Genomic DNA, 57671 nt, shown 5'->3' with positions numbered 1-57671 from the left:
GCTTCGTGATGCTTCAGCAAACCGGCAGCTTCACGCTGGCTGCGGAGCGGCTGGGCATCGGCCAATCCACCGTCAGCCAGCATATTCAGCGGCTTGAGGCGGCACTTGGCCGTCGGTTGATTGCGCGCAGCACCCATCAGGTGAAGCTGACGGGCGAAGGCGAGGCGCTGCTCGGTTATGCCCGCAATATGCTGGAGATCGACAGCAGGGTTTCATCGCTGTTCAGCGAAAACCGCCTGCGCGGGCGCTTAAGGCTCGGCGTTTCCGAGGATTTCGTCGCCAGCCGGCTCACCGCCATTCTGGAAGAATTCATCCGCCTCTATCCCTTGGTCGATCTGGAGCTGACGGTGTCGCTGAGCGGCGTGCTTTACCAGATGCAGGATAATGGCGAGTTGGACGTCGTGCTCGCGAAACGTCGACTCGGTGATAAGCTCGGCCACTTCCTGTACCGCGAACCTCTGGTATGGCTCGCGCGTGACCCGGAGCGAATGCTGAGCCAACCGGACGCCCTGCCGTTGATCGCCTTTCCGCCGCCAAGCATTACTCGAAAGGCGGCACAGGAAGCGCTGGATCGGGCAGGTCTCGCGTGGCGGATCGTCTGCACCTGCGGCAGCCTTAGCGGACTGACCGCTGCCGCAAGGGCGGGCATGGGGATCCTCGTGCAACCGCGCAGCATGGCGCCAGCCGGCCTCAGGGAGATTGAGGCTGATGTGCTGCCGGCGCTCGAAGACGTAGAATTCGTGCTTCAGCCAAGTAAGGGCGCGGACACAAAACTGGTACGCGCCCTTTCCGATCTGGTATCCAGCAAGAGCATCGCACCGGGCAGTTTTGCGTAAAAAAGACGCTTGCTTGCGTCAATCTTCCCGTTTCGAGAGGCAGCGGCCAACACTATCACGCCACCCCGCGATGGCGCTCTTACGCTCAGTCTCATCCATATCTGGCAGAAAACGGCGATCCCGTTTCCAATGGGCGGCAAAGGCCTCCCGGTCCGGCCAGATGCCGGCGCGCGATGCTGCGAGCCATGCCGCACCGAGAATGGTGGTTTCCAGAAATACCGGCCGGTCGACCGGTGCAGCGAGAATGTCCGCCAGCCGCTGCATGGTCCAATCCGAGGCAACCATGCCGCCATCGACCCGGAGCACCGTCTTGCCATTGTCGCCCGCCCAGTCGTTGCGCATGGCGTCCAGAAGATCGAAGGTCTGATAGGCGACACTTTCGAGAGCCGCACGGGCAAACTCCGCAGGGCCGGTGCCACGCGTCAGGCCGAAAATCGCGCCCCGCGCTTCGGCATCCCAATAGGGCGCGCCAAGGCCGGTGAAGGCCGGCACGAGATAAACCCGCTGCTTGGGATCAGCCTTTTCGGCAAGCGCGCTGACTTCAGACGCGACCGATATGAAACCGAGCTCGTCACGCAGCCATTGCACGGCGGCGCCGGCAATGAAGATCGAGCCTTCGAGCGCATAGGTCGTCACGCCATCGAGGCGATAGGCAATGGTCGTCAGCAACCGGTTTGTCGAGGCGACCCGGTCGGTGCCGGTATTGAGAAGCGCAAAGCAGCCGGTGCCATAGGTCGATTTCATCATGCCGGGTTCGAAGCAGGCGTTACCGATAACGGCAGCCTGCTGATCACCGGCGACGCCGAGGATCGGAATTTCCGCACCCAGAAGCGCCTTGTCCGTTACGCCGAAATCGGCAGCGCAATCAAGCACCTCCGGCAGCATGGCGCGGGGAATGTCGAGGATGGACAGCAATTCGTCATCCCAGGCATTGTCCTCGATATTGTAGATCAGCGTTCGCGAGGCATTGGTAGCGTCGGTCACATGGCGGCGACCGCCGGTGAGGCGATAGATCAGGAAACTGTCAACCGTGCCGAAGCAGATTTCGCCCTTCACGGCTTTTTCGCGAAGGCCGCTGACGCTGTCGAGAAGCCATTTCAGCTTCGTGCCGGAAAAGTAGGGGTCGAGCAGCAGACCGGTCTTTTTCGAAAAGAGCGGCTCCAGCCCCCTTCGTTTCAGATCCTCGCAAATTGGTGCAGCACGGCGATCCTGCCAGACAACGGCCCGATGCACGGCCTCACCCGTATTACGGTCCCACAGCACAGTCGTTTCGCGCTGGTTGGTGATGCCGATCGCCTCGATATCGGAAGCGGAGATACCGGCATCGGCAAGCGCCAGCCGGATTGTTTCAAGCACGCTTTTCCAGATATCCTCGGCATCGTGTTCGACCCAGCCGGAGGCCGGGAAATGCTGCGGAAATTCTCGCTGGCCGACACCGATGACCCGCATGTCGCGATCAAAGACCATCGACCTTGTCGATGTCGTCCCCTGATCGATCGCCAGAATATAACCGCCCATTATGTCACTCCCTTTCAAACGCAATGACGGGGCGGCAAAGCCGCCCCGGTTTAAGATTTCACGCAGACATTACTTCTGCCAGCTTTTGACCAGCTCGTCGTAATTGACGGTGACCGGCTTTTCCTTTTCGTTGGCAATCTTCAGCTGCGGTGCCAGATTACCCTTCGAAACGGCGTCCTTGTTCCAGTAGTCGATATCGTGTTCTTCCGCCAGTTTTGGGCCGATATCGCCCTGCACACCGGCGCGCTCGATACGGGCCATGACTTTTTCCTGCTCGGCGCAGAGCGAGTCCATTGCGGCTTGAGCGGTTTTGGCACCCGAAGATGCATCGCCAATTGCCTGCCACCAGAGCTGTGCCAGCTTCGGATAGTCAGGCACGTTGGTGCCGGTTGGCGACCATTGCACGCGAGCGGGCGAGCGATAGAACTCGATCAGACCACCAAGCTTGGCGGCCCGGTCCGTGAAGCTCTTGTGATGGATGGTGGTATCGCGAATGAAGGTCAGACCAACATGGCTCTTCTTCACATCCACGGTCTTGGAAGTTACGAACTGCGCATAAAGCCATGCGGCCTTGGCGCGATCGTCAGGGGTGGATTTCATCAGCGTCCACGAACCCACGTCCTGATAACCGAGCTTCATGCCGTCCTTCCAGTAGACGCCATGCGGGGAAGGTGCGACGCGCCATTTCGGCGAACCGTCCTCGTTCACGACAGGCAGGCCGGGCTTGGCCATATCGGCAGTGAAGGCCGTGTACCAAAAGATCTGCTGGGCAATGTTACCCTGCGCCGGCACCGGACCGGATTCGGAGAAGGTCATGCCCTGCGCTTCTGGCGGCGCAAATTTCTTCAGCCATTCGAGATATTTCTCGATGGAATAGACCGACGCCGGACCGTTGGTATCGCCGCCGCGTGCCACGCAAGAGCCGACCGGCTGCGACTTGTCGTTGACCTTGATGCCCCATTCATCGACAGGCAGGCCGTTTGGCAGGCCCTTGTCGCCGTTGCCGGCCATGGAAAGCCAGGCATCGGTGAAGCGCCAGCCAAGCGACGGGTCCTTCTTGCCATAGTCCATATGGCCGAAGACCTTCTTGCCGCCGACATCACGGCCGGTGAAGAATTCGGCAATATCCTCATAGGCCGACCAGTTTACGGGCACACCAAGGTCGTAGCCGTATTTGGCCTTGAAATCGGCCTTGTTCTTGTCGTCGTTGAACCAGTCGTAGCGGAACCAGTACAGGTTCGCGAATTGCTGGTCGGGAAGCTGGTAGAGCTTCTTGTCCGGTGCCGTCGTAAAGGCGCTGCCGATGAAGTCCTTGAGATCTAGGCCGGGATTGGTGACGTCCTTGCCCTCATTGGCCATGAAATCCGTGAGGTTGCGCACCTGCTGGTAACGCCAATGCGTGCCGATGAGGTCGCTGTCATTCACCCACCCGTCATAGAGGTTCTGGCCGGTCTGCATCTGGGTCTGAATCTTTTCGACGACGTCACCTTCCTGGATGATGTCGTGCGTGACCTTGATGCCGGTAATAGCGGTAAACGCCGGTGCCAGGACCTTCGATTCATATTCATGTGTTGTCAGGGATTCGGAAACGACCTTGATGTCCATGCCAGCAAAAGGTTTTGCGGCATCGATAAACCATTGCAGTTCCTTTTCCTGATCTGCACGCGAAAGCGACGACATATCGCCGATTTCCTTGTCCAGAAATTGCTTTGCCTCCTCCATTCCGGCGAAAGCGGAACCTGTCATTGCCAGCAGCATGGCTGCCGTCGTCGTCATCAGATGCCGTCGCATATCAGTCCTCCCAAGGGTTGCGATTGCACGAAGTCTGCCGGGTGCGGTTTTCCTCCGCCGCACCGTTCTTCCTGCTCTAGACGAAACGGAAAACGCCAATTGCGTAAACCGCCGACAGAGCGAGAGCCCACCACAGGTTCGGGCCGATCAGCCCGAGCCATGCAAGATGAATGAAAGCGCTGCCGAGCAGCGAAATGAACAACCTGTCGCCACGCGTTGTCTCGAAACGCAGCAGGCCGAAGCGGGGGTTGCCGCCGGGCGAGAGCTGTTCCCAGAACCACATCCCAACCAGCAACACGGCGATGGCACCGAAAAACGCGGCCGTCTGCCAGGTCCATGCCATCCAGGTGAAATCGGGCATCTTCGTCATGTCAAACCCTCCCCAGCGCAAAGCCCTTGGCGATGTAATTGCGAACAAACCAGATCACCAGCGCACCGGGTATGAGTGTCAGCACGCCGGCGGCGGCAAGCAGGCCCCAGTCCATGCCGGCGGCAGAAACGGTTCTCGTCATGGTCGCGGCAATCGGCTTGGCGTCGGTCGTCGTCAGCGTGCGGGCGATCAGAAGCTCGACCCACGAGAACATGAAGCTGAAGAAACAGGCGACACCGATGCCGGAGGCAATGAGCGGCATGAAAATCTTCACGAAGAATTTCGGGAAGGAATAGCCGTCAATATAGGCGGTCTCGTCGATTTCCTTCGGCACACCCGACATGAAACCTTCGAGAATCCACACCGCCAGCGGCACGTTGAACAGGCAATGCGCCAGCGCCACGGCAATATGCGTGTCGATCAGCCCGAAAGCGGAATAGAGCTGGAAGAAGGGCAGCGCGAAGACGGCAGGTGGCGCCATGCGGTTGGTCAAAAGCCAGAAGAACAGGTGCTTGTCGCCCAGGAAGCGGTAACGCGAGAAGGCATAGGCCGCCGGGAGGGCCGCCGAGACCGAGATCACCATATTCATGACGACGTAGATGATCGAGTTGATGTAACCCGAATACCAGGATGAATCCGTGAAGATCGTCCGATAATTCTGCAACGTCGGCTGGTGCGGATAAAGCGTCATCGACGAGACGATTTCTGTGTTCGTCTTGAAGCTCATATTGATAAGCCAGTAGATCGGCACGAGCAGCAGGATGATGTAGATCGTCGGCACCAGCCAGGAAAAGCGCGATGGCCCATGGCGGCGGCGCGATCGTGAATTCGCAGCAAGGCCTGATATTCTTGCCGAACTGGCTCTTACCGGTGGATTGCCGATACCGTTGAGTTCCACGCTTGTGGTGACATCAGAGGCGCTCATGTCTCAAGTCTCCGCGTCGTGGCTGGTCATCACGGTGTAGAACACCCAGGACAACAGCAGGATGATGAGGAAGTAGATCAGCGACATGGCGGCCGCGGGACCCAGATCGAACTGGCCGAGCGCTACCTTGACGAGATCGATGGACAGGAAGGTGGTGGAATTTCCGGGGCCGCCGCCGGTGACGACGAAAGGCTCGGTGTAGATCATGAAGCTGTCCATGAAGCGCAGCAGGAATGCGATCAGCAGCACCCGCTTCATCTTCGGCAACTGAATGAACCGGAAAACCGCAAAACGCGATGCGCCATCGATCCTTGCTGCCTGATAATAGGCATCCGGAATGGAGACGAGGCTGGCGTAGCACAGGAGGACGACGAGGCTTGTCCAGTGCCACACATCCATGATGACGACGGTGATCCATGCGTCGACGGGATCGTTGACGTAGTTGTAATCAAGCCCAAGCTGATTGGCGTAATAACCCAGCAACCCGATATCGCTGCGACCGAACACCTGCCAGATCGTGCCTACCACATTCCATGGCACCAAAAGCGGCAGCGCCATGGTGACGAGGCAGACCGGCACGCCGATGCCGGATTTGGGCATCTTGAGCGCGATGAATATGCCGAGCGGAATTTCAATCGCCAAAATGATGCCGGAAAATACCAGATTGCGTCCGAGCGCGTTCCAGAAACGGTCGGAGCCAAGAATTTCCTGAAACCATTGGGTTCCCGCCCAGAAGAATTGGTTGTTGCCGAAGGTATCCTGCACCGAATAGTTCACGACCGTCATCAGCGGGATGACGGCGGAAAAGGCGACCAGCACCAGAACCGGCAGCACCATGAACCACGCTTTGTTGTTCCAGGTCTTTTCCATGGTCAGGCCCCCATCTTCACACGCCAGGAATCGGCAAAGACACCGATAGCGGCCGGATCGAAGCGAACACCCGCTTCTGCCGGAATGTCCTCCTCCTCCGGAACGACAATCGCAAGCTTTTGGCCGGCGAACCGGGCGCGAACGATCTTTTGCCGGCCGATATCCTCGACCTTGTCAACGGTGATGGGCATGCCACCCCGCTCCAGCCGAACGAATTCCGGGCGGATGCCGATTTCGATCCGCTTCGATCCATCCACCACCGGCACGCCGGCAAGCGGAACGCCAAGGCCGCCGACAACCGCCGTTGCGCCATCGATGCTGGCAGGCATCACATTCATGCCGGGCGAACCGATGAAGTAACCGACGAACGTATGTCCCGGGCGTTCGAAAAGCTCGGCGGGTGTGCCGATCTGGACGATCTGTCCGTCATACATGACCACCACCTTGTCGGCGAAAGTCAGCGCTTCGGTCTGGTCGTGCGTGACGTAGACCATGGTGAAACCGGACTGGCGGTGGAGGCGCTTCAACTGTGAGCGCAGCACCCATTTCATATGCGGATCGATCACCGTCAGCGGCTCGTCGAAGAGGATGGCATTGACGTCGGATCGCACCAACCCGCGCGCCAGCGAAATTTTCTGCTTCTGGTCCGCCGTAAGTCCGCGCGCGTGGCGTTTGGCCATGCCGGAAAGATCGGTCATCTCGAGAATTTCCCGCACACGGCGGTCGACTTCGGCTTCCGGCACTTGCCGGTTGCGCAGCGGAAAAGCCAGATTGTCATAGACTGTCATCGTGTCGTAAACGACCGGGAACTGGAATACCTGGGCGATGTTGCGATCTTCGGTGGAAAGATCGGTGACATCCGTTCCGTCAAAGGCGATGCGACCTTCCGAGGGGCGCAGCAAGCCGGAAATGATGTTGAGCAACGTGGTCTTGCCGCAGCCGGAAGGGCCAAGCAGCGCATAGGCACCGCCATCCTCCCATTCGTGATGAACTTCCTTCAGGGCATAATCACCTGCCGCCTGCGCCTTGGCGTTGTAAGCGTGGCGGATATGATCGAGCGTGATGCGTGCCATGATCGATCTCCCCTTAAGCCGCTTCGCCGATGGCGTGGCCGTGTGTATCGAAAGCCATCAGGTGCCGCGTATCGAGAAACAGTTCGATCTCCGTGTCCGGCTCGATGTCGTGAATGCCCTGCGCCAGCATCACCCAACGCTGGCCAGAAAATTCCACATGTACGAAGCTTTCCGATCCGGCGATCTCCGAGATCAGTGTCCGCGCCCGGATGGATTGCGCCGCCTGTCCCTTTTGCTGGGGGAAAAGATGATGTGGCTGGAAGGCAATGGTCACTGGACCGTCAGGCATGGCAGCAAGATGCGCCGGCACCGGCACAACCGCATGGTCGGCGCGCGTGAAGGCGCCGCCCGTCTTGATGACCTCGATGGTGTTGAGTGGCGGATCGGCAAATATTTTCGCGGTTACTATATCCACCGGACGCCTGTAAACTTCGATCGTGCGGCTGAATTGCGTTACCTTGCCCTCGTTAAGCGTCGCGGTATTGCCACCAAGCAGCAGAGCTTCGGAGGGTTCCGTCGTGGCGTAAACAAAGATCGCACCGGATTCGGCAAAGATGCGCGGCAATTCCTCACGCAACTCCTCACGCAGCTTGTAATCGAGATTTGCGAGCGGCTCGTCGAGGAGCACCAGATTGGCGTTTTTGACGATGGCGCGGGCAAGTGCCGTGCGTTGTTGCTGGCCACCGGAGAGGTTGAGAGGCGTACGATCGAGATAGGGCGTCAGCCTCAGAAGCTCGGCGGCCTTCCTCACCTCCCTGTCGATCGTTGCCTTGTCCTTGCCGGCAACGCGCATCGGCGAGGCGATGTTTTCATAAACGCTGAGCGCCGGATAATTGATGAACTGCTGATAGACCATGGCGACGTTGCGCTTCTGAACCGGCCAGCCCGTCACGTCCTCCCCATTAAAGAGAATCGTACCGCCACTTGGCTTGTCCAGCCCGGCCATCAGCCGCATGAGTGTCGTCTTGCCCGAAAGTGTCGGTCCAAGCAGGACGTTCAGGCTTCCGCGCTGCAACGTCAGATCGGTCGGGTGAATATGATATTCACCGCCGGCCATCTTCGAGACGTTTCGCAATTCAAGCATGGTGATCCAAAGCCTCCTCCGCTTTTTGATTCGGATCGTCAGATTGCCTTCAAGCGTCCACCTGCAATGTCATCGATATAATCCTCCAGCCCGCGCACCTCTTCTTGGGTAAAGAAAAGCCCCTGCTTGGTGCGGCGCCACAGAATATCCTCCGCCGTCAGCGCCCATTCCCGGGCCATCAGCCAGCGCACCTCGGCCTCATAAAGCGTGCCGCCGAAATGCCGTCCCAGCCCTGCCATGTCCCCGGCATTGCCAATAATCGACGCGGCGTCCGTTCCGTAGCAGCGGATGAGCCGCTTCGCATGCCTCTCATCGAGGAAAGGATAACGCGACCGCAGGGCCGTGACCTCTCCCGCATAAGCCTCGGCACCGAAATTTCCGCCCGGCAAATGTGAACCTGCCGTCCACGGCGAGCCCTTTTCACCCAGCGCATCACCGATTTTTTCAAGAGCATGTTCGGCAAGCCGCCGATAGGTGGTGAGCTTGCCACCGAAGATATTGAGAAGCGGCGCTTCGCCTTCAGCTCCTTCGGTTTTCAGCACATAATCGCGGGTTGCCTCCTGCGCTTTCGATGCGCCGTCGTCAAACAGCGGCCGCACGCCGGAATAGGTCCAGACGATATCGGCCGACGTCACCGGTTCAGCGAAATATTCGCTCGCCGCGTTGCAAAGATAGCTGATCTCCTCGTCGCTGATCTTAACAGCCCGGGGGTCGGCGGTATAGTCGCGATCCGTCGTGCCGATCAGGGTAAAATCCTGCTCATACGGGATGGCGAAGATGATGCGCCCGTCCGGGTTCTGGAAAAAATAGGCGCGCGGATCGGAAAACTTCTTGCGCACGATGATGTGGCTGCCCTGCACGAGGCGGACATTGTGGACATTGTTTTTACCGAATGTCGCAGCCAGAACCTTGTCCACCCAGGGACCTGCCGCATTTACCAGCATGCGCGCCCGGTAGGTCGCGGTTTCTCCGGCACCATTTTTAGTTTCGACCCGCCAGAAGGCGCCTTCGCGCCGTGCCGAAACGACCTGCGTGCGGTTGAGGATCAAGGCACCGCGATCGGCGGCATCGCGGGCATTCAGCACCACAAGACGGGCATCGTCCACCCAGCCGTCAGAATATTCGAAAGCCCGGGCAAAAATCGGCTTCAGCGGTTTCCCTGCGGGATCACGGCGCAGATCGAGCGAGCGGGTGGCGGGCAAAAGCTTGCGGCCGCCGAGATGGTCATAAAGAAAAAGCCCGAGACGCACGAGCCAGGCCGGGCGCACGCCGCCCTTCTGGAATGGCAGAACAAAGCGCATAGGCCAGATGATGTGCGGCGCCATGGCCCACAACACCTCGCGCTCCATCAGCGCTTCTCGCACCAGACGAAATTCGTAATGTTCGAGATAACGCAAACCGCCATGAATGAGCTTTGTGGCGGCCGAAGAGGTGCCGGAGGCAAAATCGTTCATTTCCGCAAGCGCAACGGAATAACCCCTGCCGACAGCGTCACGCGCGATGCCGCAGCCGTTGATGCCGCCGCCGATCACGAAAACATCGTGGATTGCCTCGTCAGACATGGACCCTCCCGCGCTTTCATCGACGCTCTCCTCATCGATATATTGAAAGCACGGACATCTAATTTGAAGACAAAACGAATGTCAAACGAAATTCCAGGGCGGTTCGGATCAAGGCTCCCCAACCTCGGTTTCAATCAACCTGACGTCATGATCGGCACAGATGGATCGGATCGAATCGACCGGACAATGATCGGTAATGAAGGTGTGCACCTGTGAAAGATGGCCGATGCGCACCGGCGCCGTCCGCTCGAATTTCAGTGAATCCGATACAAGAATGACGTGGCGAGCGTTGGACATGATCGCCTGGGCAACCTTGACCTCGCGAAAGTCGAAATCCAGCAAAGCGCCGTCTTCATCAATCGCAGAAACGCCGATGACGGCGAAATCGACCTTGAACTGGCGGATAAAATCCACTGCGGCCTCACCAACGATGCCGCCATCGGAACCGCGCACGACGCCGCCAGCGATCACCACCTCGATGCCCGGAAAAACCCGTAACCTGTTGGCAACATTAATATTGTTGGTGATGACCATCAGCTCGTGATGATCCGCCAGCGCTTCGCCCACCGCCTCGGTCGTCGTACCTATATTGATGAAAAGCGAGGAGTTGTTGGGGATGAGGGCAGCGGCAGCGGCGCCGATCGCCTGCTTTTCGGAGGAGGCGATCGCACGGCGTGCCTCGTATTTGACGTTTTCGTTGCCGCTCGGAAAAAGTGCGCCGCCATGGATGCGCGTCAGCACCCGCGTATCGCAGAGATCGTTGAGGTCCTTGCGGATCGTCTGTGGCGTTACCGAAAACCGCGTGGCCAGCTCGTCCACCAGCACACGCCCGCTTGCTTTCGCCAGCGCAACGATTTCATCCTGACGCGGTGTGAGCATCATTTCACCCTCCCTCCTCTTTCAATTTTTTCGTTTTATTGAAGAGCGAACGAAAAACCAATGTCAAGGGACGGTTTTGTGGCGCCGATCAGGTCCACTTGCGGAGGTACGCGAAAAACGTATCCGCACGAACCAGCAAGATTATTAGCCGGCTTTCTGAATTGACATCGGGACCGGCTTCGGCAGGCCGATCTCGGAAAACGCAGAGATTGCAGCACCAAACGCATCACCGATGCCGATCAATATAGGCTCGTTCACACCCATTCGCTCAACCGCCGCAGCCAGTTGCACGAGCGAACCGCACCAGCGCTGCTCATTTTCGCGGCTGACGGAAATCATGATGGCGACGGGCGTCGAGGCCGGCATGCCATGCGCCAGAAGGGCTTCCTCGATGCTGGCAGCGGTTCGCCCGCCCATGTAAAAAACCGTGGTCACGGAAGGGTTCGACAGGGACTGCCAGTCTATATTCTCCGGCAGCTTGCCCTGTCTGGAGTGCCCGGTGACGAAGCGGACCGACTGGGCGTGATCGCGGTGGGTGAGGGAAACGCCGAGCCGCGAAGCCATGGCGCTTGCCGCGGTGATGCCGGGTACGATTTCGACCGGGATGTTTTCAGCCTCCAGCGCTGCGATCTCCTCGCCGGCGCGTCCGAAAATCATCGGATCGCCGGATTTCAGCCGCACTACCCTTTTGCCGGCCTTGGCAAGGCGGATCATCATGTCGTTAATATCTTCCTGCTTGCAGCTTTTCCGGCCGCCGCGTTTGCCAACCAGCATGCGCTTCGCCTCCCGCCGCGCCAGTTCCAGCACCTCGGATGAAACGAGATCGTCAAACAGAATGACATCCGCCGCCTGCAAGGCGCGTACCGCTTTGAGCGTCAGCAGCTCGGCATCGCCCGGTCCGGCACCGACCAGCGTCACAAGGCCGCGTGCCGATCCTTTCCGACCTGCCTGCGTGCCGATGTCTGTCAGCAGCCTTTCTTCGCTGCCCTCATCCAGCCTTTCGGTAAACGCCCGGTCGACAAATTTCTCCCAGAATGAACGCCGCGCCGGGCCGGGCGCGAGGCGTATATTGACCCGCTCTCGGATGGTCTGGGCAAGCGCGCCCCAATCCTTGAGAGCGAGCGGCAGCAAAGTCTCGATGCGCCGGCGAATGGCCTGCGCCAGAATGGGTGCGGCGCCATCGGTGGAGATCGACACCACCACCGGCGAACGATTGACGATGGAGCCAAACTGGAACTGGCAGAATTCCGGCTTGTCGATGACATTGACAGGCACGCCGGCTGAGCGCGCGGCATTGTAAAATCGTCCCGCCTCTTCGTCGGTTTCACAATCCGCCAGCGCCAGTTCCGCGCCTTTGAAACTATCCGGACCCCAGGAACGGTCATGCCATGTCAGCATCTGGCTTGTCGAGACGAGCGCCTTAAAGCATTCCGAAAGCTCGCTTTCCTCGCAATAGAGGTGAAGTTCCGCCCCGCAGGCAAGCAGTAGCTCCGCTTTCCATGCGGCCCCATCCGATCCGCCCGCCAGCACCACGCGCTTGCCCTCAAGCCCCCAGAAGACCGGCAACTTGGCGAGCTTCTCCATGCGGTTCGGTTCATTCCGCTGCGGTTTTAAGACATCCATCGATGATCCCCCTGATCTCGGCGCGGCAGGAGCCGCAATTGGTTCCGGCATTCAACGCAGCACCTATGGCTTCGACGCTGTGGCAGCCATTGCGGATGGCGGCCGTGATCTGGTTGACCCCGACATTGAAGCAGGAGCAGACCGTCGCCCCCGGATCGGCGCGGCCGGCGCCGGGACGCCCGGCGACCAGGGCAAAACGCATGCGCAAATCCTCATGGCGTTCGTTCAGCTGTGAAATCGCCCAGTTGCGGGCAACGGCCACCGGCTCTCTGGCGACGAACAGCGCTGCCAGCAAGGTACCACCGTCGAAGAAAGCAAGCCGCAGATCGCCCGTCTGCCGGTCACTGTAACCCAGAGGCTCAACCCTGATATCGATGCCGAAAACCTGTCGCGCCCAGAGCGTCCAGTCCTGCGGCTGTTCCTCGAAGGCAAGCTCCATGCGGTAGCCGCCATCCGCCTTCGCAACTGCCCAATAGGCGCAACCCGGCGCATCAGGCCGGGTGCGGGAGATCGCAAATCCATAGGCTTTCGCCACAAAACGTCGTGCACTCACGCCGACATTCTTCGAAGCGGGCTGGCCGGAATGCGGGTCCGTGACCGCTGGCACGAGCATATCGATGCGGGCCTGCGAGGCGAACTGGTCGTTCCAGTGCATCGGCGCAAACACAGCTCCCCGTGCCTGCCTCTCGCTGACCAGAGCCCGCAGCAGGACCTTGCCGTGCGGGCTTTCAATCTCCACCAGATCGGCGCTGTCGATGCCCAGCAACTGTGCATCGCGCGGGTGAAGTTCGGCAAAGGGTTCGGCGATATGGGCGGTAAGCCGCGCGCTTTTGCCGGTGCGGGTCATGGTGTGCCATTGGTCGCGGATACGGCCAGTATTCAGCGTCAGCGGGTAGTCCGCCGATGTCCTGCCGGTCTCCGGCAGTGCCGTGGCGATGAAGCGGGCCTTGCCATCCGCATGGAAAAAGCGGCCATCCGCGAAAAAGCGGGTCGTGGCGGCTTCACCGGGTTCGGCTTTTGGCCATTGAAACGGTGTCATCGTATCGTAGGAATCACGGTCGATCCCGCCGATATCGAAATCGCGGCTTCCGGCGTTCTCGAAGCCGGAGAGAGCGGCATGCTCGGCGAAAACCTCAGAAGGTTGCCGGTAGCCGAAGGCGGCGTCAAAACCCATGCGCCGTCCAACTTCGGCGAATTGCCACCAGTCGGCCTTTGCTTCGCCGGGCGCGTCAAGAAAACCGCGCTGGCGGGAAATACGTCGTTCGGAATTGGTGACCGTGCCGTCTTTTTCACCCCAGCCGAGCGATGGCAACAGCACATGGGCGTGGCGGGCGGTATCGGTATTGGCGATGACATCGGACACCACGACAAAGGGACAGGCCTTGATCGCCGCCTCGACGGCACCGGCATCCGGCATGGAAACGACGGGGTTGGTGGCCATGATCCACAGCGCCGTGATGCGGCCATCGGCAACCGCCCCGAACATATCCACGGCCTTGAGGCCAGGCTTCTGCGCAATCGCCGGCGAGGCCCAGAAGCGCTGCACGCGGTCGCGGTCTTCAGCGTTCTCGATCGCCATATGGGCCGCCAGCATATTGGCAAGCCCGCCCACCTCGCGTCCGCCCATGGCGTTGGGCTGGCCGGTCAGCGAAAACGGCCCCATGCCCGGCCGGCCGATGCGGCCTGTGGCGAGATGGCAATTGATGATGGCGTTGACCTTGTCGGTGCCGCTTTGCGACTGGTTGACGCCCTGACTGTAGCAGGTGACGGTTTTTTGCGTGCGTTCGAACAATTCGTAAAAGGAAATCAGTTCCGCGATTGTCAGACCGGTCTTGTCGGCAATCTCCGGCAGGCTGTGCCCGGTCGCTGCCTGCATCGCGGCATCGAGGCCTACTGTGTGGTTTCCAACATAAGCGTTATCGAACGCGGAACTGCCGGAAAGATGGGCCAGAAGACCGGTAAACAGCGCCACATCTCCATCCGGGCGGATGGCGAGGTGCATATCGGCAATATCGGCGCTCATCGTCCGGCGCGGATCGATGACCACCACCTTCATGTCCGGCCGCGCCGCCTTTGCGGCAGCAAGCCGTTGATAGAGGACGGGATGACACCAGGCGAGATTGGATCCGGTGAGGATTACCAGATCGGCAAGCTCCATATCCTCATAGGTGCCAGGCACCGTATCGGCCCCGAAGGCGCGGCGATGGCCGGCGACCGAAGACGACATGCAAAGCCGTGAATTCGTATCGATATTGGCCGATCCGATGAAACCTTTCATCAGCTTGTTGGCGAGGTAATAATCCTCCGTCAGCAACTGGCCGGAAACGTAAAAGGCAACCGAATCCGGGCCGTGCTCGGAAATGGCCTCGGAAAATCTTGAAGCAACGAGTTGAAGCGCTTCGTCCCATGCCACCCGCTTTCCGTGGATTTCGGGATGGAGCAGCCGTCCGTCGAGGTCGATGGTTTCGGCCAGAGCTGAACCTTTGGAGCAAAGTCGACCGAAATTGGCGGGGTGGTCCGGATCGCCTTTGACGGAAACGGTGCCGTCATCGGCAACGGTGGCGATGACACCGCAGCCGACACCGCAATAGGGACAGGTGGTTTTCGTTTCAACGGGCATGGGTTTGCCCCGTGAGCAAGTGGCGTTTACCCCCCTCTGCGCTACCGGACATCTGCCCCTCAAAGGGGTAGATCAATTGTGGCACCGGCTCTATTTTACAGCTTTCGTCTCCGACAAGAGAGATGAAGCGAGAAGCGTGCCACTTGTCGATCTTGCCCCTCGAGGGGGAGATGTCCGGCAGGACAGAGGGGAGTATCGTCGCCAACATCTGATATCACTCCGCCGCAATCATCAAAGTTTCGAGCGCAATCGAAAGCCGCCCGTCGAGATTGCGGAGAGGAATGGTCCTCACCTCACCCTCATCCGCCCCCAACGCCTTGCCGGTCTCCAGCGAAATGACCCAATTGTGCAAAGGACATGTCACCGAAGCCCCGTGCACGATGCCCTGAGACAGCGGGCCGCCTTTGTGCGGGCAATGATCCTCGATGGCGAAGACCTGATTGTCAGCCGTGCGAAATACGGCGATCTTGCCCATAGGCGTTTTCACGCAGCGCGCGCCGCGCAGCGGAATGTCGGAAATGTCGCCAATATCGATCCAGTTGCTGTCCATCGTTCTCACTCCGCTGCCTCGTTGAAACCGATTGCCGCCATCGGCCTGAATTCGTGCTTGTCGTGGCCGGACACACGTTCCGACCAGGGATCGACCTGCGCGAATTTCTGGCTGAAGACGAAGCGGTCAAAATAGGCCCGGCGCTTGTCGACATCGTCCATGATCTGGCGGCGGACTTCGTCGTAACCGATGCGCTTGGCCCATTTATAGATGCGCTCGAGGTAGCGCGCCTGCTCGCGGTACATCTGGGTCAACGCCACGATATGCTCCAGCGCCTCATCCTCGGTAGGGACGAGGCCCAGCACTTCCGTACCCTTGATATCGAGACCGGCGGCACCGGCGAAGTGGATTTCGAAACCGGAATCGACGCAGATGACGCCGATATCCTTGCATGTCGCCTCAGCGCAGTTTCGCGGACAGCCGGAAACGGCAAGCTTCAGCTTCGCGGGCGTCCATGAGCCCCACATGAATTTTTCGATGCGGATGCCGAGGCCGGTGGAATCCTGCGTGCCGAAGCGGCACCATTGTTCTCCAACGCAGGTCTTCACGGTGCGAAGCCCCTTGGCATAGGCCTGGCCGGAAATGAAACCGGCCTTGCCGAGATCGGCCCAGACCGCCGGCAAATCCTCCTTCTCGATGCCGAGAAGATCGATGCGTTGCCCGCCTGTCACCTTCACCATCGGGATTTCGAACTTGTCGACCACATCCGCAATCGCCCGCAGTTCGGAGGAAGATGTGACGCCGCCCCACATGCGCGGAACGACGGAATAGGTGCCGTCCTTCTGGATATTGGCATGGACGCGCTCATTGATATAACGCGACTGGTAGTCGTCGGCATATTCGTCGGGAAAATCGCAAACGAGATAGTAGTTGAGCGCCGGTCTGCATTTGGCGCAGCCGCAGGAGGTCTTCCATTCCAGTTCCTGCATCACGGCGGGAATGGTCTTCAGGCTCTTGGCCTTGATGAGACGGCGCACATCATCGTGGCCGAGATCTGTGCATTTGCACATGGGCTGCACGGCAGCGGGATTGTAGCTGTCGCCAAGCGTCAGCGTCATCAGTTGCTCGACAAGGCCGGTGCAATTGCCGCAGGAGGCGGACGCCTTGGTATGGGCGCGCACATCATCCAGCGAGGTCAGCCCCTTCGAGGTGATGACCGAGGTGATCTTGCCCTTGCAGACGCCGTTGCAGCCGCAGATTTCCGCATCATCCGGCAAGGCTGCAACGGCCGCCATAGGGTCCAGCGGGGACCCTCCCTGATAGGCCTGGCCGAAGATCAGGGTTTCGCGCATGGCGGAAATGTCGGTCGATTTCTTCATCAGGTCGAAGAACCACGAACCATCCGCCGTCTCACCGTAAAGAACCGCGCCGATGATGCGATTTTCCTTGAGGATCAGGCGCTTGTAGACACCGGCGGTGGCATCGCGCAGCACGATTTCCTCGCGGTCGTCGCCCTCGGCAAAATCGCCGGCGGAAAACAGGTTGATGCCGGTGACCTTCAGTTTGGTATTGGTGACCGAACCATGATACTCGGCTGAACCGCCGCAAAGCCGGTCCGCCAGCACCCGCGCAGATTCATAGAGCGGCGCGACCAGCCCGTAGCACATGCCGCGATGCTCGGCGCATTCGCCAAGCGCATATATCGAGGCATCCGACGTCATCATGCCATCATCCACGACGATGCCGCGATTGACGGCGATGCCGGCTTCCTTGGCGAGACCCGAGGCGGGACGGATGCCGACCGCCATCACCACCATGTCGCCTTTAATGACGCGACCGTCTTCCAACTCGATGCCTTCGACCTTCTCCGCGCCGAGAATGCATTTGGTATTGGCCTTGGTGATGATGTCGATGCCGCGCTCGTTCAGCGCCTTTTCCAGAAGATAGGCCGCTGCCGGATCGAGCTGCCGCTCCATGATCGTCGGCATCAGATGGATGACGGTGACGTCCATTCCCTGGCGCTTCAGCCCATAAGCTGCTTCCAGACCCAGAAGGCCGGCGCCGATGACGATGGCGCGGCCCTTGCCTTCGGCGATTTCAAGCATCTTCGTGACATCGTCGAGATCGCGATAGGCGAGAACGCCCGGCAATTGATGGCCAGGGACGGGAATGATGAAGGGCAGGGAACCGGTGGCGATCACTAGCCTGTCGTAGGAAACGGTGATGCCGTTTTCGCTGGTTACGGTCTTGTTGTCGCGGTCGATGCCGGTGACCTTGGCGCCCTTGTGCAGCGTCACATTGTTGGCCGCGTACCATTCGTCATTGTGGATGACGATATCTTCATAGCTCTTTTCGCCTGAGAGTACTGGCGAGAGCATGATGCGGTCGTAATTGACGCGCGGCTCGGCGTTGAAAATGGTGACGTGGTAGAGGCCGGGGGCGGTTTCGAAAAGGTTTTCCAGCATGCGCCCCGGTGCCATGCCATTGCCGATGATGACGAGTTTTTGCGCCATAGTGGTTACTCCGCAGCTTCGACGAAGCGGTGACGTTCGTAAAGGAACTTCAGCACGGCCTCGCGGCATTTGAGGTAGGTCTTGTCGGATGCAAGCTCGATGCGGTTGCGCGGGCGCGGCAGCGGCACGTCAAGCACTTCGCCGATATGGGCGGCGGGACCGTTGGTCATCATTACGATACGGTCGGACAGCAGCACCGCCTCATCCACATCGTGGGTGATCATGACCATGGTGTTGCCAAGCCGGGCGTGGATTTCCATCACGGCGTCCTGAAGGTGGGCGCGCGTCAGCGCATCCAGTGCGCCGAAAGGCTCGTCCAGCAGCAGGATTTTCGGCTCCATGGCGAGCGCCCGGGCAATGCCGACGCGCTGTTTCATGCCACCGGAAATTTCAGACGGTTTCTTGTCCTTGGCATGGGCCATCTGCACGAGATCCAGATTGCGCATGACCCAGTCGTGGCGTTCCGCTTTGGTCTTGGTACTGCTGAAGACCTTCGCGACGGCCAGGTTGACGTTTTCATAAACCGAAAGCCAGGGAAGCAGGCTGTGGTTCTGGAATACGACGGCGCGTTCCGGGCCAGGTTCGTTGACCTCGCGGTTTTCCAGAAGCACGACGCCTGCTGAGACTTTGGTCAGCCCGGCGATGAGGTTGAGCATGGTGGACTTGCCGCAGCCGGAATGCCCGATGACTGAGACGAATTCGCCCTTGCCGATGGTCAGGTTGATGCCTTTCAGCACCTCGGCGCGCGAACCGCCCTTGTCGAAATATTTGTCGATATGATCGAGTTTCAGATAAGCGTTCATGATGGTCGCCCTTTTAGTTGGCCGCAGCGCCGCGGGTGATGACCTTGCCGAGCGCCGCTACCAGCTTGTCGAGCATGAAGCCGACAACGCCGATGTAAGCGAGCGCCACGATGATGTCGGGCAGGCGCGAGGAGTTCCACGCATCCCAGATGAAGAAGCCGATACCGACGCCGCCGGTCAGCATTTCCGCAGCCACGATGGCGAGCCAGGAGAGGCCGATGCCTATGCGCAGACCGGTGAAGATGTAAGGCGCGGCCGACGGCAGCATGATCTTGAAGAAGAATTCGATCTGGTTGAGCCGCAGCACCTTCGCAACGTTGCGATAGTCCTGCGGAATGTTGCGCACGCCGACCGCCGTATTGATGATGACGGGCCAGATGGAGGTGATGAAGATCACGAAAATGGCCGACGGATTGCTGTCCTGAAAGGCGGCAAGTGAAAGCGGCAGCCAGGCGAGCGGCGGCACGGTGCGCAGGACCTGAAAAATCGGGTCGAGGCCGCGCATGGCCCAGACCGACTGGCCGATGACCGCACCGAGAATGATGCCGGCGATGGCCGCAAGGCCGAAACCGTATGCCACGCGCTCCAGCGAGACCAGCACGCGCAAGCCGAGGCCGATATCCTGCGAACCATTATGGAAGAACGGCGATACGATGAGATCGTAGCTTTCCTCGAATACCTGGCTTGGCGGCGGCAGGGACGAGCCGGGGGCGGAACAGAGCACCTGCCAGACGCCCAGCAGAACGGCGAGGACGACAAATGGCGGTATGATATTGCGGGCCGCCGCAGCACCCAGTTTACGCAGATTGAACCGCGAGGGATGTTTGGGCGGAAGGGTCACGACGTTTGCCTTTTGTACCACCGGTTGCTGCGGCTGTTCCTTGAAATTTCGAGCCAATGCGGACATGGCGTTTCCTTTGGATTTCGGTTGCGGTCAGGGTCTCGCCCCTCATCCGGCCTTTGGTGTCCATCATTAAATGGCAACCCGGCAGAGGAGGGGCGACACCCGTGTCTCCTCCTCAGGAGGCTGCCTTGATGGAAAGACTTTCGAGATAGGCCGACGGGTTTTCCGGGTCGAAGACCTTGCCGTCGAAGAAGGTTTCCTTGCCGCGCGACGTGGAGGCGGGAATATCGGCAACACCGAGATCCTTTGCAGCGTCGCGCCAGATGTCCTCGCGGTTGACCTTGGCAACCAGCGCCTTCACGTCCGTATCGGGTGCAAATTTACCCCAGCGGATGTTTTCCGTGATGAACCAGCTGTCGTGGCTGCGGAAGGGATAGGACGCGTGATCCTGCCAGAACTTCATCTGCAGACCGGTATTTTCCAGCACGCGGCCGTTGCCGTAATTGATATTGCCCTTGAGGCGGCCAAGAACGTCCTTGGGTGGCACGTTGAACCATTGGCGCTTGCCGAGGATCGTGGACATCTCCTCCTTGTTCGCCATCTCATCGCACCATTGCTGGGCCTCCATCACGGCCATCAGCAATGCCTTGGTGGCGTTGGGGTTCTTTTCCACCCAGTCGGCGCGCATGCCGAGCGCCTTCTCGGGATGCCCTTTCCAGAGTTCCCCGGTGGTACAGGCAGTGAAGCCGATGCCCTGATTGACGAGTTGCTCGTTCCAGGGTTCGCCCACACAGAAGACGTCCATATTGCCGACCTTCATGTTGGCGACCATCTGCGGCGGCGGAACGACGATGGTGGAGACGTCCTTGTCCGGGTCGATGCCGCCGGCGGCCAGCCAATAGCGGATCCACAGATCATGCGTGCCGCCGGGAAATGTCATGGCAGCCTTGATTTCCTTGCCTTCTGCCTTCTTCTTCTCGAAAGCTGCCTTCAGCTTGGACGCGTCGAGCTGAACGCCGGTTTCAGCATATTCCTTGGCGACGGAAATACCCTGGCTGTCGAGATTGAGGCGGGCGATAAGCGCCATCGGCACAGGCACGTTGTTCTGCGTCACCTTGCCGGTATGCATGAGATAGGGCATCGGGGTCAGGATATGCGCGCCATCAATGCCGTTCGATGCGCCGCCGAGCACGAGATTGTCACGTGTCGCACCCCAGGATGCCTGTTTGAGAACCTCGACATCCGGCATGCCATGCTTGGCGAACAGTCCCTTTTCCGCCGCGATGATAAGCGGGGCGGCGTCGGTCAGCGCGATGAAGCCGATTTTCGCGCCCTTCACTTCCGGCTCAGCCGCGGCTGCGAAAGCGCCTGACGGAAAAGCGGTGCGCACGGCGGTAACAAGGGCTGCGGTGGCTGTCATCTTCAGTATGGTGCGGCGGCTGACATCGCCCGAGAATATCTTTTTCATTCGCATCTTCCCCTTATTGGACCACCGCATGGGTGGCGCGTTCGCTTGCGAAAAAACCTGAAAATAAAAAAAACGCCGCTCGGTGTTTGCGCCTTCGGAACGGGAGGTGTTCCGGGCAGCAAAACCTTGCGACGTCTATGTCTGTGAAAGCGCTTATGCCGCGCCCTGCTCGCCCCGATCGCCGTTGACCAGTGCAAAGACGAAGACGCAAGAGGCGTGCCAGTTTTACTTATGGAAGCTATCGCCTTGGAAACAAACGGAATTTCCGAGATTCAATCGGACGATTAAATTTTAATCAATAGAAATTTTGTCTATGGTTTGCGCAGATGGATAAATTCCGAGCTTGAAATTTGCGCAGCTTGCCCGGCCGACGGCTGTCAGGCCTCGCCTTGGGAGATGGAAAACGGGGCAGAACTGCGCACGGAAAAGCCATTCACATAGCCAGCAATGTCTGCGGGATCGAAAACAAAACCGTCCACGAACCGGTCACCCGCCTCCTCCCCTTCGACTCGAATATCGGCATCATCGGGCGCATTGGCATCGCCCAGTGCCGCCCGATAAATATCTGGACGGTAAGCGGACAGGGTGGCCTCCACACCACCTTGCGAAAACTCCGTCTGCCCCCAGCGGATCATCTGGCTGTAAATCCACAATGCCTGGCTCTGGCGCGGATAATTGGCATGGCCGCCGTGGAAGAGGAAATATTTGTCGATGACCCGGCGGTTGCCCTGGCTGTCGATGTTGAATTCACCGGCAAGCACATGGCGGATGATGCTTTGCGGCGCACCGATATAACGCGGATCGGCAAGTATCCTGCTCAGATCATCGTGATTTTCCGCAAGGTCGCACCAACGTGCGGCGGCATCGAGCGCCATCAGCAGCCGGCTGACCGTTTCCTGCTGGCTTTCAGCCCATTCAGGCCGCATCCCGATCACCTTTTCCGGCGCGGACGGCCACAAATCCTGCTTGGCAGCGACGATCCTGCCCACACCGCGCTCGGCGGCAACGATGTTCCACGGTGCACCGACACAGAAACCATCGATGGCGCCCGCCGCCAATGCATCCGACGTCAATGGGGGTGGTACGACCACCAGTTTGACGTCGTGATCGGGATGAATGCCACCAGCGGCGAGCCAATAGCGAAATTCGTAATTGTGCGAGGAAAACGGGTAGGTCATGCCGAGCGTCGGTGTAGCTTCGCCCCGCGCTCGCATGTCATCCAGCACCTCCTTTAAGGCCTTCGCATTTTCCAGCGCCCCCGCCGTTTCGGAAAGCCCCGTCAACGCCTTCATCCGGGCAAAAAGCCGCGTCGAAAGCGTTATAGCATTGCCGCCGCGCCCAAGTGAAAACGGCGTGATCGTCGGCGAAGGGTTGGAGCCGAGTCCGAGCATGGAGGCAACCGGCATCGGCGACAGCATATGGGCAACGTCGAATTGCCGGAATGCCAGCCGGTCGCGCACATTCGCCCAGGAAACATCCTTGACGAGATCGAGCGTCAGGCCTTCGCGCTCGGCAAAGCCGAATTCCGCCGCAGCAATGAGGACGGACGCATCGACAAGAGGAATAAAACCTGCCCGCAGGATTTTTTGCCGGTCGCTGCCAACAATTGCCGGCGCGCCCGCTTTTGAACCGGCCGATTTTTCCTGTGCCGCCATATCATACACTCCTCGACTGTCCTGCCGGCGGGTTCGTTACATCAACAGACCGGCCGCGGTGACCACGCTTTGCGCGATCTCGGATATTTTCTTTTTCTCGTTCATCGCCGTTTGCCGCAGAAGCGCAAAAGCCTCCTCTTCGGACAGGCCACGCATTTTCATCAAAATGCCTTTGGCGCGCTCGATGACCTTGCGCTCCTCAAGCGCCGATTTTGCTTCGGCAAGTTCCTGTCGCAGACGGCTGAAAGCGTTGAAGCGGCTGACCGCCATATCGAGGATGGGTTTGACGCGTTCTTTCTTCAGCCCGTCAACGACATAGGCGGAAACACCGGCCTCAACGGCCGCCTCGATGGACGCGGTATCGGAGCGGTCGACAAACATGGCGATCGGCCGGCCGACCGTGCGTGTCAACTGAAACAGATGCTCCATCATGTCGCGGTTGGGATTTTCAAGGTCGATGAAGATGACATCGGGCTGCAGCGTCTCGATGGTCCGCGCCACGCCGTGCACCTCATGGATGAGCGTCACGCGATTATACCCGGCTTCGCGCAGCCCCTCCTCGATGATCGAGGCGCGGATCGCGTTTTCGTCTATAACGAGAATGGTGAGGTCGCGAAGCGTCATGTCGGCATTGATGACGCACCGCAACAAACTTGGCAATCAGGCGCCGATATAAAAATGGAGCGGACGTGAAAGGGACGTTTTCATCCCGCTCCGCCTGATTTCTCAGGACGCCCGTTCGAGCGCCTTCAAAACCGTCCGCTCGGAAAGATTGAGATAGATTTCCATCTCGTCACCGGCCTCAGCCGCCTTGCCCTCTTCCATCAGCGACAGGATTTTGCTGTTCATGTCCACAAAGGGGGAATGGAGCTGTTCCGGGTCTTTCAGCAGGCCGAAACAAAGCCTGAGCTCAGCGGCGATTCGCTCGTAAAAATCGCTGAGACGAGCGCTGTCGAGAAGGTCGACTACGGCGGCGTGAAACTTCATGTTGGCGCTGCCCACGCCTAACCAGTCTGCCTGGTCGCGCTTTATCCTGGCATCATCGACCGCCGTGCGCATTGTCCGGATGGCCGGGTGCTTGTGCCAGGCCTGACGCAGCGCCCCGCATTCCACCATGCGCCGCACCCTGTAAATATCAATCACCGAAGCCAGGGTGGGAACGGCGACAAAAACGCCGCGATTGGCCTCGTGACGCAGCAGACCATCCTTGGTCAGGAGACGAAAGGCTTCACGCAGCGAATTGCGGGAGACCTCGAAACGTTCGCTGAAGGCTGCTTCCGAAAGACGCTGGCCCGGCATCAGTTCACCGGAGATCAGCAGGGTGCGAATACCCTTTGCCAATCGATCCGCAAGCGGCAGACCCTCTATCGTTTCCGTCATGGCGCTTTCCTTAAAAGCAATGCAACGTTGGGAATTCCGTGACAGGCATGTTCGGACACGGCATGATTGCCCATAGCACAAAGCTTCAGCAAAGCGCCAAAAAAACGTGATGAATTCATACTCATAACGTCCAACAAATAGACAAAATAAAAGAACGATTATCATTTATTGTTGAACAATATTGACAATCTCACGGAACAAGACAAGATCGGCGTCATAAAGCATCCGCGAGGGGCGGATTGCGACAGGAGCGGAGAAAATCCATGGAGCAGAAAAAGCTCACCCCGACTGCCGATCTCAAAATGTCAAAACGTGCATCTCTTTTGGGAGCAATCTTCCTGATGGCAACATCTGCCATCGGTCCCGGCTTCATCACGCAGACGGCGACATTCACCATGCAGCTTGGTGCCGCATTCGCCTTCGGCATTCTTGCTTCCATCCTCATAGACTTCGTCGTTCAGCTCAACATCTGGCGCATCGTAACGCTGACGCGCATGCGTGCGTCCGACATCGCCAATGCTGCCATTCCGGGCTCCGGCTATCTTCTCGCCATTCTCGTCATCATCGGCGGCCTTTTCTTTAATATCGGCAATATTGGCGGCACCGGCCTCGGCCTGAACGCCATCTTCGGGCTCGATCCGAAAATCGGCGGCGCCATCAGCGCAATCTTTTCCATCGCCATCTTCGTTTCCAAACGGGCTGGCCTCGCCGTCGACCGGTTCATCATTTTCGCCGGTATCCTGATGATCGTGCTGACGCTCTACGTTGCATTCGTATCCGCGCCTCCGGTCGGTGATGCCTTCCGCCAGACCTTCCTGCCGGACACGATCAATTTCGCGACCATCACCACCATCGTCGGCGGCACCGTTGGCGGCTACATCACCTATTCCGGCGCACACCGCCTGCTGGACCGGGGAATGGTCGGCATTGAAAACCTGCCCGCCGTCAACCGCGCCGCTCTGACCGGCATCGCTGTCACCGGCATCATGCGTTACGTGCTGTTCCTCGCCATTCTCGGCGTTGTCGCCAGCGGCGTCGTCATCGATACATCGGGCCAGGCCGCCAATCCCGCCGCACAGGCTTTCCGGTCGGCCGCGGGCGATCTCGGCTTCCGCCTATTCGGCATCATCTTCTGGGCTGCGGCCATCACAAGCGTCATCGGCGCGGCGTATACCTCCGTCTCGTTCCTGCCCGTGTTCAAGCAGGACATGACCGAACGCGCCCGCAACATGGCGACGGTCATCTTCATCGCTGTCTCGCTCGTCTGCTACCTGCTCATCACGACGCCGCCCGCCGCCATGCTGGTCTTCGTCGGCGGCCTGAACGGTCTTATCCTGCCCATCGGCCTCAGCATCTTCCTGTTTGCCGCATGGAAGCGCGAAGACCTGATGGGCGGCCATCGCTACTCGCGCATTCTGCTCGGGCTTGGCGTTCTGACATGCGCATTGACGTGGTACATGGGCTACAAGTCCGCCGGCACCATTTTCGGCCTGCTCGGCCTGTAATAAACTAGAGCGTTTCCGCATTTCGGAGAAAAGCGGAAACGCTCTATATATTTGTTATTACGCATTTTCCCGACGCAAAACCGCTACGCACTTTTGCTGGAAATGCTCTAAAGGGAGGCAAACATGGCCGCTATCGATCTCAACAGCGATCTTGGCGAAAGTTACGGCGCGTGGCGCATGGGAGACGACGAGGCGATGCTTGCCATCGTTTCCAGCGCTAACATCGCCTGCGGATTTCACGCAGGTGACCCGGCCGGCATCTACCGGACCGTCAAGGCCGCTGCCGAAAAAGGCGTGGTCGTCGGCGCCCATGTTTCCTACCCGGACCGCGTCGGCTTTGGCCGCCGCGATCTGGATGTGACCTCCGAAGAGCTGATCGCCGATGTCATCTACCAGATAGGCGCACTGAAGGGTGTTGCCGCCGCTGCCGGAACCACGGTGCGTTACGTGAAGCCGCATGGCGCGCTTTACAACCGCATCGCCAATGACGCGAAACAGGGACAAGCGGTCATCGACGGTATAAAGGCCGTCGATGCCTCGCTGGTGCTGATGGGTCTTGCCAATGCGCCCATCCTCGATCTCGCCCGCAAGGCAGGCCTTGCTGTCGTCGCGGAAGCCTTCGCTGACCGCGCCTACACGCCCGAAGGCCAACTCGTCTCGCGCCGTGAGGCGGGCGCCGTACTGCACGACGCTGCCAAAATCGCCGACCGGATGGTGCAGCTTGCCCGCGAAGGAACACTCGAAGCCATCGACGGCAGCAGCATCAAGATCGAAGCACAATCCATCTGCGTGCATGGCGACAGCCCCGGCGCGGTGGCGATCGCCCAGGAAATCCGCCGCCGTTTCGAAGCCGAGGGCATCGAAATCCGCTCTTTTGCATCCATTCTCTAAAAGGGCGACCAATGACGATACCCTTATCCTTTCTGAGCCACACCAATGCGCATGCCGCCCGGACGGCCCGCGCCGATTATCGTGGCGGCCTCGTTGCGCCGACCTCCGGCATCGCTCCCGGTTTCACACAGGCCAACATGATCGTGCTGCCGCGCGACTGGGCCTTCGATTTCCTGCTTTATGCGCAGCGTAATCCCAAGCCCTGCCCGGTGCTCGATGTTTCAGATCCCGGCTCACCAACCACGCTTCTTGCCCCCGGTGCCGATCTCAGGACCGACCTGCCGCTTTACCGTATCTGGCGGGACGGCAAACTTGCCGAGGAAACGGCGGATGCGACCGCCGCCTGGGCAGAGCGTGACGATCTCGTCGCTTTCCTGATCGGTTGCAGTTTTACCTTTGAAACGCCAATGGTCGAAGCGGGTATCGAAATCCGTCACATGACCGACAAAAGCAACGTTCCGATGTATCTGACCAACCGCCCCTGCCGGCCGGCCGGCCGATTTAAGGGCAACATGGTCGTTTCCATGCGACCGATCCCGGCTTCGCGCGTGGCCGATGCCGCGACAATTTCAGGACGTTTTCCGGCGGTTCACGGTGCGCCCGTGCATGTCGGCGCGCCGGAAGAAATTGGCATATCGGATCTCGCGAAGCCGGACTTCGGTGATGCCGTGCGGATCGAACCCGGCGAGGTTCCAGTTTTCTGGGCCTGCGGCGTGACGCCTCAGGCTGCAGTCATGGCATCCGGCGTGCCGTTCGCGATTACCCATGCGCCCGGGCACATGTTCATCACCGACATTCCCGATTCTGCCTATCACGCGTGAGGATATGATGCGTTTTCTCCCCGTCAGCCTCACCACCATTCTCGTCGAACTTGCCGATCTCGATGAAACGCTGGCCCTGTTCGCCTCGCTTCAGAACGATCCGATCGAGGGCATCGACGAAACGGTTCCGGCTGCCCGCACCCTGATGATCCGTTTCCGCCCCGAAAAGATTGGCGCAGAGGCGCTGGTTGCACGGCTTTCCAGCCGTGATCTCTCCGCAAAAATCGCGCCCTCGGACAATCTGGTGGAAATCCCCGTCCATTATAACGGCGAAGATCTGGCCGACGTTGCCGAACTGACCGGCATGAGCATCGAAGAAGTCATTCGCCGCCATACCGAAAGCGAATTCACCGTGGCCTTCTGCGGTTTCGCGCCCGGCTTCGGTTATCTGGTTGGCGGCGATACGGCTCTTCACGTGCCGCGCCGGCAAAGCCCGCGTACCCGCATTCCGGCAGGTTCGGTGGCGCTGGCTGGCGCCTTCAGCGGCGTCTATCCGCAAAACAGCCCCGGCGGCTGGCAGATCATCGGCACCACACCGGTGAAGATGTGGGATATAGACCGTGATCCCGGCGCGCTTTTCCAGCCGGGTTATCGCGTGCGTTTCTTCGATATGGACAAAGCCGGAAGAACGGTTGATGTTCCCACCTCAGCGCCGCGCACCGCCCGGCCTGAGATGACGAGAGAAGGCCCGCATTTCGAGGTGCTCGCGGCCCCCATGCCCGCCATTTTTCAGGATCTCGGCCGCTTCGGCCAAACCGGACAGGGCGTCTCCGCCTCCGGCGCACTGGATCGTGGCGCGTTTAACGCCGCCAACCGTATCGTCGGCAATCCCGTCAACTCGCCGTGTCTCGAGCTGACGCTCGGCGGCTTTTCCTTCAAAAGCACGAGCCGCGCTGTCATCGGCATTGCGGGCGCGCCCTGCCCCATCACCGTCAAGACCGCAGATCGCAGTTTCACCGCACAAACCCATGTTCCCGTGTCTCTCGAACCCGGCGATATCGTAACCCTGGGTCAGCCGCCGAAGGGCATGCGCTGTTATCTTGCTGTGCGTGGCGGGTTCGATGTCGAGCCCGTGCTGGGCAGCTATGCGACGGATACGCTCGCCGTAGTCGGTCCAGAAAGCGTGACTGCGGGCACTACTCTGCCGCTGAAGGGCGAAAAGACAGGACTTTCCAGCGTGTCTATCGACGAGGCTCCGGCCTTCGATCCGCCGGCAACCGGCGATATTGTGACGCTCGACGTGGTTCTCGGACCGCGTACCGACTGGTTCACGCAAAAGGGCCTCGATACGCTGACCGGCCAGCTCTGGCAGGTCACGCCGCAATCGAACCGCGTCGGCATCCGCCTTGCCGGCGAAGTGCCGATGGAGCGCAGGGACAGTGCCGAATTGCCGAGCGAAGGCACGGCCACCGGAGCAATCCAGATTCCCCATAGCGGCCAGCCCGTTCTTTTCCTTGCCGACCACCCGTTGACCGGCGGCTATCCCGTCATCGGCGCGGTCGCGGAATACCATCTCGATCTTGCGGGGCAAATCCCCGTCAATGCCAAAATCAAGTTCCGCCCGATCGGCCCTTTTGCCGAAATCGCGGCGGCTAAAAGTCTGTAGGGAGAATATCGATGAAAAAAGTGCTGATTGCCAATCGCGGCGAGATCGCGGTGCGGATCATCCGCGCATGCCGTGATTACGGCCTGCAATCGGTTGCCGTTTATGCCGATCCCGATCAGGATGCGCTATTCGTTCGGTTGGCGGATGAGGCCTATGCGCTGGAAGGCGTCCGCCCCGCCGAAACCTATCTCGATATCGCCAAGCTGATCGCGATTGCCAAACGCGCCGGCGCGGATGCCGTGCATCCCGGTTACGGCTTTTTGTCCGAACGCGCCGAATTTGCGCAGGCGGTTATCGATGCCGGCCTTAGCTGGATCGGCCCCGACCCACATGTCATTGAAGCGCTGGGCGACAAGGTGGAAGCGCGGCGCATCGCCACCAGCGTCGGCGCACCGCTGGTGGCCGGCAGTGACGGCCCCGTCTCTACCGCCGCCGAAGTCACCGCTTTTGCCGAAGAATACGGCCTGCCCGTCGCCATCAAGGCGGCGCATGGCGGTGGTGGGCGCGGCCTGAAGGTCGCATGGAAGATGGAAGAGATCGCCGATCTCTACGAATCCGCCGTTCGCGAAGCGACCGCCGCTTTCGGTCGCGGCGAGTGCTTTCTCGAACGCTTCCTCGACCGGCCCCGCCATATCGAGGCGCAGGTTTTGGCCGACAAGCACGGCAATGTGCTGGTGCTGGGCACCCGCGATTGCTCGCTGCAACGTCGAAACCAGAAGCTGATAGAGGAGGCTCCGGCCCCGTTCCTGTCTGCCGAACAGCGACAAAAAATCCACGACGCGGCAAAGGCGATCTGTGCCGCCGCGGGCTATTCCGGTGCCGGCACCGTCGAATTCCTGCTCGGCGTTGATGGCACGATTTCTTTCCTGGAGGTCAATACGCGCCTGCAGGTGGAACATCCCGTTACCGAGGAAACCACCGGTATCGATCTCGTTATCGAGCAGTTCCGCATCGCCGAGGGCCACACCCTGCGGGTGGTTGAAACGCCGGAACCGCGCGGCCACTCTATGGAATTCCGCATCAATGCCGAAGATCCCGGCCGAGGATTCCTGCCAACACCCGGCACGATCTCGATTTTCGATGCTCCTTCCGGCCCCGGCATCCGTATGGATAGCGGCGTCGTCAGCGGCTCCAGCGTGCCTGGCGTATTCGACTCGCTGATGGCGAAGCTCATCGTTACGGGTACCGACCGCGATCAGGTTCTGCGCCGCGCGCGCCGCGCGCTGAAAGAATTCCGTATCGAAGGCATTGCCACGGTTCTGCCGTTCCATCGCGCCGCAATCGAGACGGACGACTTCATCGGCACCGACGGTTTCAAGGTTCATACCCGCTGGATCGAGACCGATTTCGCCGCCATGCCTGACGCCATGGAACGTCCTGCACCGGCTGAAGACCCTTCCATCACGCGCACCTTTCTGGAAATCGACGGCAAGCGTGTTTCTGTCGGCCTGCCGAACCTGCTGCTCTCCGGCCTCGGCGCTGTCAGCGGCGGCAATGCCGCTGCGCCCGGCGCGTCGGTCAAGGAGAAGGAAGGTGAAATTATCGCTCCCGTTTCCGGCACCTTGCAATCGTTCAAGGTGACCGATGGCGAAACTGTTTCCAAAGGCGATCTTCTGGCCGTCATGGAAGCCATGAAAATGGAAACGCAAATCGTGGCGACGAAGGCCGGCAAGGTCCGCCTGATCGTCAAGGAAGGCGACTATCTTCAGGCGGGCGCGGCACTTCTCGAAATTGCGGAATAACGCATAGACCAGGCCACCGGACGGATCAGGGAAGGTGGTCCCCTCACAATCGAAGTTTGGTCAATACGGTGGCGGAACCCTTTCGCCGCCGGGCCGTTTATGGCGCGACCTGCTAACCATCATGAGGGAAATATGGCCGGACGCACCTTGCTTCAATTCTTCCATTGGTACTATCCGGACGGAGGGAAATTATGGAGCGAGGTGGCCGAGAAGGCGGAAAGCCTTGCCCGAATGGGTATTACCGATGTCTGGCTACCGCCGGCCTACAAGGGTTCTGCCGGCGGTTTTTCGGTAGGTTACGATACCTATGATCTCTTCGACCTTGGCGAATTCGACCAGAAGGGAACAGTCGCGACCAAATACGGTGATCGCGCTGCCCTCGAACAAGCTGGTCGGACGCTGAAGGAAAACGGCATCCGCGTCATTCACGACGTGGTTCTTAATCACAAGATGGGCGCGGATGAAAGGGAGAAGGTGCGGGTTCGCCGCGTCAATCCCGATGACCGCACCGAGATAGAGGACGAGGATTTCGAGGCGCACGCCTATACGCGCTTCACCTTTCCCGGCCGAAACGGCACGCATTCCAAATTCATCTGGGACCTGAAGTGCTTCAGCGGCGTCGACCATATCGAGGAGCCTGATGAGGACGGCATTTTCCGTCTCGTCAACGAATACGGCGACGGCGAATGGAATGAAGAGGTCGACGAGGAAAACGGCAACTTCGATTATCTCATGGGCGCGGATGTCGAATTCCGAAACAGGGCTGTCTATGAGGAACTGAAATATTGGGGCCGGTGGCTTGCCGAACAGGTGCAGGTGGATGGTTTCCGTCTGGATGCGGCCAAACATATTCCGGCATGGTTCTTCCGCGACTGGGTAGGCCATATGCGCGACACGATTAATCCCGACCTCTTCGTTGTGGCGGAATACTGGCACCCCGATATAGACGCGCTGAAAAGCTATCTCGATCTGGTCGACAAGCAGCTGATGCTCTTCGATGTCGCCCTTCACCACCGCTTCCATGACGCTTCCAAGCAGGGCGGCGATTTCGACATGCGCACTATCTTCGATGGTTCGCTGCTTTCCGCTGTTCCAGATCACGCCGTCACCCTTGTCGACAACCACGACACGCAGCCGCTTCAATCTCTGGAAGCGCCGGTAGAACCCTGGTTCAAGCCTCTGGCCTATGCGATCATTCTGCTGCGCGAAGAAGGTGTGCCTTGCGTCTTTTATCCCGATCTTTTCGGTACGACGTATACAGACACCGGCAATGACGGCAACGACCATGAGATCGTCATGCCGGCTATCGAATGCCTTCCGAAGCTTATCGAGGCACGCAGCCGCTTTTCCAACGGTGCCCAGACGGATATTTTCGACGATCCGAGCTGCATTGCGTTTATTCGCCACGGTACCGCCGATGAGCCGGGCTGCGTTGTGGTGATGTCGAACGGCGAGGCGGCGGAAAAACAGATAGATCTCGGCCCTGAGCAGGTGGGAGCTGTATGGCGCGATTTCCTTGGTCACCGTCACGAACAGATCACCCTTGACGAGCATGGCAAGGGTCTGTTTTCCACCAATGGCGGCAGCGTCAGTGTCTGGGTTCCGGCCGACGTCGAGTAGGAACAATTGCTTTTAAAGCGGCTAGCCGGAAACCTTGCTCATTTGACGGATACGAGACGGCGCGGGCCCGCGCCGGCATCGGCCAGAACATCGTTCGGATTGCGTAAGGGACAATCATCAAGTGAGAGGCAACCGCAACCGATACAGCCGGTAAGCTGGTCGCGCAGCATAATCAGGTTGTTGATACGAAGCTGCAGCATTTCCCGCCAGGACTGCGAGAACACGCGCCAGTCAGCCGTTGTCGCCACCCTGTCCTGCGGCAAATCCGCCAAGGCGTCCCTGATGATGCTGAGCTGGATACCTGCTCGCTGCGCAATGCGGATAATGGCAATGCGCCGCAGGACGGCGCGATGATAACGACGCTGGTTCCCGCTGGTGCGCCAGCCTTCGATCAATCCCTTCGCCTCGTAAAAATGGATGGTGGAAACGGCGACGCCACTACGACGCGCAACCTCCCCAACCGTCAGGCTGTGTTTAAAGATGGTATTTTCCATGCCGGCTCCGTTTTCTGAACGGCCTCCGCTCTGAAAACCGCGGAAACACACTAGAGAGCAGCCGGTATAATTCCTCAACCATAGTTGAGGTCAATAGGATGGATGGCAAAAAGAGGCGCCAATCGGGCGCCTCTGAATTCTTAAATATCGCGGATCAGAATTTGGCGGTCATGCTGATCCAGAAGCGGCGGCCTTCCATGACCGTGTTGAAATCGTCAGCGCCGACTTCCTTGTCGAATACATTGTAAACCGCCGCGTTGAGATCGACATTTTCGGCCACCGCATATTTCGCCCCGATGTCGAGGGTGGTGTAAGCGTCATATTTACGCCCGGCCTTGCCGTTGATCGTAACCGGTTTGCCGTTCGTACCGATGCGCGGACCCGCATTGATTTCCGATCCGTGATAATTCACCGAGGCCCAGGCTTCCAGCCCGTCCACCGGGGTGACCCATTCGCCTCTCAGATTGGCCATGTGCTCCGGCGTCCGCGCCAGCGGAAAACCCTCGTAATCGCCCGTCTTCTGTTCGGAATGCGTATAGGTATAGTTGCCGCGCAATGTCAGTTCCGGCGTCGCATACCATGCTGCCGTCAGTTCTATGCCCTGAATGACCGCGTCGTCGATATTGTAATTGTACCAGAGGCGATAATTGCTATCTTCGCTCCAGCGGGCAGGCGTACCATCCGGATTGAGCACGAGCGCGTTAGAAATCTTGTCCTTGAAATCTGTGTAGAAATAAGTGGCACCGAGGGCAACATCACCATTGTCCCAGAGTGCTGCCAATTCATAACTCGTGCTTTTTTCCGCCTCCAGACCCGGATCGCCGATGATCACGCCGCAGGTACCGTTCGAGGCATAGGTGCACCCACCGCCGCCAGTCGTATAGGCGTAACCCGGTGCGATCTGGCGGATTTCCGGTGCGCGGAAACCTGTTGAAATGCCGCCCTTGATCGTAAGATCGTCGGTTGCGCTCCAGACGCCGTAAAGGCGCGGGCTGAAATGATTGCCATATTTTTCATGGTTATCCAGACGAAGGCCGCCCGTCAGCGCAAAGCTATCGACGATGCGCCATTCATCCTCGACGAAGAGCGCCCATTGCGTCGCCGAGAAAGTTTCGTCGCGACCGGTACGGCGTCCCGGATTCTGGTCCTTCAGCTGTGCCTCGAAATATTGACCGCCGGTGACGAGCGTATGGTTGCCGAACAGTTCGAACGGCGTGGTGAACTTGCCGTCGAGAACGCTATTGCGAACCTCCGGCGAGCGCGGATTTTCAGTGACGCGTCCCGTGCGAAAGTTTCTGGTGAAGTTGGTGCGCTCGGCCCATTCCTGCTGGAAGGAGAATTCAGACGTGGTCGGTCCCCACCGGCCGGTATGCGACAATGACCAATGGTCGCGCGTATTGGTGTTGTAGGTGCCGTCTGCATTGGCTGCCAGCGTCTCGCCGGACTTGGCATCGCGGCGCAACCGTGCTTTGCCAGCCTCGAGATAGATGTCGTGATCCTCATTCGGCGTGAAGGTCAAACGTCCATTGAAATCATATTCCTTCGCGCCCGTCGTACCATTCAATATGCGGTCTTCGCCGCGCGTGAAGCCCCTGCCCCAGATCTGCAGCCCCAGCCGGTCCTTCAGGATCGGCCCATTGGCATACCAGGACACCTGACCGCTATTACCGAATTTTGAATGTTGCTGAACCGTACCCTCGCTGGTGACGGAGCCAGACCAGACATCGCCAACCTTGCGGGTGATGATGTTGATGACGCCGCCCATGGCATCGGAACCGTAAAGAGAGGACATCGGGCCGCGCACGACCTCGATGCGTTCGATCGCCGAAACCGGCGGCACGAAACTCTGTTCGAAGCCGGAATTACCATTGGTACGGGCATCGCGCGTGCTCTGCCTCTTACCGTCAACTAGGATCAACGTGTAAGCGCCGGGCAATCCGCGAATGAAAATATCCTTCTCATTGGCAATGCCGGTGACAGACACGCCCTGAACTTCGCGCAAGGCGTCTGTCAGATCGCGGTAAGACCCCTTTTCCAGATCTTCTCGCGTCACGACCGTGATGCTGGCCGGAGCATCCTTTACATTCTGCTCGAAGCCGGACGCGGTCACCACGATCTGCTGAAGAACGGTGGTTCCGTCGGTCGCCTGCTGCGCGACAGCAGGCAAGGCAACGCTGAGCGCCGTTCCCGCCATGGCGACGGAAATGCCAGCCTTTATTATCGTCGCGGCTATATCCTGCCCGCGGTACTTCAATTCCATGTTACGCCCCCGCATTTAACTTGAGAATTTACCCCCACTTATTTAGGAGGGAGGTCTGGCGCAACGCGTTTGTTTTCGAACAGTTCTAAATTCCAGAAATTGCAAAAAGGCCCCCTCTAATCGGGGGCGGGGTAAAAAAACAGCAAGATGACAACCGGCAAGAGAAAAGAAGAACCAGCTTCCCCGACAAAGCCCGACAGGCTTGGTCAGCTGAAACTACTTGTCGCGTTCGATGCGTTGTTGCGGGAAGGAAGCGTCAGCCGCGCAGCGGCAGGCATGGGACTGCCGACATCATCGATGAGCCGGATACTACAGCAGCTGCGCGAGAAATACGGCGACCAGCTGTTCTTACGCACCGGCCAGGGTTTGCGACCCACCCCCTTTGCCGAGACCATGCGGCTGCGCATTCGTTCGCTGGCGGCGGAGGCGGAAAACCTGATCGATTATTCACAGGAAAAAGCGGCAGCTCCCACCGCCGCCAATGTTAGCGGCTGGGAACGGCCGGTGCTGATGAAGGCGCCGCCTCTTTCGCTGCGCCCCAGCGTTCTTCTGGAAGGTCAGCCGACACCGGAAAATATAGCGGACCGCCTTGCTCGCATCGGCCACAATGCCGATCCGCAGCACAGGCTCGCCAAATATATAGCGACCTCGGCGATGGGCATCGGCAACAGCCGCCCGCTCAGCCAGCAAGAGGCGATGGACGCGCTTTCGATCATTCTCGAAGGCGATGCAGATCCCATACAGATAGGAGCGCTGCTTGCGACCATGCAATATCGCGGTGTGACCGCGGCAGAGCTTGCCGGTTTTATCGAAGCCATGTGGGGCCATATAAAAAGAGACCAGCAAGCGCCCGCATCGGTCGATCTCGACTGGCCGGCCTATATGTCGCCCAAACATCGCGATGCACCCTGGTTCCTGCATTCCGCGCGTCTCGTTTCCATGGCGGGATATAGCGTCTTGTTACACGGCCATGTGGGCCAGGGAGAAAATGGCGGTAAGCTCGAACTCGCCGCTGAAGCCTGCGGCATACCGCTCTGCCATTCACTTTCGCAGGCGGCCAAGGCCACGGCTTCGCAAGGGATCGCCTATCTGCCGATCGGTGGACTATCGTTACAGTTTCAGAGCCTACTTGGCCTGCACGGCATTCTGGAAATGCGCCTGCCGCTCAATACGGTCGTGCATCTTCTCAATCCGCTTCGCGCCAGAAGCACCATTATCGGCGTCGCCCGCCCCTCCTATCAGGAGCTTCATCGCGATACGGCGCGGCTGCTTTCCGTCGAGAGCCTTGCCATTCTCGGCAATACGCGGGATTTCGCGCAATTTACTCCATTCCGCAGCACCCGGATCTTCGGTCTTTCCAAGGGCGAAGATGTCGAGTTCGTCATTCCCGCCCGCGAAACGCCACCGGCCGAAATGCCGACCATGTTCACCACCTTCGAATATTGGCGCGCCGTCTGGACGGGGGCGGCCAGAGACGAGAGAGCGGAAACCATCATCGTCTCCACCGCTGCCATTGCCCTGATGCTGGTCAATGATATGGTTCTGCCTTTCGAAGAGGCCTATGCCCGCAGCCTGCGGCTGTGGAACGACAGGGCACGCGATTTCGCCACTGCTTAGGCGTTGGTGACTGATTTTTTCAGCGCCAGATATTCCCACAGCGCCACCAGCAGCAAAATCCCCGTGCTTGCCAGTTGCAGCGCAAAAAGCGGCACGCCCGGCACCGGCAGAAGCAGGCAGAGCGCCGCTACTCCGGCAAAATGCGAGATCGGCCGCTGATAGGTGGCAGCAATCTTGACGCCGATATTACCGGCTAGAAACAGGATCGGGCCGCCAAGAATGGCGAGTGACTCCCTCATCGTCGTCCCTTCATGGGCATGGGACAGGCTGAAATCCTCTCCAACTGCCGTAAGGATGATGCCGGCCACGATAGGCAAATGTCCGTAGTTGAAAAGATTCTGGGCAATCTTCGCTTTCTCGTCGGCATGTTCGGCCTTTCTGGAGGCCTCTTCCTGCCCGTGATGGAAATAGATCCACCACATTGTGACGGTGCTGACGAAGGCCGAACAAAAGACGATGAATGTGAGGCCAGAATTCATATATTCCGTGGCCGTGCGGCCGGTGGTTAGGATCGTTTCCCCGAGACAGATGATGACGAAAAGCGCACAGCGCTCCGCAAGATGCTCGCCGGAGAGATGCAGCTTGTCCGCATCGCTTGCTTTCAATCCCGGGACGACATAACGACAAGCGGGTCCGGCATATTCTATCGCGAGCGCTATACCCCACAGGAGGATTCGATCCGTCAGATCGACAAGCCCACCAGCCATCCAGAACAGGCTCGATACGACTAGCCAGATCGTCACGCGCACAAAAACCAGAAAAGACTGCCTGTCCTCTCCCTTAAAGGCATAAAGTGCAAACAGGCTCCGTCCCACCTGCATGGCACTGTAGATAAGGGCAAACACGAAACCCTGTTCCGCAAAAGCCTCCGGCAGCGCGATCGCCAAAAGAACCCCGCCGAACATCAGGACGAAAAGCAGAATCCGGACAGGCTCCTTTTCGGTATTCAGCAGGTTGGTGATCCAGGTGGTGTGTATCCACAACCACCAAAGTGACAATATCAGTATGCCCGCCTCAAGCGCCGCTGTCGGTCCGAAGTCCTTTGCTAGCGCATGGGAAAGCTGAATGAGCGCGAAAACGAAAACCAGATCGAAGAACAGTTCAGGAAAGGTCGCCTTTTCTGCTTCGTGCCCGTCCTGTTTGATCCAGGTTTGCGCATCCGGTTTCTGCCCGGACGTTTCGCTTTCGGTTCCCATTCTGCCCCTGTTCGTCAATATGAATTATTGCGATCGCGTTAGCGTTGCGCTTCATCCGAAGAATTAACATTCGAGTCCCGGCCGGGAAACTGCAGCGCCCGCGCATTGTCGGGGTAAAAACGCGGTCCTACCAGACGCACTGTCTTGCCGGAGACATCGGTAATATAATTCGATGCGGTCGCCCCAGGCGAGAATTCGGCGCTACGGGTCTTGGTCGGTTCCAATATGCTGACCTCTAATGGCTGAGCAAATATCGGGTGGCTCGTCGCGGAGATGACAATTGTCGCGATAAAGAGGGACTTGGAGAACATCGGCACATCCTGTCACAATTGACTGCGCCATAAACAGCCTTCGCCCGGTTTGGTTCCAGCCGTCTTTCAGCTGTCCTCGTCCAGATATGTGCGATATTGCACATAGTCCGAACTTGGTTGCCCGTCGATAATTTCCGGCGGCCGCCCCTCACCTCCGGTCAAATAACCGGCTTCTTCAAGTCCCGCCTTCAAGAGCTTTTCGATGGCGGTATCTCGAGGCAATGCAATGTCCGCCATGTAAACAGCGACAGCCAGCTCCATATCGTCTGGAAAAACCATAGGCTCAAGGCCCCCTTCCAACATCGACACGGAAACGCACAATCTTAGGGAAGGTTCAGTTCTAACATCGTGCCATATCGAGATATCTGCATTACCCCAGTCTAGTCAGGCAAGAAACGCGTAAAAATCGCGCTTTTCCTGCCCGTATCATCGCACTAACGCTAAAAGATACCCGGACTCAAGCGATTGAAACCAATCATGGAATAACTCAAACGAAAGTCAATCAAGGCTTAACTTTCATTACTTTGCATTAACCATAGGAACCCCTGCCAGCACAGTCTGTTCGTAAACACTGGCAGCCTCACAGCGAATCTTCGGAGTCTTGCAGAAGCAGCGTCAATGTAGCTGCAGACTGGGAATTCGGCAAGCCGGCGCCATTTTCTGTCCGTCCTCAAGAACTCATACAGCCATGCTTCTCTCTATCCCGTCAGTTCGACCCCGCAGTTGCGCCAGAAGCATGGCCTGAAGATCAAACCCGCCCTCGTGGGCCTTACGGGTGAGATTGCGCAGATATCCGCCCAGCGAGCTGATCTGGTCCGCCTTTTGCAGCAGGCAGGCAAGAATCGCCGCTGTTCCCTGTCGACCGAAAGTGGTGAGGGCGTCCTGGTAGGCCGACTGGCTAACGTTGAACATGGTTTTGATGACTGATGTCGCCACTTCCAGATCACGCCATCCAGTCACTGCTCCTCCGGGTGCATAGAGAGAAATGTCCGGGCAAGCCTTCACAACCAAAACAATATCAGGAACAAAAAATTGCTTATGAAGAACAGGCTTTGGCTGTTGCGATGACGGCTTTGCACTGACGGGTACGGCGTATTCTGGCTGTACGACTGTCGTGTCGGCAGGTGTGACGATTACCGGTTCACGCAAATTTTGCGGTTTAGATATAGATTCGGATTCTGAATTCTTTATGAGGCGCTCATTTTGGCAGTCATTGCCGCCCGATTTCTCCGAATTTTCAATATTTTCCAGATAGTTGGTCACTTCTGCACGCAGGGAGACCAAAAATCCGGCGATTTCCTTGAGTTCGACAGGCTTTGAATTACGGCCGAGAGACCGGGCAATGGCATTGTAGCGCGCCTGGAATCCTTCTGACGTTACGACTTCACCGCTGGCGGCTATCATTTCGCAAAGCTTCTGGATATCGCGGCGGCACAGGCTGATGTTTTCACGAAGCCGCTGAAGGTCGAGCCGCTCGCGAACGATGCGTTCGGCGAGTTCCTCGATTTCCGATTTGCGGGCGAGAAGCGGTGCCAGCGAAAAACCATAGGCTTCGCTGATTTCCCCGCCCCTGTGCTTACGGGCGTAGCGTTTTCCGTTCGGACTATCCTTGCGGATGATGAGACCGGCCTCGACGAGAGCCGAGAGATGGCGGCGCAATGTCTGTTCTGCCATTCCATGTGCTCGCAATGACAATTGCGTATTCGACGGAAAGACGACCAAACCGGCTTCGCTGGAGAGTTCATTTTTCGGATAAAAACTCAGAAGGGCGTTCAAGACCGCGAGAGAACGATCGGTCACGCCGAGCAATGGTCTGGCTTCACAGACCGAACGGTAGAGTTTCCATTTATCGACCGCCTCGGTCTTTTTGTTTTTCTGCGCGGCAAACTGAGTTGCGAGAACGCCAAACGACATCGCTCGCCGCCCAAAGGGCGTCGTTACACATGTGCTGTCCATGTCTTTCACCTTTCACAAGGCAAAAGAAAATCGCTCACCGAAAAATTCGATGCCAAGACTCTTGACTATGATTCGCGGAAATGAGATTCTTTGGTTGCTTAGATCAAAGAAAGGCTTCCGTGCGGCAACGTTCGGGGGCTTTTTTCTTTTGTAATGCGTCTCCTGTTAGTCGTTGGTATTAACAATCACTGCTTGGACCGGTATTCGGCAAACAGCGCCTGAAGATGTTCCAGAACGAAATCGGCAAATTCCGGCGCCTCGTTCTTGTCGATGGATATATCCAGCTTGCGGTCGCTTTCGACCACCTTTGCCAGTCTGCTGCCAGTTTCCGAAGACCAAACACCGGCTTTCTTTGCCTGTGCCTTGGGTTTCAGAAAATCCAGAAGCGACTTGAAGCGTTCTTCGGACGGAAGAGCGGCAACGGATGGCTCCCTTACATAAGCGCGCGCAGCTTCCTTGACCTGTGACGAGGAGAGCTGATCTGCGAGATCCATCCAGTTACGGCGACCGACGGTGGGTGCCGGACCAATAAGATCGACCAGATCCTCGGGAATGCGACCGACAACCGATAGCATGTTGGAAAGATCGCCCTTGTGCAGGGACATCGCCGCCATGATCGTATCACGCGGAAACCGCATCTGCAGTTTCTGGGCGAAGCGCGCCTTTTCGATATAGGTTAGGTCACGGCGCTCGTTGTTCTCCTGTCCCTGGGCGACGACCAGCTGTTCGTCGCTGAGATCGCGAACCACGGCCTTGACCGGAATACCCAGGTTGGAAACGGCGCGCAGACGGCGATGGCCAAATGCGACCTGATAACGTCCGGGAAATTCGGGATGAGGGCGCACCAGAATGGGAACCTGCTGGCCCTGCTCTCGAATAGCCTCCACCAGGCCTGCATCCGCCTCTTCTGAGGCTGGCATGCGGTCAGGTATGAAGGATGGGTCGATATCAGCAGGATTGAGCGAAACGATCGTAAGGCCCTCTGCGAGCCGTTTTTCGATCTCTTCAGCACGTTTGGAGCGCTCCGACACTTCGTTCAGAGACTGGCCGATCATGCCGACCGGCGAGTTCAACACATCCGTCACCAGTTCGGGAGAACCGAGGATGGGTCTGACACGCGGACGGGACCGCTCGGGAGTGGTATCGTTGTCTGTGCCTGGCGTGCCAAGATTGGCGAAAATCTGTTTTCTGCTCATGCTGCCCTACCCCACGCTTTTTTAATCAATCCCTCGATTTCAGCGTTCACGTTGTTCATGGCTTCCAGTGCGCGGTCATAGGTGGAGCGCGTGAACTGGGTTCTTTCCACCTCGAAAAGCGTCTGGTTGGTCAATCCGGCATCCGAAACGGCCGTGCTCTTCAGCATCGGGTGAATGAGGACGTTTTCACCGAAGATCGAGCGCAGGAAAGCCACCATCTGGTTCTGCGGCCCATCGCTCGGTTCGAAACGCGTGATGAGGTAACGCATCCAGTTATAATCGGAGCGTGCGCCGGCCCTGCCGATTTCAGCGAGAAGATCGCCAGTCATGGCAAGGAACTGGTTCATGGACATGACATCAAGCATTTGCGGATGAACGGTCACGAGAACCGATGTTGCTGCCGTCAGCGCCGAAAGCGTCAGGTAACCGAGTTGCGGTGGGCAATCGATGACCACGACGTCGTAGAAATTCTGGGCCTGGGCGATTGCCTGGCCGATGCGAGCGAAGAACAGCGTGTCGCCTGGTGCGCGACGCATCAGTGCACGCGGGGTATCATGTTCGAACTCCATAAGTTCCAGATTGCCCGGAACGATATGAAGGTTGGGAATATAGGTGCCGCGAACGATTTCGGCGATCGGCCGGCGTTCGTCATCGTAGCGGATCGCGCCGTAGAGCGTTTCATTCGGGCCGACATCCATTTCGGGCTGGTGACCGAAGAGAGCGGAGAGACTGGCCTGCGGATCGAGATCGATAGCCAGAACCCGGTAACCACGCAGCGCCAGATATTGCGCCAGATGCGCGGAAGTCGTGGTCTTACCCGAACCACCTTTGAAATTCATGACGGCGATGACCTGCAATTCCTCGCCGTCGCGACGGTGGGGCAGATAGCGACGCGTGCCGCGCGCGCCCTGATCGAGAAACTTTCTGATCTCGTCCATATCCTCTACCGAATAGGAACGACGACCGGATGCCTGCGCTGCATCGAGCTCCGGACGCTCAGCGGCGATCTGACGAAGATAGGCTTCACCGATGCCGATCAGCCGTGCGGTTTCTGCCGGCGAAAAATGGCGCATACTCTTTTCGGTATGCGGTGAAAACGTATTCGCATTATGCGCCTGCAATTGGGCTGACAATGCAGCCGAATGCTGTTGTATAAGGCTCGTGAGGTCGGGTGCCCCTGCAGCAAATCTTGAGTCGGCACTCTGTGTCATGGATCTACTTTCGCTCGATATTACAGTTGCGGTTTTTTTCGAAAAAGACGGTTTTTTCCGCAACTGAGATATAAGCGCCGATTCTCTTTTTGGCGCAATAGGCTTTTTCCCGGATGCAGAAGTACCGCTAAGGCATTGTGGAAGAATCAGTTTTGCTTTTTGTGACAGTTTTTCGGTTAGCCGCGGCTAACTTCGTCTCCGTTCCGGCTGAGACGCGTTTTTTGGCTTCCTTTAAAATTGACATGGAGCGATCAGAGCGAAAGTTTGCCGCGGCTAACTTTGAGAATCCTGCGCACCAAATGTGCAATGAGCGATCCCGCCGGCGGAAAGTGAAGGGTAGACATTGGCAGGTGTTTAATCTCTACTCATCGACTAGAGTATCAACGGGTCCGGCGCCCACCGCCTGACCTCTCGTGCTGTCGCAGATTGGAGGAATAAATGTCCTATGATGTCGCTATCGTCGGTTCGGGTTTCTCGGCCATCTGTACCGCCGCTCATCTCTTATCATCCCTGCCCGGGGACGCGTCGATCGCCATTGTCGGCGACGAGTCGGATTTCGGGCGCGGTACGGCCTATCGTACCGAGTTGCCCTATCACCGACTCAATGTGCCCGCAGGGCGGATGAGCGTATTCCCCGACAGGCCGGATGACTTTCTCGATTGGCTGACGGAGAATGGGCTCGGCAATGATCCATTGGCTTTTGCCTCACGTGGCGATTACGGCCTCTATCTCAGGGACAGGCTCGCCAGTCTACTGAGAAGCCGGGATCAGCGGGCGAGGGTGGACTTCATCCGTGCCAAGGCTTCAGCCTGTCGCTCGGATGGCAATGGCGGTTTCTCTTTTGCACTGGAGAATGGTGAGAAGCTACGGGCGAAAAATGTTGTCTTATGTCTTGGTGTCGGCGCGGCAAGTTTGCCGGTGCAAACTCTGACGAAAGATGACGACGCGCCGCATCGCATCATCGGGCATTGCTGGCAGTCTGGATGGCTGTCGAAAGTAAAGGCGGGGGACCGCATCTGTATTCTGGGTTCTGGCCTGACGATGATAGATCAGGTCCTGACGCTTCGAGGAAAGGGACACCGTGGCCCAATCCACGTATTGTCCCGCCGCGGACTTGTGCCGCATCCACATATCAGCCCGCCACGGTCGCCAGCTGATCCGCGCTTACCAGAAGGTTCGACCGAGATCAGCCGGTTAGTGCAGGCTCTGCGTAAGCAGGTGAAAGATGGTGCGCCGTGGCGTACTGTCATGGATGGTCTACGGCCGAAGACCCAGCTGCTTTGGCAGAGCCTGACATCTGAGCAGCGAAGCCGGTTTCTTCGGCATGCCTTGCCCTGGTGGAACATTCACCGGCACCGAATCGCGCCCGAAGTGCATAAGGCTTTTGAAAAGCTATTATCTGACGGCGTTCTAGAGATTCACGCCGGTTATCTCCGCTCTCTCGACGAGCAGGACGAGGGGATCGCCGTACTCTATCGCCGTCGGCATACGGAGACGCTTAGAGAGTTTCAGGTCGATTGGGTCGTTAATTGTACCGGAATGGAGAGGGCGGGGATCGGTCATTCACGACTTCTGGAAACCATGCGGGACGATGGCGTGCTTTTGCTCGACGCCTTTGGTCTTGGGGTCGAGGTCGATGGCCAGTCGCGCTTGTCAAGCGCGGACGGGCAGGTCTGGCCTGGCCTGTTTGCCGCCGGGGCGCTGACGGCGGGCCGCTTTTGGGAGATAACCGCCGTGCCGGATATCCGCGTGCAGGCGCAAAAGATCGCGCAAGCTGTCACGGACAGAGTGGTATCGGACCGGCGGGTTTCGGCACACGGTTGATGTGAAGGAAAGAGCACTCGCGCAGTGCCAGGTCTTAAAGAGTTTGCGCTTGAGACTGTTCCTCTAACTTTTCAGATACTGAGGTTTGCCGCGGCTAACCTCTCTATTTCTCTCATCAGGCAACCATCCGAATGTACCGGGCTTCCTCATTACGCGATAGAGCTAAGGGTTAGTAAGAGCCTTGGCTCAGCCAATAACCGCTTCCATAGATCGCGACAGACAATAGGTTTTGAGTCTCATCATTCGGTTCGACAACGTGCGGCGATACGAATATCTCAACGTGACGTCCATCCGTCCGCGAGTTGATGATTTACATAATTGCTAAATTATTTACATCACTTGTGGAATATTGATGCAAAAAGAGCTATTAAACCCTTAAAAATACGATTTCCATGAAAATTATTTGCGAGGCATCTATGGAAAAGCAGAAACTGGTACGATTCGAGACGGCTGACGCTCAGGCTGGCGGACAGCGCAGGCCTTTTGCCAAGGCCGTGCGGGCCGGTGATTTCGTCTATGTGTCTGGACAGGTGCCAACCGTCGATGGTGAAGTAGTAACTGGCGGCATTGTGGCTCAGACCGAGCAGGTTGTGGCCAATATCATGGATGTTCTGGCGCTTGCGGATTGTACACTTGCCGATGTCGTCAAGGTCAATGTCTGGCTGGATGATGCTCGGGATTTTTCGAGCTTCAACGCGGTCTTCCAGAAATATTTCATCGATCATCCACCGGCACGTTCAACCGTGCAGTCGCCCCTGATGGTCGATGCGAAGGTTGAAATGGATGTTATCGCCTATAAGCCACTGGTTTGATTGCCAATTTCCGATTCTGAGAGCGTTTGACAATGACCTACCCCTGGCCTGACGAAGGCACCCCACTCGATGCGATCTCGACGCCGATGCCCGTGATCGACGAGGACCGACTTGCCGCCAATATTGCGCGGGCGCAGTCCTATCTTGATGGACATGGCATGGCTTTTCGCCCCCATATCAAGACACATAAGATACCAGCCATTGCGAAGCAGCAGCTTCAGGCGGGCGCCATCGGCATCAATTGCCAGAAGGTCAGCGAGGCGGAAGTTTTCGCGGATGCCGGTTTCGACGACATCCTCATTACCTACAATATCCTCGGCGTGGCGAAACTCTCGCGGCTGAGGGCATTGAATGCGCGTTTAGGGCAGCTGAGCGTCGTTGCCGACAGTGCCGTGACGATTGCCGGCCTTGCCGGCACATTCGATGCGGAAAGACCGCTTTCCGTTCTTGTCGAATGCGATACCGGCGGAAAACGCTGCGGTGTGCAGACCCCGGAAGCCGTGTTGCAGCTTGCAGAAAAGATCGTCGCGGCACCGGGCCTCAATTTCAAGGGCATTTTGACCTATCCGGCACCCGGTGGCGCTGAAAAGGTGGAGAACTTCATTCGGAAAACCATGGCGTTGCTTGCGGAAAAGGGCATTGACTGCCCGGTTCGCTCCAGTGGCGGCTCACCGGATTTTTTCTCTGCTCACCTCGTTCCCTCCGCAACCGAATATCGGGCGGGCACCTATGTATATAATGATCGTTCGATGCTGCGCGCCGGACATTGCACCGCTGGCGACCTGGCAATGCATGTTCTTGCCACCGTGGTGTCGCGACCGACACCTGATCGCGCTGTGCTCGATTGTGGCTCCAAGGCTTTGACCTCCGATCTCCTTGGGTTCAGCGATTACGGGCTGATTGAAGGGTATGAAGGCGCGAAAATCATGTCGCTTTCGGAAGAACATGCGGTGGTCGATTTGTCGGGCTGCACATCGGGGCGGCCGGAAATCGGTGAGCTGGTCAAGGTTGTGCCGAACCACACCTGCGTCATTACTAATCTTTTCGACAGGATGGTTTTCCATCGAAACGGTATCGTGACGCGGGTGGAAGACGTCACAGCACGCGGCACCGTCTGGTAAAATTACCCGGCTAATTAAATTGCAAAAAAATGCTGCTGAAAAGCGGGCATCGGCAACGAGAATGACAGTCATGCGCATATTCACGGCATCGCTTGCCACCGAAACCAACACGTTTTCACCCGTCCCGACGGACATGGACGCCTTTCGCGCGGCTTTTTACGCTGGGCCCGGCGAACATCCGGAAACGCCGACACTATGCTCCTCACCGGTACCAATTCTACGCCGGCGCGGCAAAGCGGAAGGGTTTACGGTAATCGAGGGTACCTCCTGCTGGGCGGAACCGGCGGGGCTGATACAGCGCCAGACCTATGAAACGCTGCGCGATACGATTCTCGCCGAGCTTGCCGCCGCACTGCCGGTCGACGCGGTAATTCTTGGTCTCCATGGCGCCATGGTCGCGCAGGGTTATGACGATCCGGAAGGTGATTTCCTGTCACATGTCCGCACGCTTGTTGGTCCCGACGTACTGATCGCGGCGGAATTCGATCCCCACAGCCATTTGACCCCTTTAAGGGTCCAAAATCTCGATATAATGGCGACGTTTCTGGAATTCCCGCATACGGATTTTGAGGAACGTGGTGAGCACGTCGTTGAACTGGCACTTCGCACCCTGCGCGGAGAAATCAGGCCGGTTATTTCCACTTTCAATTGCCGCATGATCACCATTTACCCCACCAGCCGCGAACCGATGCGTTCTTATGTTGACCGTTTGAAGGCTTTGGAGGATAAGGACGGCGTGCTGTCTATTTCCGTCATTCACGGTTTCATGGCAGGCGATGTACCAGATATGGGCACGCGTATCGTCGTCGTGACAGATAATGACAGGGCAAAAGGCGACGCACTGGCCGAAAAACTCGGCCATGAGCTTTATGCCATGCGCAAGTTGACTGCCATGCCGATGCTCGACACGGAATCGGGTCTCGACAGGGCTCTCGCCATTCGTAGTGAGCATCCGGATATGCCGGTCGTGGTGTCGGATATATGGGATAATCCCGGTGGCGGCGTTGCGGGTGATGCCACCCATATTCTGCGGCGCATGGTGGAGCGCGGCATGGACAATATCGGTGTGGCAACGATCTGGGATCCGATTGCTGTGTCTTTCTGTCACGCGGCAGGCGAGGGGGCGGAGATTGATCTGCGTATTGGCGGCAAATCCAGTCCCGAAGGTGGCGAGCCGCTCGATTTCCGGATCAGGGTCATGCGCACTGCAGAAGCAGGGTGGCAGAGTTTCCGAAATAGCCGCGTCACGCTCGGCCGCGCCGCCGTCGTTCGACCGGTCGGAACGGAAATCGATATCATTCTCATTACCAGCCGCACGCAAACTTATGAGCCGGATATCTTTTCCAATCTCGGCATTGATTTTGCCAGGAAAGACGTGCTGCTGGTGAAGTCCACCAACCACTTCCATGCGGGTTTTGCGCCGGTCGCTTCCGAGATCGTTTATATCGCCGCGCCCACTTCCTATCCGACCGATCCGGCCACAACCGCCTATCGCAAGGCAAGCCTCCAGCTATGGCCACGGGTGGCCGATCCGCTGGGGTTGGACTGAGGCTGCGGCGCTTCAGATATCTTGTAGCGTGATCAGAAAGAATATGCCTTCACCATGATCTGCCTCGATGGTGAACGGCACGCTTTCCGTGATGAAAACGCTATCCAGCTTCTCCAGCCGGGCTGTGTCGTTGTTGACGGCGACCGTCAGAGGATCGAGCGCGAGGATCAGCCTTGTTCCCGTTGCCGCTTGCATCGAGCGGCTGCCGGATAGTCTTTGCACGCCGTGGGCGAAGGATGAGCGGCGCGTCATGATGTTCAGGTCGACTATCGCGCCGTCCATCAGGGTCGCATCCACGGGAACATCGGCGGCAAAGGGCAGGGGGGTACTCTTCGTCGTCAGCGCCACCGGCTCATGACCCGAAATAGCGAGTGCAAGGCCGTTTCCCTCGATAATCGCAAGCGTGCGGTCTATGCCGGGGAAGCTGGAAAATGGTCCGTCCTGAGCAACGGTCGCCATGCTGACGCGCCAGTCGAATGCATCCACGGAAGCACCCGGCGGATGGATGGCGATTTCCACCGTAACGCCGCCGCCATTTTTCCACGGCATGGTTTTGTATTCGGAAGCGCGTAATATTCTCATGTGATGTCCAGAATCGGGTCGTTAAGGGGGCGGGGGCGGAAGTTTACGATCCGCGATCATTCTCGATGCGTCGCTCAATCGTTTTTTGGACCGCCTTTAAATCGGATGGCCGGCCGGCAACCTTTTCGATCGCGGCAATGGCAAGGTCACTGGCGACATAGTCAGATTTATGCCCGAGATTGTGCACGACGATCAAAGTGGAGCCGCGAATATCTCTGGCGAGATGACGGGAATGCACCTCTGGCGAGACGATCGTGTCCGTATCACCGGTTATGATGACGGTTGGTGCCGTGATGCGCCGATACTCCGAGGAAGCTCCACGCGCCCATTCATTGAGAGCCGCGACCTCCTGCGCATTGTGCCGAAAGGCCCTGGGCCGCAGGGCCGCTACGGAATGCGTTGCTTCCACATAACCGGCGGGTCTGGAATTGGGTGCAAAAACACCGCGCGTTGCCTGATCCAATGCCAGGAGGCCGGCGGGCGGAGCAATGAAGGTGCTGAACAGCGGACCGGTAAAGGGCGCATTTGCCGCTGTGTAATACCAGGCGATGCCACCCTCCCATGGATAGACAGCGGGAGAAAGGAATACGAGGCCCGCGACCATCTCCGGATGACGGACCGCAAGCGATGCCGCGATGGCGCCGCCAAAGGAATGTCCGACGATAATCGCTCTCGGGACGCCTCGCTTTTTCATAAGCTGGGCAATGGCGTCCGCCTGTCCATCCGGGAGAATATTTGCCTTGCCGCCGATATCCGAATTGCCGTGCCCTGGCCTGTCGACAAATAGCAGTTTTGCACGGCCTCTCAGCTTTTCGAGAAACGAAAACATCGGATCATAGAGACTGGCGCTTGCGCCGTGAATGAAGAGGATCGGCGGAAGCTCGGCGCTTTTTCCCGGCTCGACCAAGATGCTGTTCAGCTTGTAGCCGCCCACATCGATCCGCACGGGAACATTTTGCTGCTTTTCGGACGCCACGGCATTCGTAGCGGAAACCGGAAGAAGTGCCCCGAGCAGGAGGGTAAAGGCAAGCGGAAGGAACCTGTGCGCCATTCTTTGATCTACCATGTCCTTCATGCCTGCCTAACGGTTAGCGCGGCTTTCAAACGAGCATACAGTCGGTCGGTTAAAAACAGCAACGGAAGAAAGCCGCAGACAGAACAGAAGTTCCACCGGGCGCCGACAGCGGCGTCGAAACTGATGCGGCACCGCTGTCGGCACTGTACGATGGGTGGATCGCGGCTCTCTTCCCGGATCAGATAAACGGCGCAGCCTGAAGACTGCGCCGAGTTTTTTCTTTAGTTACCGAGAATGCCGGGCAGTCGCAGGCCCTGCTCTTTTGCGCATTCCACGGCGATTTCGTAACCGGCATCGGCATGGCGCATGACGCCGGTTGCCGGGTCGTTCCACAGCACGCGCTCTATGCGGCGGGCCGCGTCATCGGTGCCGTCGCAGCAGATGACCATGCCGGAATGCTGGGAAAAGCCCATGCCGACTCCGCCGCCGTGGTGCAGGGAAACCCATGTCGCGCCGGATGCGGTATTGAGCAGCGCGTTCAGCAGCGGCCAGTCGGATACGGCATCCGAACCGTCCTGCATGGCTTCGGTCTCGCGGTTCGGCGAGGCGACGGAGCCGCTGTCGAGGTGGTCGCGGCCGATGACGATCGGAGCGCTGAGCTCGCCGTTCTTGACCATTTCGTTGAAAGCAAGACCGAGACGATGGCGATCACCAAGGCCAACCCAGCAGATACGCGCCGGCAGGCCCTGGAAGGCGATGCGCTCGGCGGCCATATCAAGCCAATTGTGCAGGTGCTTGTTGTCGGGCAGCAGTTCCTTCACCTTGGCGTCGGTCTTGCGGATGTCTTCCGGGTCACCCGATAGTGCCGCCCAGCGGAACGGGCCGACGCCGCGGCAAAACAGCGGGCGGATATAGGCCGGAACGAAGCCCGGGAAGGCGAAAGCGTTTTCCAGCCCTTCTTCTTTTGCCACCTGGCGGATGTTGTTGCCGTAGTCGAAAGTCGGAATGCCCATGTCCTGGAAGGCAATCATCGCTTCGACATGTTCGCGCATCGAGGCACGGGCAGCTTTTTCGACGGCTTTCGGGTCGCTCTCGCGCTTTTCCTTCCACTTGGCCATCGTCCAGCCCTTCGGCAGATAGCCGTTGATCGGGTCGTGCGCCGAGGTCTGGTCGGTTACCATGTCTGGACGGATGCCGCGGCGGACCATTTCCGGCAGGATTTCAGCGGTGTTGCCGAGCAGGCCGACGGACTTTGCCTCACCGGCGGCTGTCCAGCGCTCAATCATCTCCATCGCCTCATCAAGAGTTTCGGCGCGGGCATCGACGTAGCGGGTGCGCAGACGGAAATCGATCGAATCGGGATTGCATTCAATGGCAAGGCAGCAGGCACCGGCCATCACGGCGGCAAGTGGCTGGGCGCCGCCCATGCCGCCAAGGCCGCCGGTCAGAACCCATTTGCCTGTGAGATCGCCATTATAGTGCTGACGACCGGCCTCCACGAAGGTTTCGTAGGTGCCCTGCACGATGCCCTGGCTGCCGATATAGATCCACGAACCGGCGGTCATCTGGCCGTACATGGCAAGACCCTTTTTATCCAGCTCGTTGAAATGATCCCATGTCGCCCAGTGCGGCACGAGGTTGGAGTTGGCAATCAGCACGCGCGGCGCATCCTTGTGGGTGCGGAACACGCCGACCGGTTTACCGGACTGGACCATCAGCGTTTCGTCTTCGTTGAGATCGCGCAGGGTCGCGACGATCTTGTCGAAATCCGCCCAGGTGCGGGCGGCACGGCCGATGCCACCATAAACCACCAGTTCGTGCGGGTTCTCGGCCACTTCAGGATCGAGATTGTTCATCAGCATGCGCAGCGGCGCTTCTGTCATCCACGATTTCGCGGTCAGCTCGGTTCCACGCGCAGCGCGGACGTCGCGGATATTGTGACGAGGATTGGTCATTTGGTTCCCCTTTTGGTGTGTGCGAGTGTCAGCGCAGTCGTTTCGATGCGCGTGAGAATGTCTTTCAGGTGGATACGAAGCTTGGTGGCCTTGGCGTCGTCATAGGCAAACGGCGGTGCCTCTGTCGTTAGATGGGTGGATTGCGCCAGTTCCATCTGGATGGCGTGCACGCCGGTTTCGGGCTTTCCGTAGTGGCGTGTCGTCCAGCCACCCTTGAAGCGACCGTTGAGAATGCTGGTGTAACCTTCTGCCGCAGCGGTCGCTTCGACCGCCATTGTCTCGATGGCTGGGTCGCAGGTCCTGCCCATATCCGTACCGATGTTGAAATCCGGCAGCTTGCCTTCGAACAGGAACGGGATATGCGAGCGGATCGAATGGCAATCATAGAGAATGGCGATGCCGTGAATGGCCTTAACCCGCTCGATTTCCGCGGCAAGGGCCGCGTGATAGGGTGCATGAAACGTTTCCAGCCGAGAGACTATGTCGTCCTGATTCGGTTCCTGCCCCTCATTCCAGATCGATTTGCCGTCGAAATCGGTTTCCGGAACAAGGCCTGTGGTGTTTTGTCCTGGATAGAGGCTAACGCCTTCAGGATCGCGGTTGGCATCGATCACATAACGATGAAAGGTGGCGCGAACCGTCGTCGCGTCGGGGAGCAGATCCGCGTAGAGATCATGAATATGCCAGTCGGTGTCGGCAAGCATCTTGCCGTTGTCGTTCAAGCGTTGCCAAATCGCTGCCGGAACATCGGTGCCGGTGTGGGGCAGGCCGAGAATGACGGGCGATGTGCCTTCTTTAATATCGAAGACGCGCATCTTACGCCTCCAGCTTCGGAAGAATGCCGTCGGAAATCACGGACACAAGAGCGCCGGTAGCAATAAGGTCGGATGCCGCCTTCAGATCCGGCGCCATATAACGGTCCTCTTCCAGTGAAGGGATCGCCTGACGCAGCACGGCGATTGCCTTTTGCAGCTCCGGGCTGGTTTTCAATGGCCCACGCAGCTCAACGCCCTGAACCGCCGAAAGCGCCTCGATGCCGAGGATGGCGAAAAGGTTCTCCGTCATCGGTAGCAGGCGGCGCGCGCCGTGGCAGGCCATGGATACATGGTCTTCCTGATTGGCTGAGGTTGGCGTCGAATCGACCGAAGCCGGATGAGCCATCTGCTTGTTCTCGCTCATCAGCGCAGCGGAGGTGACTTCGGCAATCATCAGGCCGGAATTCAGCCCCGGTTTTTTCGATAAAAATGCCGGAAGGCCATAGGATAGAGCCGGATCGACAAGCAGCGCCACGCGGCGCTGCGCGATCGCGCCGATTTCGCAGATGGCAAGCGCCGTCTGGTCGGCGGCAAATGCCACCGGTTCAGCGTGGAAGTTGCCCCCGGATACGACGGAATTGTCGGAAAGCACCAGCGGATTGTCCGTCACGGCATTGGCTTCGATTTCAAGCGTGCGGGCTACCTGCCGCAGAAGATCGAGGCAGGCGCCGTCCACCTGCGGCTGGCAGCGGATGCAATAGGGATCCTGAACGCGCTCGTCGCCTTCGATATGGCTGACACGGATTTCGGATCCTTCCAGCAGGTTGCGCAGTGCAGCCCCCGCATCGATCTGGCCCTTGTGGCCGCGCAATGTGTGAATATCGGGATGGAAGGGAGCCGAAGAACCCATGGCGGCATCGGTGGAAAGCGCACCTGTTATCAGCGCTGCCTGTGCCGCGCGGTGAGCGCGGAAAAGACCGGCAAGCGCCAGCGCCGTCGAGGTTTGCGTGCCGTTGATCAGCGCCAACCCTTCCTTGGCGGCGAGCACGACCGGGGTCAGCCCGGCTTTAGTGAGAGCTTCGCCGGCGGGCAGAAGCGTACCTTCATAGAAAGCCTCGCCTTCGCCCATCATCACGGCGGCCATATGGGCAAGCGGCGCGAGATCCCCCGACGCTCCGACCGAACCCTTTTCCGGGATGGAAGGGATGACACCCTTTTCCAGCATGTCCTCAATCAGCCGCACCAGTTCCAGCCGCACGCCGGAGGCGCCGCGACCAAGCGAAATCAGCTTCAGCGCCATGATCAGGCGCACGACATTTTCCGGAAGCGCCGCACCGACGCCGCAGCAATGTGACAGGATGAGGTTACGCTGCAGCGTCGCCACATCGGCTGCGTCGATCTTGATCGAGGCGAGTTTGCCGAAACCGGTATTGATGCCATAGACCGGAGCGTTGCCGGCGGCGATCTCGGCGATGCGGGCCGCTGCTTTTTCTATGCCGGCATCGAACGAACGGTCGAGTTTCGCTCTGCCGTTATCCCAGTAGATTGCGGCAAGTTCAGCAAGGGTCACATTGCCTGGGTGAAGCGTGATAGTCATGTAGAAACCTTCTGTCCCTTGAAAATGCGGGCGTGGAGCGGGTTGAAGCCGATGCGGTAGACAAGTTCAGCCGGGCGTTCGATATCCCAGATGGTGAAATCAGCGGATTTTCCTGCTTCCAGCGTGCCAGTTTCCGCAAGCAGGCCGAGCGCCTTTGCGGCATTACGCGTGGTCGCCGTCAGGCATTCCTCCACCGTCATGCGAAAAAGCGTGGCACCCATGTTCATGGTCAGCAACAGGGAAGTCAGTGGTGAGGTGCCAGGATTGCAATCGGTAGCCAGCGCGATGTCAGCGCCTGCATCGCGCAGGGCCTGAACCGGGGGCAGCTGTTTTTCGCGGAGCGCGTAAAAGGCCCCGGGCAGAAGCACGGCCACCGTTCCCGCTTTAGCCAATGCTTTTGCACCGGCCTCATCAAGATATTCCAGATGATCGGCGGAAAGCGCACCATAGGACGCGGCAAGCTCCGTACCGCCGAGGTTGGAAAGCTGTTCGGCATGCAGCTTGACGGGAAGACCGTACTGTTTTGCCGCTTCGAAAACCCGGGTCATTTCCTCAACGGAAAAGGCGATGCCTTCGCAAAAACCGTCAACCGCATCCGCCAGTCCTTCCGCATTGGCTTTTTCCAGCCCCGGCAGAACCACGTCCATAATGTAGTCGGCGTTACGGCCCTTATATTCGGCCGGTGTCGCATGCGCGGCCAAGTAGCTGGTGACGATTCTAACGGGCCGTAACGTCTCAAGTTTGCGGGCGACGCGCAGCATTTTCAGTTCGGTTTCGATATCAAGACCGTAACCGGATTTTATTTCGAGGGTCGAGACACCCTCCGCCAGAAGCGTATCCAGACGGGGCAATGCCTGTGCCACCAAAGCCTCTTCCGAGAGGGCGCGCGTGTCGCGTACCGAAGAAACGATACCACCGCCCGCTTTGGCGATCTCCTCATAGGTCGCGCCATTGAGGCGCATTTCGAATTCCATGGCGCGGTTGCCGCCGAAGACCAAATGTGTGTGGCAGTCTATCAAGGCCGGGGTGATCCAGCGTCCCTCACAATCGGTTATCTCGTCGGCCGTTGCCAGGTCGGCGGGCAGATCGCTTTCGGCGCCGGCAAAGACGATGCGGTCGTTGCGTATGGCAATGGCAGCATTTTCGATAGCGCCGATGCCATCCATGGTAGGATCAAACGTCGCCAGCCGGGCATTGCGCCACAATGCGGTAGTGTCACCCGTCGCCATTCCCTTTGTATATTTGTTCCCTGGCATTTGCTTTTCGCCTTTCTTTTATGTGCCAAATGTATATACATAATAATCATGTTGGCAAGCCGTAATTTCGTATGCGACGTGGCCTTGTCAGAAGAGATCAAGAGGAGAGGGTGGCATGACGGTAATTCACGCGGGCGCAGCACTTCTGGCCGATGGGTGGGTGCAAGATGTTCGCATCCACTGCAGGGGCGGTGCTGTTTCATCCGTCGAAACCGGTGTTTCTCCGCAGCCGCAGGATGAACGGCATGCCGTTATCGTGCCAGCCATGCCCAATCTCCACAGCCATGCCTTTCAGCGGGCCATGGCAGGGCTTGCTGAAATTCGCGGACCTGCCGATGACAGCTTCTGGAGCTGGCGCACGGTCATGTACAAGTTCGCGCTGTCAATGACACCGGATCATGTCGAGGCGGTTGCTGCCCAGCTTTATATGGAAATGCTGGAAGCCGGTTTTGGACGGGTCGGTGAATTTCATTACCTGCATAACGATATGGATGGTTCGCATTACGGCAATATCGCCGAAATGGCCGAACGTATCGGTGCCGCCGCCTCGCAAACGGGGATCGGCCTGACTTTGCTGCCGGTATTTTATGCGCATTCCGGTTTCGGCGGTCAGCCGCCGATCGACGGTCAGAAACGTTTCATCCATTCGCTCGACAGTTACGAAAGGCTCATGCAGGGCGCCCAAGCCGTGGTGAATGGGCTTCCCGGTGCAACGCTCGGCATCGCGCCACACAGTCTCCGTGCCGTAACTGGTGAAGAACTGGCGGCGATCGAACCGCTGGCGAAAGGCGGCCCGATCCACATTCATGTGGCGGAGCAGGTCAAGGAAATCGAGGACTCGCTCGCCTTTTCAGGTGCGCGGCCGGTGGAGTGGCTTTTGCAGAATGCACCGGTCGATGATCGCTGGTGCCTTATCCATGCGACGCATATGACGGAAGCCGAAACCCGCCGCATGGCAAAAAGCGGTGCCGTTGCCGGCCTTTGCCCCATCACCGAGGCCAATCTTGGCGACGGCATCTTCCCCGCTCCCGGTTTCATCGCGGAAGGCGGCCATTACGGTGTCGGTTCGGATTCCAACATTTTGATCTCCGTGCCGGAAGAATTGCGGATGCTCGAATATTCGCAGCGCCTGTCGCTTCGGGCGCGCAATGTCATCGCCGATGCCGGCCGTTCCACGGGCGAGAAACTGTTCCAGCAGGCGCTTCAAGGCGGTGGCAGGGCGCTGGATTCAAAAAATCAGATAGAAGCGGGAAAAAGCGCTGATTTTGTCGCGCTTGATTGCTCGGCCGTTCCCCATCTTCCGGCATCCCAGATTCTCGACCAGTGGATGTTCGCGAGTAGCGTCCATGTCGATACCGTCTGGGTGCGCGGTAAAAAACTGGTGCAAGCGGGCCGGCACGTCCATCGCCATGAAATATCGGATCGCTTCAACAAGGTCATGGCCGAACTTGTCGATAGCTGATATGCGCTCGATAGGAACGACATCGAGCCGTTGGAAGGCATTGCGGACGTGACGAAAGCATCGGCCGGGCAAACCCTGCACCAGCGAATCCTCGGTGATATCGAGGGCCGGATCGTATCGGGCGAATGGCCGCCGGGTCACCGGTTGCCTTTCGAGGTTGATCTCGCCGCCCACTACGATTGCTCCCGCATGACCGTCAACAAGGTCATGGGCCAGCTTGTGAAGGCCGGCTTGATCGAGCGCCGCAAGAAATCCGGCAGTTTCGTCCGCCAGCCGCAGATCCAGTCCGCGGTTCTCGAAATCCACGATATCAGGGCGGAAGTCGAATCCCTTGGCCTGGAATATGGCTTCAAGGTTCTGAAGCGCACGCAGCGTGTCGCAAAGCGTGAGGATCGGACAAGTCTCGATATTGCCATTGGTACATCGCTGCTCGATATCGTCTGCATTCATTTTGCGGGCACGCGGGAATTCTGTATCGAGCAGCGTCTCGTCAATCTGGCAACCGTTCCCGATGCCGCTGAAATCGACTTCACGGAGATTGCACCCGGACCCTGGCTGCTTGGCCATGTTCCCTGGAGCAATGCCGAACACCGCATCAGTGCCGAAACGCCTTCGAAAGATGTGGCACGCCTGTTGGGTATCTCCGACAGGCAGGCCTGCCTCGTCGTGGAGCGGCGCACATGGAGCAATTCGGGTGCCGTCACCTATGTACGCTTCACCTATCCCGGCAATGCGCACGCTCTGGTCGCCCGTTTCAGCCCGTCTTCCGAATAAGACTGGGAAGGGCGCAATGCCTGCAATGCCCAAGAGAGCGCCCTCGTCGTGGTAGGAAAAGTCCTAGCTCCCGTCATGCAGCTCCGAAACGTTAAAATCTGTTAGTTTGTATGACTAATTTCAAACTATCCTTTAAAATCAATACTTTGAATGTTTTTTTTAGAATTTGTATTTTGGTGTGTTGACTTGTTTGAGGGTGTTCTCTTATAAGTCCGCTCACTGAACGAGGGCGGCGGCGC

At 58.4% G+C, this 57671-nt stretch carries 47 protein-coding genes (1 of these 47 running past the window's edge); 14 read left to right on the top strand and 33 right to left on the bottom strand.

From position 1 onward, the window contains the following. Nucleotides 1–836, top strand: the 3' portion of a protein-coding gene (locus FB593_RS19540) for a LysR substrate-binding domain-containing protein (protein ID WP_065704488.1). Its footprint begins 25 nt before the window's first position; 836 of the gene's 861 nt are visible here — the last part of the coding sequence; the start codon falls outside the window, past its left edge; the stop codon is at nt 834–836. 18 nt (nt 837–854) lie between these two features. Here the strand turns inward: FB593_RS19540 and glpK are convergent, their stop codons facing one another. From glpK to FB593_RS19440, 19 genes are all read right to left on the bottom strand, one after another. Beyond that, nucleotides 855–2354, bottom strand: a complete 1500-nt coding sequence (glpK, locus tag FB593_RS19535) for a glycerol kinase GlpK (RefSeq protein WP_003511578.1) — start codon at nt 2352–2354, stop codon at nt 855–857. Nucleotides 2355–2423: 69 nt separating this feature from the next. Next, nucleotides 2424–4145 (bottom strand): extracellular solute-binding protein, encoded by a 1722-nt coding sequence (locus FB593_RS19530; protein WP_003511579.1) that lies wholly within the window; start codon nt 4143–4145, stop codon nt 2424–2426. A 76-nt stretch (nt 4146–4221) separates the two neighbouring features. Beyond that, entirely contained in the window at nt 4222–4515 is a 294-nt protein-coding gene (locus FB593_RS19525; protein ID WP_013761935.1) for a DUF2160 domain-containing protein, read from the bottom strand. Nucleotide 4516: 1 nt separating this feature from the next. After that, nucleotides 4517–5440: a carbohydrate ABC transporter permease gene (locus FB593_RS19520; protein WP_003511581.1), complete on the bottom strand. Its 924-nt coding sequence runs from the start codon at nt 5438–5440 to the stop codon at nt 4517–4519. Between the two features lie 3 nt (nt 5441–5443). Further along, a complete protein-coding gene (locus FB593_RS19515; protein WP_003511582.1) occupies nt 5444–6310 on the bottom strand; it encodes a carbohydrate ABC transporter permease in 867 nt (288 codons plus the stop codon). Nucleotides 6311–6312: 2 nt separating this feature from the next. Then, a complete protein-coding gene (locus FB593_RS19510; RefSeq protein WP_013761936.1) occupies nt 6313–7383 on the bottom strand; it encodes an ABC transporter ATP-binding protein in 1071 nt (356 codons plus the stop codon). A 13-nt stretch (nt 7384–7396) separates the two neighbouring features. Beyond that, entirely contained in the window at nt 7397–8467 is a 1071-nt protein-coding gene (locus tag FB593_RS19505) for an ABC transporter ATP-binding protein (RefSeq protein WP_013761937.1), read from the bottom strand. Between the two features lie 38 nt (nt 8468–8505). Next, complete coding sequence (locus FB593_RS19500; protein ID WP_019564992.1) at nt 8506–10029, bottom strand: glycerol-3-phosphate dehydrogenase; 1524 nt, start codon at nt 10027–10029, stop codon at nt 8506–8508. 108 nt (nt 10030–10137) lie between these two features. After that, nucleotides 10138–10911, bottom strand: a complete 774-nt coding sequence (locus tag FB593_RS19495) for a DeoR/GlpR family DNA-binding transcription regulator (RefSeq protein WP_003511588.1) — start codon at nt 10909–10911, stop codon at nt 10138–10140. A 141-nt stretch (nt 10912–11052) separates the two neighbouring features. Further along, on the bottom strand, nt 11053–12531 hold the full coding sequence (gene cysG / locus FB593_RS19490; RefSeq protein ID WP_065704495.1) for a siroheme synthase CysG: 1479 nt from the start codon (nt 12529–12531) through the stop codon (nt 11053–11055). Further along, nucleotides 12503–15151, bottom strand: a complete 2649-nt coding sequence (locus tag FB593_RS19485) for a nitrate reductase (RefSeq protein WP_065704497.1) — start codon at nt 15149–15151, stop codon at nt 12503–12505. Before FB593_RS19485 ends, cysG begins: the two co-directional genes overlap by 29 nt. Before the next feature lie 214 nt (nt 15152–15365). Beyond that, complete coding sequence (nirD, locus tag FB593_RS19475) at nt 15366–15701, bottom strand: nitrite reductase small subunit NirD (RefSeq protein ID WP_065704499.1); 336 nt, start codon at nt 15699–15701, stop codon at nt 15366–15368. Between the two features lie 5 nt (nt 15702–15706). Then, nucleotides 15707–18154, bottom strand: coding sequence for a nitrite reductase large subunit NirB (gene nirB, locus FB593_RS19470; RefSeq protein WP_145166853.1), 2448 nt, complete (start codon nt 18152–18154; stop codon nt 15707–15709). Between the two features lie 5 nt (nt 18155–18159). After that, nucleotides 18160–18957 carry an ABC transporter ATP-binding protein gene (locus tag FB593_RS19465; protein WP_003511595.1) on the bottom strand — a complete coding sequence of 266 codons (798 nt, stop codon included), beginning with the start codon at nt 18955–18957 and terminating at the stop codon, nt 18160–18162. Nucleotides 18958–18970: 13 nt separating this feature from the next. Next, nucleotides 18971–19864, bottom strand: a complete 894-nt coding sequence (gene ntrB, locus FB593_RS19460) for a nitrate ABC transporter permease (protein WP_035199774.1) — start codon at nt 19862–19864, stop codon at nt 18971–18973. Nucleotides 19865–19976: 112 nt separating this feature from the next. Continuing rightward, nucleotides 19977–21269 carry a CmpA/NrtA family ABC transporter substrate-binding protein gene (locus FB593_RS19455; RefSeq protein WP_065704503.1) on the bottom strand — a complete coding sequence of 431 codons (1293 nt, stop codon included), beginning with the start codon at nt 21267–21269 and terminating at the stop codon, nt 19977–19979. A 377-nt stretch (nt 21270–21646) separates the two neighbouring features. After that, nucleotides 21647–22924, bottom strand: a complete 1278-nt coding sequence (locus FB593_RS19450) for a CmpA/NrtA family ABC transporter substrate-binding protein (RefSeq protein WP_065704505.1) — start codon at nt 22922–22924, stop codon at nt 21647–21649. A 36-nt stretch (nt 22925–22960) separates the two neighbouring features. Continuing rightward, nucleotides 22961–23548 carry an ANTAR domain-containing response regulator gene (locus FB593_RS19445; protein WP_003511609.1) on the bottom strand — a complete coding sequence of 196 codons (588 nt, stop codon included), beginning with the start codon at nt 23546–23548 and terminating at the stop codon, nt 22961–22963. A 102-nt stretch (nt 23549–23650) separates the two neighbouring features. After that, nucleotides 23651–24304, bottom strand: a complete 654-nt coding sequence (locus FB593_RS19440; RefSeq protein WP_003511611.1) for a GntR family transcriptional regulator — start codon at nt 24302–24304, stop codon at nt 23651–23653. Between the two features lie 263 nt (nt 24305–24567). Between FB593_RS19440 and FB593_RS19435 the strand changes: the two genes are divergently transcribed. From FB593_RS19435 to amyA, 6 genes are all read left to right on the top strand, one after another. Next, a complete protein-coding gene (locus FB593_RS19435; RefSeq protein WP_003511614.1) occupies nt 24568–25809 on the top strand; it encodes an NRAMP family divalent metal transporter in 1242 nt (413 codons plus the stop codon). 123 nt (nt 25810–25932) lie between these two features. Beyond that, entirely contained in the window at nt 25933–26700 is a 768-nt protein-coding gene (locus tag FB593_RS19430) for a LamB/YcsF family protein (RefSeq protein ID WP_003511617.1), read from the top strand. An 11-nt stretch (nt 26701–26711) separates the two neighbouring features. Next, nucleotides 26712–27521 carry a putative hydro-lyase gene (locus FB593_RS19425; protein WP_019565001.1) on the top strand — a complete coding sequence of 270 codons (810 nt, stop codon included), beginning with the start codon at nt 26712–26714 and terminating at the stop codon, nt 27519–27521. A gap of 7 nt (nt 27522–27528) precedes the next feature. After that, on the top strand, nt 27529–29127 hold the full coding sequence (locus FB593_RS19420; RefSeq protein WP_112650865.1) for a 5-oxoprolinase/urea amidolyase family protein: 1599 nt from the start codon (nt 27529–27531) through the stop codon (nt 29125–29127). Nucleotides 29128–29138: 11 nt separating this feature from the next. Further along, complete coding sequence (locus FB593_RS19415; protein ID WP_065662392.1) at nt 29139–30869, top strand: acetyl/propionyl/methylcrotonyl-CoA carboxylase subunit alpha; 1731 nt, start codon at nt 29139–29141, stop codon at nt 30867–30869. 132 nt (nt 30870–31001) lie between these two features. Continuing rightward, a complete protein-coding gene (amyA, locus tag FB593_RS19410; protein ID WP_145166852.1) occupies nt 31002–32489 on the top strand; it encodes an alpha-amylase in 1488 nt (495 codons plus the stop codon). Nucleotides 32490–32527: 38 nt separating this feature from the next. Here the strand turns inward: amyA and soxR are convergent, their stop codons facing one another. Both soxR and FB593_RS19400 read right to left on the bottom strand, forming a co-directional pair. After that, the gene (soxR, locus tag FB593_RS19405) at nt 32528–32983 is read right to left on the bottom strand and encodes a redox-sensitive transcriptional activator SoxR (RefSeq protein ID WP_013761951.1); all 456 of its coding nucleotides are present in this window, start codon (nt 32981–32983) and stop codon (nt 32528–32530) included. Between the two features lie 154 nt (nt 32984–33137). Next, a complete protein-coding gene (locus FB593_RS19400; RefSeq protein WP_035199795.1) occupies nt 33138–35243 on the bottom strand; it encodes a TonB-dependent receptor plug domain-containing protein in 2106 nt (701 codons plus the stop codon). Between the two features lie 147 nt (nt 35244–35390). Between FB593_RS19400 and FB593_RS19395 the strand changes: the two genes are divergently transcribed. Further along, the gene (locus FB593_RS19395; protein WP_035199798.1) at nt 35391–36860 is read left to right on the top strand and encodes a glycosyl transferase family protein; all 1470 of its coding nucleotides are present in this window, start codon (nt 35391–35393) and stop codon (nt 36858–36860) included. Here the strand turns inward: FB593_RS19395 and FB593_RS19390 are convergent. The 6 genes from FB593_RS19390 to repA all read right to left on the bottom strand — a co-directional run bounded on the left by FB593_RS19390 (nt 36857) and on the right by repA (nt 42730). Next, nucleotides 36857–38056: a low temperature requirement protein A gene (locus FB593_RS19390; RefSeq protein ID WP_035199801.1), complete on the bottom strand. Its 1200-nt coding sequence runs from the start codon at nt 38054–38056 to the stop codon at nt 36857–36859. The genes FB593_RS19395 and FB593_RS19390 overlap by 4 nt on opposite strands. Before the next feature lie 38 nt (nt 38057–38094). After that, on the bottom strand, nt 38095–38367 hold the full coding sequence (locus FB593_RS19385; protein WP_025595298.1) for a hypothetical protein: 273 nt from the start codon (nt 38365–38367) through the stop codon (nt 38095–38097). A 66-nt stretch (nt 38368–38433) separates the two neighbouring features. Beyond that, nucleotides 38434–38646 carry a hypothetical protein gene (locus FB593_RS19380; protein ID WP_019565010.1) on the bottom strand — a complete coding sequence of 71 codons (213 nt, stop codon included), beginning with the start codon at nt 38644–38646 and terminating at the stop codon, nt 38434–38436. Between the two features lie 399 nt (nt 38647–39045). Further along, nucleotides 39046–40323, bottom strand: a complete 1278-nt coding sequence (gene repC / locus FB593_RS19375; RefSeq protein WP_080671298.1) for a plasmid replication protein RepC — start codon at nt 40321–40323, stop codon at nt 39046–39048. Nucleotides 40324–40508: 185 nt separating this feature from the next. Then, a complete protein-coding gene (repB, locus tag FB593_RS19370; RefSeq protein ID WP_003511631.1) occupies nt 40509–41519 on the bottom strand; it encodes a plasmid partitioning protein RepB in 1011 nt (336 codons plus the stop codon). After that, nucleotides 41516–42730 (bottom strand): plasmid partitioning protein RepA, encoded by a 1215-nt coding sequence (repA, locus tag FB593_RS19365; RefSeq protein WP_029658853.1) that lies wholly within the window; start codon nt 42728–42730, stop codon nt 41516–41518. The genes repB and repA overlap by 4 nt, the downstream gene beginning before the upstream one ends. A 438-nt stretch (nt 42731–43168) precedes the next feature. Here repA and FB593_RS19360 point away from each other — a divergent pair, with 438 nt between their 5' ends. The 4 genes from FB593_RS19360 to FB593_RS19345 all read left to right on the top strand — a co-directional run bounded on the left by FB593_RS19360 (nt 43169) and on the right by FB593_RS19345 (nt 48036). Then, nucleotides 43169–44554, top strand: a complete 1386-nt coding sequence (locus FB593_RS19360; protein ID WP_035199806.1) for an FAD/NAD(P)-binding protein — start codon at nt 43169–43171, stop codon at nt 44552–44554. Between the two features lie 416 nt (nt 44555–44970). Next, entirely contained in the window at nt 44971–45366 is a 396-nt protein-coding gene (locus FB593_RS19355) for a RidA family protein (protein ID WP_003511636.1), read from the top strand. 32 nt (nt 45367–45398) lie between these two features. Continuing rightward, a complete protein-coding gene (locus tag FB593_RS19350; RefSeq protein WP_003511637.1) occupies nt 45399–46487 on the top strand; it encodes a D-TA family PLP-dependent enzyme in 1089 nt (362 codons plus the stop codon). 70 nt (nt 46488–46557) lie between these two features. Beyond that, nucleotides 46558–48036 (top strand): M81 family metallopeptidase, encoded by a 1479-nt coding sequence (locus tag FB593_RS19345; protein ID WP_145166851.1) that lies wholly within the window; start codon nt 46558–46560, stop codon nt 48034–48036. Between the two features lie 12 nt (nt 48037–48048). On the opposite strand, the gene FB593_RS19340 is transcribed toward FB593_RS19345, so the two are convergent. From FB593_RS19340 to hutI, 6 genes are all read right to left on the bottom strand, one after another. Further along, the gene (locus tag FB593_RS19340; protein WP_025595293.1) at nt 48049–48618 is read right to left on the bottom strand and encodes a HutD family protein; all 570 of its coding nucleotides are present in this window, start codon (nt 48616–48618) and stop codon (nt 48049–48051) included. A 43-nt stretch (nt 48619–48661) separates the two neighbouring features. Further along, complete coding sequence (locus FB593_RS19335; RefSeq protein ID WP_035199808.1) at nt 48662–49693, bottom strand: alpha/beta fold hydrolase; 1032 nt, start codon at nt 49691–49693, stop codon at nt 48662–48664. Between the two features lie 221 nt (nt 49694–49914). Then, nucleotides 49915–51588 (bottom strand): urocanate hydratase, encoded by a 1674-nt coding sequence (gene hutU / locus FB593_RS19330; RefSeq protein ID WP_025595291.1) that lies wholly within the window; start codon nt 51586–51588, stop codon nt 49915–49917. Next, nucleotides 51585–52403, bottom strand: coding sequence for an N-formylglutamate deformylase (hutG, locus tag FB593_RS19325; protein ID WP_003511645.1), 819 nt, complete (start codon nt 52401–52403; stop codon nt 51585–51587). Before hutG ends, hutU begins: the two co-directional genes overlap by 4 nt. Before the next feature lies 1 nt (nt 52404). Then, complete coding sequence (hutH, locus tag FB593_RS19320; RefSeq protein WP_003511646.1) at nt 52405–53940, bottom strand: histidine ammonia-lyase; 1536 nt, start codon at nt 53938–53940, stop codon at nt 52405–52407. Next, the gene (gene hutI / locus FB593_RS19315) at nt 53937–55196 is read right to left on the bottom strand and encodes an imidazolonepropionase (protein ID WP_035199810.1); all 1260 of its coding nucleotides are present in this window, start codon (nt 55194–55196) and stop codon (nt 53937–53939) included. Before hutI ends, hutH begins: the two co-directional genes overlap by 4 nt. 115 nt (nt 55197–55311) lie before the next feature. Here hutI and FB593_RS19310 point away from each other — a divergent pair, with 115 nt between their 5' ends. Next, the gene (locus FB593_RS19310; protein ID WP_025595287.1) at nt 55312–56658 is read left to right on the top strand and encodes a formimidoylglutamate deiminase; all 1347 of its coding nucleotides are present in this window, start codon (nt 55312–55314) and stop codon (nt 56656–56658) included. A gap of 48 nt (nt 56659–56706) precedes the next feature. After that, a complete protein-coding gene (gene hutC / locus FB593_RS19305) occupies nt 56707–57432 on the top strand; it encodes a histidine utilization repressor (protein WP_025595286.1) in 726 nt (241 codons plus the stop codon). Nucleotides 57433–57671: the final 239 nt, after the last annotated feature.

The sequence above is a fragment of the Rhizobium sp. SJZ105 genome (assembly GCF_007828365.1).
Taxonomy (GTDB): Bacteria; Pseudomonadota; Alphaproteobacteria; order Rhizobiales; family Rhizobiaceae; genus Agrobacterium; species Agrobacterium tumefaciens.
The sequence above is the reverse complement of the archived record's forward strand: the minus strand, read 5'-3'. Positions and strand labels throughout refer to the sequence as shown.

What these genes read in the sequence shown, in the direction of transcription:
- glpK (WP_003511578.1), bottom strand. Translation starts at nt 2,354, where the DNA reads ATGGGCGGTTATATTCTGGCGATCGATCAGGGGACGACATCGACAAGG.
- FB593_RS19530 (WP_003511579.1), bottom strand. Translation starts at nt 4,145, where the DNA reads ATGCGACGGCATCTGATGACGACGACGGCAGCCATGCTGCTGGCAATG.
- FB593_RS19525 (WP_013761935.1), bottom strand. Translation starts at nt 4,515, where the DNA reads ATGACGAAGATGCCCGATTTCACCTGGATGGCATGGACCTGGCAGACG.
- FB593_RS19520 (WP_003511581.1), bottom strand. Translation starts at nt 5,440, where the DNA reads ATGAGCGCCTCTGATGTCACCACAAGCGTGGAACTCAACGGTATCGGC.
- FB593_RS19515 (WP_003511582.1), bottom strand. Translation starts at nt 6,310, where the DNA reads ATGGAAAAGACCTGGAACAACAAAGCGTGGTTCATGGTGCTGCCGGTT.
- FB593_RS19510 (WP_013761936.1), bottom strand. Translation starts at nt 7,383, where the DNA reads ATGGCACGCATCACGCTCGATCATATCCGCCACGCTTACAACGCCAAG.
- FB593_RS19505 (WP_013761937.1), bottom strand. Translation starts at nt 8,467, where the DNA reads ATGCTTGAATTGCGAAACGTCTCGAAGATGGCCGGCGGTGAATATCAT.
- FB593_RS19500 (WP_019564992.1), bottom strand. Translation starts at nt 10,029, where the DNA reads ATGTCTGACGAGGCAATCCACGATGTTTTCGTGATCGGCGGCGGCATC.
- FB593_RS19495 (WP_003511588.1), bottom strand. Translation starts at nt 10,911, where the DNA reads ATGATGCTCACACCGCGTCAGGATGAAATCGTTGCGCTGGCGAAAGCA.
- cysG (WP_065704495.1), bottom strand. Translation starts at nt 12,531, where the DNA reads ATGGATGTCTTAAAACCGCAGCGGAATGAACCGAACCGCATGGAGAAG.
- FB593_RS19485 (WP_065704497.1), bottom strand. Translation starts at nt 15,151, where the DNA reads ATGCCCGTTGAAACGAAAACCACCTGTCCCTATTGCGGTGTCGGCTGC.
- nirD (WP_065704499.1), bottom strand. Translation starts at nt 15,701, where the DNA reads ATGGACAGCAACTGGATCGATATTGGCGACATTTCCGACATTCCGCTG.
- nirB (WP_145166853.1), bottom strand. Translation starts at nt 18,154, where the DNA reads ATGGCGCAAAAACTCGTCATCATCGGCAATGGCATGGCACCGGGGCGC.
- FB593_RS19465 (WP_003511595.1), bottom strand. Translation starts at nt 18,957, where the DNA reads ATGAACGCTTATCTGAAACTCGATCATATCGACAAATATTTCGACAAG.
- ntrB (WP_035199774.1), bottom strand. Translation starts at nt 19,864, where the DNA reads ATGTCCGCATTGGCTCGAAATTTCAAGGAACAGCCGCAGCAACCGGTG.
- FB593_RS19455 (WP_065704503.1), bottom strand. Translation starts at nt 21,269, where the DNA reads ATGAAAAAGATATTCTCGGGCGATGTCAGCCGCCGCACCATACTGAAG.
- FB593_RS19450 (WP_065704505.1), bottom strand. Translation starts at nt 22,924, where the DNA reads ATGGCGGCACAGGAAAAATCGGCCGGTTCAAAAGCGGGCGCGCCGGCA.
- FB593_RS19445 (WP_003511609.1), bottom strand. Translation starts at nt 23,548, where the DNA reads ATGACGCTTCGCGACCTCACCATTCTCGTTATAGACGAAAACGCGATC.
- FB593_RS19440 (WP_003511611.1), bottom strand. Translation starts at nt 24,304, where the DNA reads ATGACGGAAACGATAGAGGGTCTGCCGCTTGCGGATCGATTGGCAAAG.
- FB593_RS19435 (WP_003511614.1), top strand. Translation starts at nt 24,568, where the DNA reads ATGGAGCAGAAAAAGCTCACCCCGACTGCCGATCTCAAAATGTCAAAA.
- FB593_RS19430 (WP_003511617.1), top strand. Translation starts at nt 25,933, where the DNA reads ATGGCCGCTATCGATCTCAACAGCGATCTTGGCGAAAGTTACGGCGCG.
- FB593_RS19425 (WP_019565001.1), top strand. Translation starts at nt 26,712, where the DNA reads ATGACGATACCCTTATCCTTTCTGAGCCACACCAATGCGCATGCCGCC.
- FB593_RS19420 (WP_112650865.1), top strand. Translation starts at nt 27,529, where the DNA reads ATGCGTTTTCTCCCCGTCAGCCTCACCACCATTCTCGTCGAACTTGCC.
- FB593_RS19415 (WP_065662392.1), top strand. Translation starts at nt 29,139, where the DNA reads ATGAAAAAAGTGCTGATTGCCAATCGCGGCGAGATCGCGGTGCGGATC.
- amyA (WP_145166852.1), top strand. Translation starts at nt 31,002, where the DNA reads ATGGCCGGACGCACCTTGCTTCAATTCTTCCATTGGTACTATCCGGAC.
- soxR (WP_013761951.1), bottom strand. Translation starts at nt 32,983, where the DNA reads ATGGAAAATACCATCTTTAAACACAGCCTGACGGTTGGGGAGGTTGCG.
- FB593_RS19400 (WP_035199795.1), bottom strand. Translation starts at nt 35,243, where the DNA reads ATGGAATTGAAGTACCGCGGGCAGGATATAGCCGCGACGATAATAAAG.
- FB593_RS19395 (WP_035199798.1), top strand. Translation starts at nt 35,391, where the DNA reads ATGACAACCGGCAAGAGAAAAGAAGAACCAGCTTCCCCGACAAAGCCC.
- FB593_RS19390 (WP_035199801.1), bottom strand. Translation starts at nt 38,056, where the DNA reads ATGGGAACCGAAAGCGAAACGTCCGGGCAGAAACCGGATGCGCAAACC.
- FB593_RS19385 (WP_025595298.1), bottom strand. Translation starts at nt 38,367, where the DNA reads ATGTTCTCCAAGTCCCTCTTTATCGCGACAATTGTCATCTCCGCGACG.
- FB593_RS19380 (WP_019565010.1), bottom strand. Translation starts at nt 38,646, where the DNA reads ATGGTTTTTCCAGACGATATGGAGCTGGCTGTCGCTGTTTACATGGCG.
- repC (WP_080671298.1), bottom strand. Translation starts at nt 40,323, where the DNA reads ATGGACAGCACATGTGTAACGACGCCCTTTGGGCGGCGAGCGATGTCG.
- repB (WP_003511631.1), bottom strand. Translation starts at nt 41,519, where the DNA reads ATGAGCAGAAAACAGATTTTCGCCAATCTTGGCACGCCAGGCACAGAC.
- repA (WP_029658853.1), bottom strand. Translation starts at nt 42,730, where the DNA reads ATGACACAGAGTGCCGACTCAAGATTTGCTGCAGGGGCACCCGACCTC.
- FB593_RS19360 (WP_035199806.1), top strand. Translation starts at nt 43,169, where the DNA reads ATGTCCTATGATGTCGCTATCGTCGGTTCGGGTTTCTCGGCCATCTGT.
- FB593_RS19355 (WP_003511636.1), top strand. Translation starts at nt 44,971, where the DNA reads ATGGAAAAGCAGAAACTGGTACGATTCGAGACGGCTGACGCTCAGGCT.
- FB593_RS19350 (WP_003511637.1), top strand. Translation starts at nt 45,399, where the DNA reads ATGACCTACCCCTGGCCTGACGAAGGCACCCCACTCGATGCGATCTCG.
- FB593_RS19345 (WP_145166851.1), top strand. Translation starts at nt 46,558, where the DNA reads ATGCGCATATTCACGGCATCGCTTGCCACCGAAACCAACACGTTTTCA.
- FB593_RS19340 (WP_025595293.1), bottom strand. Translation starts at nt 48,618, where the DNA reads ATGAGAATATTACGCGCTTCCGAATACAAAACCATGCCGTGGAAAAAT.
- FB593_RS19335 (WP_035199808.1), bottom strand. Translation starts at nt 49,693, where the DNA reads ATGAAGGACATGGTAGATCAAAGAATGGCGCACAGGTTCCTTCCGCTT.
- hutU (WP_025595291.1), bottom strand. Translation starts at nt 51,588, where the DNA reads ATGACCAATCCTCGTCACAATATCCGCGACGTCCGCGCTGCGCGTGGA.
- hutG (WP_003511645.1), bottom strand. Translation starts at nt 52,403, where the DNA reads ATGCGCGTCTTCGATATTAAAGAAGGCACATCGCCCGTCATTCTCGGC.
- hutH (WP_003511646.1), bottom strand. Translation starts at nt 53,940, where the DNA reads ATGACTATCACGCTTCACCCAGGCAATGTGACCCTTGCTGAACTTGCC.
- hutI (WP_035199810.1), bottom strand. Translation starts at nt 55,196, where the DNA reads ATGCCAGGGAACAAATATACAAAGGGAATGGCGACGGGTGACACTACC.
- FB593_RS19310 (WP_025595287.1), top strand. Translation starts at nt 55,312, where the DNA reads ATGACGGTAATTCACGCGGGCGCAGCACTTCTGGCCGATGGGTGGGTG.